The 44645-nt window shown below is 39.9% G+C and carries 42 protein-coding genes and 1 riboswitch; of the genes, 35 read left to right on the top strand and 7 right to left on the bottom strand.

Translation table 11 applies throughout. The annotated features are described in order from the left end of the window. Positions 1 to 190: 190 nt before the first annotated feature. A complete protein-coding gene (locus tag Q0P34_RS05045) occupies positions 191 to 1753 on the bottom strand; it encodes an NAD(P)-dependent oxidoreductase (RefSeq protein WP_294953785.1) in 1563 nt (520 codons plus the stop codon). A 143-nt stretch (positions 1754 to 1896) separates the two neighbouring features. Next, a riboswitch (SAM riboswitch) is annotated at positions 1897 to 1997 on the top strand. A 69-nt stretch (positions 1998 to 2066) separates the two neighbouring features. Here Q0P34_RS05045 and metK point away from each other — a divergent pair. Beyond that, positions 2067 to 3245 carry a methionine adenosyltransferase gene (gene metK, locus Q0P34_RS05040; RefSeq protein WP_294953782.1) on the top strand — a complete coding sequence of 393 codons (1179 nt, stop codon included), beginning with the start codon at positions 2067 to 2069 and terminating at the stop codon, positions 3243 to 3245. Between the two features lie 51 nt (positions 3246 to 3296). On the opposite strand, the gene proC is transcribed toward metK, so the two are convergent. The 5 genes from proC to Q0P34_RS05015 form a co-directional block, all read right to left on the bottom strand. Further along, on the bottom strand, positions 3297 to 4088 hold the full coding sequence (proC, locus tag Q0P34_RS05035) for a pyrroline-5-carboxylate reductase (RefSeq protein ID WP_294953777.1): 792 nt from the start codon (positions 4086 to 4088) through the stop codon (positions 3297 to 3299). 4 nt (positions 4089 to 4092) lie between these two features. Further along, positions 4093 to 4353: a sporulation transcriptional regulator SpoIIID gene (locus tag Q0P34_RS05030; RefSeq protein ID WP_176784481.1), complete on the bottom strand. Its 261-nt coding sequence runs from the start codon at positions 4351 to 4353 to the stop codon at positions 4093 to 4095. Positions 4354 to 4422: 69 nt separating this feature from the next. Continuing rightward, entirely contained in the window at positions 4423 to 4944 is a 522-nt protein-coding gene (locus Q0P34_RS05025; RefSeq protein ID WP_294953773.1) for a DUF5640 domain-containing protein, read from the bottom strand. After that, on the bottom strand, positions 4945 to 6111 hold the full coding sequence (locus Q0P34_RS05020) for a ribose-phosphate pyrophosphokinase (RefSeq protein ID WP_366783676.1): 1167 nt from the start codon (positions 6109 to 6111) through the stop codon (positions 4945 to 4947). It lies immediately after the preceding gene. Positions 6112 to 6256: 145 nt separating this feature from the next. Then, positions 6257 to 9379 (bottom strand): YfhO family protein, encoded by a 3123-nt coding sequence (locus Q0P34_RS05015; RefSeq protein WP_294953767.1) that lies wholly within the window; start codon positions 9377 to 9379, stop codon positions 6257 to 6259. A 115-nt stretch (positions 9380 to 9494) separates the two neighbouring features. Between Q0P34_RS05015 and Q0P34_RS05010 the strand changes: the two genes are divergently transcribed. The 32 genes from Q0P34_RS05010 to Q0P34_RS04855 all read left to right on the top strand — a co-directional run bounded on the left by Q0P34_RS05010 (position 9495) and on the right by Q0P34_RS04855 (position 42189). Next, the gene (locus Q0P34_RS05010; protein WP_294953764.1) at positions 9495 to 10499 is read left to right on the top strand and encodes a hypothetical protein; all 1005 of its coding nucleotides are present in this window, start codon (positions 9495 to 9497) and stop codon (positions 10497 to 10499) included. Then, the gene (locus Q0P34_RS05005; protein ID WP_294953761.1) at positions 10489 to 10884 is read left to right on the top strand and encodes a hypothetical protein; all 396 of its coding nucleotides are present in this window, start codon (positions 10489 to 10491) and stop codon (positions 10882 to 10884) included. The genes Q0P34_RS05010 and Q0P34_RS05005 overlap by 11 nt, the downstream gene beginning before the upstream one ends. Positions 10885 to 10893: 9 nt before the next feature. Beyond that, a complete protein-coding gene (spoIIIAC, locus tag Q0P34_RS05000) occupies positions 10894 to 11088 on the top strand; it encodes a stage III sporulation protein AC (protein ID WP_294953758.1) in 195 nt (64 codons plus the stop codon). A gap of 2 nt (positions 11089 to 11090) precedes the next feature. Continuing rightward, the gene (locus Q0P34_RS04995; RefSeq protein ID WP_294953755.1) at positions 11091 to 11471 is read left to right on the top strand and encodes a stage III sporulation AC/AD family protein; all 381 of its coding nucleotides are present in this window, start codon (positions 11091 to 11093) and stop codon (positions 11469 to 11471) included. Next, positions 11468 to 12592, top strand: coding sequence for a hypothetical protein (locus Q0P34_RS04990; RefSeq protein WP_294953752.1), 1125 nt, complete (start codon positions 11468 to 11470; stop codon positions 12590 to 12592). Before Q0P34_RS04995 ends, Q0P34_RS04990 begins: the two co-directional genes overlap by 4 nt. Further along, positions 12592 to 13020: a hypothetical protein gene (locus tag Q0P34_RS04985; RefSeq protein ID WP_294953750.1), complete on the top strand. Its 429-nt coding sequence runs from the start codon at positions 12592 to 12594 to the stop codon at positions 13018 to 13020. The genes Q0P34_RS04990 and Q0P34_RS04985 overlap by 1 nt, the downstream gene beginning before the upstream one ends. Next, a complete protein-coding gene (locus Q0P34_RS04980; protein WP_294953747.1) occupies positions 13010 to 13528 on the top strand; it encodes a hypothetical protein in 519 nt (172 codons plus the stop codon). The genes Q0P34_RS04985 and Q0P34_RS04980 overlap by 11 nt, the downstream gene beginning before the upstream one ends. A 4-nt stretch (positions 13529 to 13532) precedes the next feature. Beyond that, on the top strand, positions 13533 to 14216 hold the full coding sequence (locus Q0P34_RS04975; RefSeq protein ID WP_294953745.1) for a SpoIIIAH-like family protein: 684 nt from the start codon (positions 13533 to 13535) through the stop codon (positions 14214 to 14216). Between the two features lie 64 nt (positions 14217 to 14280). Next, the gene (locus Q0P34_RS04970) at positions 14281 to 14673 is read left to right on the top strand and encodes an Asp23/Gls24 family envelope stress response protein (RefSeq protein WP_294953742.1); all 393 of its coding nucleotides are present in this window, start codon (positions 14281 to 14283) and stop codon (positions 14671 to 14673) included. A 69-nt stretch (positions 14674 to 14742) separates the two neighbouring features. Continuing rightward, the gene (nusB, locus tag Q0P34_RS04965) at positions 14743 to 15126 is read left to right on the top strand and encodes a transcription antitermination factor NusB (protein WP_294953739.1); all 384 of its coding nucleotides are present in this window, start codon (positions 14743 to 14745) and stop codon (positions 15124 to 15126) included. Then, complete coding sequence (locus tag Q0P34_RS04960) at positions 15126 to 16040, top strand: peptidase M22 (RefSeq protein ID WP_294953736.1); 915 nt, start codon at positions 15126 to 15128, stop codon at positions 16038 to 16040. Before nusB ends, Q0P34_RS04960 begins: the two co-directional genes overlap by 1 nt. Continuing rightward, positions 16040 to 17239, top strand: coding sequence for an exodeoxyribonuclease VII large subunit (gene xseA / locus Q0P34_RS04955; protein WP_294953733.1), 1200 nt, complete (start codon positions 16040 to 16042; stop codon positions 17237 to 17239). The genes Q0P34_RS04960 and xseA overlap by 1 nt, the downstream gene beginning before the upstream one ends. Further along, positions 17232 to 17429, top strand: coding sequence for an exodeoxyribonuclease VII small subunit (gene xseB, locus Q0P34_RS04950; RefSeq protein ID WP_294953730.1), 198 nt, complete (start codon positions 17232 to 17234; stop codon positions 17427 to 17429). Before xseA ends, xseB begins: the two co-directional genes overlap by 8 nt. Continuing rightward, the gene (locus Q0P34_RS04945) at positions 17429 to 18313 is read left to right on the top strand and encodes a polyprenyl synthetase family protein (RefSeq protein WP_294953727.1); all 885 of its coding nucleotides are present in this window, start codon (positions 17429 to 17431) and stop codon (positions 18311 to 18313) included. Before xseB ends, Q0P34_RS04945 begins: the two co-directional genes overlap by 1 nt. Before the next feature lie 29 nt (positions 18314 to 18342). Beyond that, positions 18343 to 20178 (top strand): 1-deoxy-D-xylulose-5-phosphate synthase, encoded by a 1836-nt coding sequence (dxs, locus tag Q0P34_RS04940; protein WP_294953724.1) that lies wholly within the window; start codon positions 18343 to 18345, stop codon positions 20176 to 20178. 2 nt (positions 20179 to 20180) lie between these two features. After that, positions 20181 to 20987, top strand: a complete 807-nt coding sequence (locus Q0P34_RS04935; RefSeq protein WP_294953722.1) for a TlyA family RNA methyltransferase — start codon at positions 20181 to 20183, stop codon at positions 20985 to 20987. 12 nt (positions 20988 to 20999) lie between these two features. Further along, positions 21000 to 21857: an NAD(+)/NADH kinase gene (locus tag Q0P34_RS04930; RefSeq protein WP_294953719.1), complete on the top strand. Its 858-nt coding sequence runs from the start codon at positions 21000 to 21002 to the stop codon at positions 21855 to 21857. Between the two features lie 2 nt (positions 21858 to 21859). After that, on the top strand, positions 21860 to 22312 hold the full coding sequence (gene argR, locus Q0P34_RS04925) for an arginine repressor (RefSeq protein ID WP_294953717.1): 453 nt from the start codon (positions 21860 to 21862) through the stop codon (positions 22310 to 22312). After that, a complete protein-coding gene (recN, locus tag Q0P34_RS04920) occupies positions 22305 to 23972 on the top strand; it encodes a DNA repair protein RecN (RefSeq protein WP_294953715.1) in 1668 nt (555 codons plus the stop codon). The genes argR and recN overlap by 8 nt, the downstream gene beginning before the upstream one ends. Positions 23973 to 24002: 30 nt before the next feature. Then, the gene (gene tyrS / locus Q0P34_RS04915; RefSeq protein WP_294953712.1) at positions 24003 to 25223 is read left to right on the top strand and encodes a tyrosine--tRNA ligase; all 1221 of its coding nucleotides are present in this window, start codon (positions 24003 to 24005) and stop codon (positions 25221 to 25223) included. 163 nt (positions 25224 to 25386) lie between these two features. After that, a complete protein-coding gene (ligA, locus tag Q0P34_RS04910) occupies positions 25387 to 27357 on the top strand; it encodes an NAD-dependent DNA ligase LigA (RefSeq protein ID WP_294953709.1) in 1971 nt (656 codons plus the stop codon). 43 nt (positions 27358 to 27400) lie between these two features. Beyond that, the gene (locus Q0P34_RS04905) at positions 27401 to 28195 is read left to right on the top strand and encodes a hypothetical protein (protein WP_294953706.1); all 795 of its coding nucleotides are present in this window, start codon (positions 27401 to 27403) and stop codon (positions 28193 to 28195) included. 13 nt (positions 28196 to 28208) lie between these two features. Further along, positions 28209 to 29630, top strand: coding sequence for a UDP-N-acetylmuramoyl-L-alanine--D-glutamate ligase (murD, locus tag Q0P34_RS04900; protein ID WP_294953703.1), 1422 nt, complete (start codon positions 28209 to 28211; stop codon positions 29628 to 29630). A gap of 2 nt (positions 29631 to 29632) precedes the next feature. Beyond that, positions 29633 to 30649, top strand: coding sequence for a M42 family metallopeptidase (locus tag Q0P34_RS04895; protein WP_294953700.1), 1017 nt, complete (start codon positions 29633 to 29635; stop codon positions 30647 to 30649). Beyond that, positions 30642 to 31649, top strand: coding sequence for a M42 family metallopeptidase (locus tag Q0P34_RS04890; RefSeq protein WP_294953697.1), 1008 nt, complete (start codon positions 30642 to 30644; stop codon positions 31647 to 31649). Before Q0P34_RS04895 ends, Q0P34_RS04890 begins: the two co-directional genes overlap by 8 nt. 2 nt (positions 31650 to 31651) lie before the next feature. Then, positions 31652 to 32371: a GNAT family N-acetyltransferase gene (locus tag Q0P34_RS04885; RefSeq protein ID WP_294953694.1), complete on the top strand. Its 720-nt coding sequence runs from the start codon at positions 31652 to 31654 to the stop codon at positions 32369 to 32371. Further along, positions 32368 to 33639, top strand: coding sequence for a methionine gamma-lyase family protein (locus Q0P34_RS04880; RefSeq protein WP_294953692.1), 1272 nt, complete (start codon positions 32368 to 32370; stop codon positions 33637 to 33639). The genes Q0P34_RS04885 and Q0P34_RS04880 overlap by 4 nt, the downstream gene beginning before the upstream one ends. Beyond that, the gene (locus tag Q0P34_RS04875; protein WP_294953689.1) at positions 33629 to 34339 is read left to right on the top strand and encodes a DUF2461 domain-containing protein; all 711 of its coding nucleotides are present in this window, start codon (positions 33629 to 33631) and stop codon (positions 34337 to 34339) included. The genes Q0P34_RS04880 and Q0P34_RS04875 overlap by 11 nt, the downstream gene beginning before the upstream one ends. A 3-nt stretch (positions 34340 to 34342) precedes the next feature. Then, positions 34343 to 37687 (top strand): PD-(D/E)XK nuclease family protein, encoded by a 3345-nt coding sequence (locus Q0P34_RS04870; protein WP_294953686.1) that lies wholly within the window; start codon positions 34343 to 34345, stop codon positions 37685 to 37687. Next, on the top strand, positions 37680 to 41186 hold the full coding sequence (addA, locus tag Q0P34_RS04865) for a helicase-exonuclease AddAB subunit AddA (RefSeq protein ID WP_294953683.1): 3507 nt from the start codon (positions 37680 to 37682) through the stop codon (positions 41184 to 41186). Before Q0P34_RS04870 ends, addA begins: the two co-directional genes overlap by 8 nt. Before the next feature lie 116 nt (positions 41187 to 41302). Beyond that, positions 41303 to 41506 carry a 50S ribosomal protein L31 gene (rpmE, locus tag Q0P34_RS04860; protein WP_178668443.1) on the top strand — a complete coding sequence of 68 codons (204 nt, stop codon included), beginning with the start codon at positions 41303 to 41305 and terminating at the stop codon, positions 41504 to 41506. Positions 41507 to 41568: 62 nt separating this feature from the next. Then, positions 41569 to 42189 (top strand): YigZ family protein, encoded by a 621-nt coding sequence (locus Q0P34_RS04855; RefSeq protein WP_294953680.1) that lies wholly within the window; start codon positions 41569 to 41571, stop codon positions 42187 to 42189. A gap of 30 nt (positions 42190 to 42219) precedes the next feature. Here the strand turns inward: Q0P34_RS04855 and Q0P34_RS04850 are convergent, their stop codons facing one another. Continuing rightward, complete coding sequence (locus Q0P34_RS04850; RefSeq protein WP_294953678.1) at positions 42220 to 43074, bottom strand: metallophosphoesterase; 855 nt, start codon at positions 43072 to 43074, stop codon at positions 42220 to 42222. A gap of 137 nt (positions 43075 to 43211) precedes the next feature. Between Q0P34_RS04850 and Q0P34_RS04845 the strand changes: the two genes are divergently transcribed. Both Q0P34_RS04845 and Q0P34_RS04840 read left to right on the top strand, forming a co-directional pair. Further along, the gene (locus Q0P34_RS04845; RefSeq protein WP_294953675.1) at positions 43212 to 44216 is read left to right on the top strand and encodes a deoxyguanosinetriphosphate triphosphohydrolase; all 1005 of its coding nucleotides are present in this window, start codon (positions 43212 to 43214) and stop codon (positions 44214 to 44216) included. A 40-nt stretch (positions 44217 to 44256) separates the two neighbouring features. Beyond that, positions 44257 to 44645, top strand: a 389-nt coding sequence (locus Q0P34_RS04840; protein ID WP_294953673.1) for a CHC2 zinc finger domain-containing protein, incomplete at its 3' end; no start/stop codon positions are given.

Genomic DNA, 44645 nt, shown 5'->3' with positions numbered 1-44645 from the left:
GCCTTGCTGACGCAAGGCAACAGCGAAAGCGACAAATATCGCTTTAATACTGCATCTTTGACGGGTCCGGATTATTACCGTTACCCTAGCCTAACAGTATTCGAACCTAATTAGGTTCGGATACTGTTAGGCTAAAATAAAAAAGGCTCCCGAGGGAGCCTTTTTTATTTTTATGTGTTTGATTATGCTATTATCTCTTGATGTCGTCCCACTTAACGCCGTCAATCTGGAACAAATCGTCAAATTCGTAAACGTTTGTTTCATCTTGGGTGTGGCTTGGATACCAAACCTGAGCGAAGAACGGATTTGTTCTTGCAATGTTATCGTAATCCCACTTCTTCTGTGGAATGTAGCATTCAGGACACCAGTGACCGCCAAGAAGGATAAGTGCAGGTGAAGCCTCAAATTCAGCACCGCAGTATCCGCATTTCCACTTAAGCTTTGTAGCCATATCGCCCTTAACCATTGTATCGCTCAAGCACTCGCCGCCACGGAACTTAGCAGCCTGCTTCATATCTTCAATGTCAAGCTCTGACTCAGGCTTTGTCTCGTCATATCCGTGATCAAGCTTGTAGTTTTCTGCGTCCTCGGTTTTTTTGTTGAACTTTCTGATTTCAAAGTCTTCCCACTTTGTAGGAATCTTTGCCCAATCCTCATATGTGCCGTAGTAAGCTGAAAGTCTCTTTTGATTCTTTGTTGCAACCCAGTCAAGAGTACCGAAATCCTTTGTTGATGCAATCTTCTTCATAAATGGCTTTGCACAAGCGGCAACAAGATTCTTTGGAAGGTATCTTGGTATTTTGAAGTAGAATTCAACCTGATTAGCAAGTCTGTCAAAATAATCCTGAACAGGAAGGTTTTCTCTGAAGTGAAGGAATTCTTCAAGCTTGTCACCGTCAGCATAGAATTGACCGTGGAAGTTCTTGGTAATAAACCAGTTAGGGTCAAAGAGCTTTTCAGGACCTGCAAGACCAAGTGTTCCAAGAAGAAGCTGTTCAAATTCATAGTTAGAAATTCTGTACTGCTCACCGGAACCGATGTTGAAGAAATGATTCCAAAAATCAGCACCGAGGTTGCCCTGTGAATCCTCAAGAACAAGGTTACACATAAGTCTGCCCGAGTCCTCAACAGTACACCACTCAAGAACACCGTTGATAGGTACATGGAACATAATAGGATCCATATTCTTTAGGATGTTTGGATAAAGAATACCGCTTTGACGCATTACAACCCAATTCTTAATACCGCTTTCAACGAAGGTGCGCTCTGCAACTGTCTTTGAAATTGCGTAGTGGTCATAAATAGAAATCTTGATAGGGTCACCGCATCTACCCCAATGGATAGGATAGTTTCTGCCGCCTGTTTCGGCAACGGTACCTATGTAGCAAACCTTAACATCATCAGGGTTTGGTTGAGCCAAAACAGCCTTGCAGATGTTTTGAGCAGCGCCGATGTTTGTCTTTTGTGTTCTGTATGGCTTCCAGTCAGCAGTAGGCGAAACCATACCGCCGATATGTAACACATAGTCAGAGCCGGTTACACCCTCAAGAATTGAATCATAATCGCCCAAGTCGCCCCATACGATTTGAACGTTAGGCTTTGCCATAAGACCCTTTAATTTTTCTTCGTTTTTAGGGCTTTTTCTTGCAAGCATCTTGATTTGAATTTCGTTAGGATGCTTAATCATTTCCTGCACTGCAGCCCAGCCCATATTACCGGTACCGCCGGTAATAAATACGGTTTTCTTTGCCATTCTTATTCCTCCTTCAAAATAGCAATAATATATTAACAAATCAATTATAAACTATTTCTTAACAAATTACAATATAAAATTAACAAAAAATTGATTGACATCATATATCTTTTGTAGTATTATACATATGCAAAAGGGAATATCGCTTATCAAGAGTGGTTGAGGGACTGGCCCTGTGACACCACAGCAACCTGCAATTGTAAGGTGCTAATACCTGCGGTAAGATAATACCGAATGATGAATTATCAGCATACGGTTACCGCTGTATGCTTTTTGTTTTATTCCCGATAATTTTCAGAAAAGAGGTAAAAATATGTCAAGATTTTTATTTACAAGCGAATCTGTTACAGAAGGACATCCTGATAAAATCTGTGACCAGATTTCAGATGCCATCCTTGATGCAATGATTGAGCAGGATCCAATGTCAAGAGTTGCCTGCGAAACAACCTGTACAACCGGTCAGGTTCATGTTATGGGAGAAATTACAACTACCGCTCAGGTAGATATTAATGCCATTGTTCGTAAGACTGTTTGCGAAATCGGCTACGACAACAGCGAAAAAGGCTTTGACGGTAATACCTGTGCTGTTATTACATCACTTGATAAGCAGTCACCTGATATTGCTATGGGCGTTGACAGATCATTTGAGCTTAAAAACAATGAAGAGGATGAGGATAACCTCAACGGTGCAGGCGACCAGGGTATGATGTTCGGCTATGCTTGTAACGAAACACCTGAGCTTATGCCAATGCCTATTTCTCTTGCTCATAAGCTTGCCCTTAAATTGACCGCCGTAAGAAAGGATGGCGTTCTTCCTTATCTTCGTGCAGACGGCAAAACACAGGTCACAGTTGAGTATGTTGATAATAAGCCTGTTCGTGTTACAACTGTCGTTGTTTCATCACAGCATAGTGCAGATATAAGCCTTGAACAGCTTCGTAATGATATTATCGAGCAGGTAATTAAGACAACTATTCCTGCAGATCTTATGGATGATGAAACTGTATTTTACGTAAACCCGACAGGCAGATTTGTTATCGGCGGTCCTATGGGTGATTCAGGTCTCACAGGCAGAAAGATTATCGTTGATACATACGGCGGATACGCACGTCACGGCGGCGGTGCATTTTCCGGTAAGGATCCTACAAAGGTTGACCGTTCTGCTGCTTACGCTTCAAGATGGGTTGCAAAGAATATTGTTGCAGCAGGTCTTGCAGATAAGTGTGAGGTAGAGCTTGCATATGCTATCGGCGTTGCAAAGCCTGTATCCGTTATGGTTGACACCTTTGGAACAGGCAAAATCTCTGATGATGAGATTAGTGAAATAGTTAATAAGGTGTTTGACCTTCGTCCTTCTGCAATCATCAAGAGCCTTGATTTGAGAAGACCTATTTACCAAAAGGTAGCTGCTTACGGTCATATGGGCAGAGAGGACCTAAACGTTCCTTGGGAGCAGACAAATAAGGTTGACGAAATTAAAAAATACTTATAATATAACTTGAATAATTAAACCCCGAACGATATAAATTGTTCGGGGTTTTTCTTATAACCTTTTATCTTTGTCTACTGCTTTATCAACAGCTCTGTGAATTGCTGCTTCGAAGCCGTCATCTTGAAGAGAGGTGATTGCCTCAATCGTCGTGCCTCCCGGAGAGCAAACCTTGTCAATTAATTCATACGGATGCTCGTCGCTTTCAAGAATCATTTTGGCACTGCCTAATACCGCTTGAGCACAAATCTTTAATGCAACATCCTTTTTCATTCCGTTTTTTACGCCTGCTCTTGCAAGCTCGTCAATGAACATATAAGCAAGTGCCGGAGTGCAACCACCAAGAACGCCGAAAAGAGGGAAGTAGCTTTCATCAAGATAAATAACTTCGCCAACTGCAGAAAAGATTCTTTCGGTAATTCTTTTATCATCCTCGCTTGCGTTGGCATTTGCTGTGTAGGCGCAAATTGCCTCACCGACCTTTGCGTTAATGTTTGGCATAACACGGATAATCCTTGCCTCCTGTGAAAGCCCTGATTGTATAAATTCCGTGCTTTTGCCCGCAACGATGGAAATAATTAATTTGTCGTTTATTACATCATCAATGCTTTTCAGCACAGAGGCAAGAACATTTGGCTTAACTGCCAAAATAACTGTATCACTGCTTTGCGCAACCTCTTTTTCACTGCTTAAAACATTGACATTGTATTTACCTTTAATTGCGTTGGTTGCAGGTGCATAAATATCATATATGTTTATTTCGCTTTCGTTTACAGCCTTGCTGTCAATAATTCCGCAAATGATGGCGCTCGCCATATTTCCGCAACCTATAAATCCTATAGACATAGCTTTACTTCTTTCCTTTTATATGGAGATATTTTTCTCTTGTTGCTTCGCCTCCACGAATGTGCCTTATGGATTTGTTGCATTGAAGCACATCGTTTACATCCTTTGCAAGCAGGGGAGCAATCTCGCTTAATCGTTTGGTAACATCTATATGTACAGTGCTTTTGCTTATGCCGAAAACATTTGCAGTCTGTCTGACGGTAGCTTTGTTTTTAACAATAAATTCACCAAGCTCTATACATCTTGCCTGAACATTTTTGGTCATATTATTTACTCCTTTTTACAAGTAAATAATATGACCGATTATTGATTTATATTACTATACTGTTACGTTTTATTGTTCCTCATTTGCGGTATCATCTTCTGACTCTTCGTTTGCAGAATCAACAATATCGCCCAAAAGGTCAGTTAAGGATTTCATTTCTATCCTGTCAACTCTTGTGTATTCAACAACCTGTTCATTTTCCGAATCAAGTCCGTTTTCCTTGTCTAATGACAGGGTAAGCTTTTTCTTGTCAACAGAAAACTTATATACAACCGTGCTGTCGCTTGCAGGGTTTGAAAGTGTTAGTTCGTTGCCCTTAACGGTATAGTCACCGGTAAAAGAAAATGTGCTGAAATAGCTGTCGTATGAGCCGTTGTCATAAAATTCATATGCAGAGCTTCTTGATTCGTTTTGCCATTTTCCAATCAAAAGCTCAGGGTTGTTGGATGTAAATGCAGAGGATACAACCTCAACAGGATTAATTTGCTTTACTCCGCAGTAAATAAGTGTAGGAGTTAATGTAAGTATAAGTATGCTTGCGATGATAATTAACGCAAGCTTAACCTTTGCTTTGCCGTTTTTTTTGCTCATTTATTTCAATCCCTTGTCTTTAAGTAATTTGTCAATTTTATTTGATGAGTCGAGGAGTGATGATACAGAGAGGTCGTGATTAATTGTATCAAGGAAATATGCAAGATACTTTGAAAGCTCAACACTTTGATACCAATCGCGAGAAAGGAGAGCAGGTGATTGGTACACACCGTTTGTGGTAAACACCTTTTCAAAAACACCTTCCTCGTGCGCCTTGTCAAAAATTTCCAATCCGTTGCAGAAAAGACCAAACGCAGTACAAACAAAGATTCTCTTTGCCTTTAGTTCCTTAAGCTTTCTTGCAACCTCAAGCATGCTTTCGCCTGATGAAATCATGTCGTCAACAATGATGATGTCCTTGCCCTCAACGCTTTCGCCAAGATACTGATGAGCAACAATAGGATTTCTTCCGTTTACAACTCTTGTATAATCTCTTCTCTTGTAGAACATACCAAGGTTAACACCAAGCTGTGTTGCAAAGTAAATACATCTGTGCATTGCACCCTCATCAGGAGATATAACCATAAGATGATTAGGGTCAACGCTAAGGTCCTCAACAGAGTTAACAAGTGCCTTTATCATTTGGTAGGTAGGCATAACATTTTCAAATGACTTGTGAGGAATTGAGTTTTGTACTCTTTGGTCGTGAGCATCAAATGTGATGATGTTTTCAACGCCGAGAGATGTAAGTTCCTGTAATGCCATAGCACAGTCAAGAGATTCACGAGATGATCTTTTGTGCTGTCTGCCCTCATAAAGCATAGGCATAATAACATTTATTCTCTTTGCCTTGCTTGACGCAGCGGAAATAACTCTTTTCAAATCGGAAAAATGATCATCAGGAGATTTCGGAACATCCATACCGTACATATTATATGTAACGCTGTAATTGAAGCAATCGGCAATAATGTACAGGTCATAGCCTCTGATAGTGTCGTTAATTACAGCCTTGCCCTCACCGCTTCCGAATCTTGCGATAGATGTGTTGATTAGGTACGAATCTCTTTGATAGCCGTAAAAAGCAATGTTTTCCTTGTGGGCTGCTGCCTGCTCGGCTCTCCACTTAACAAGGTAGCTGTCAATCTTTCTTGCGATTTCCTCTGTACCCGGAAGGGCAATGATGCCTAACGGTCCGTAAGGTATTGTTTGAACTTCTTGTGCTGTGATTCTTGGCATATTAATACTCCTCTCAATTTATACCTACATTTTACAATACTTTGCTTCAAAAATAAACACCTAAAAATTATTTTACATATAGATATTTGTTTATCGTCTCAAAGTATTTTTATATATAATCAACAAAAATGTTGAGTTATATTTTTTCGTCGGATTCTGTGTCGAATTTTCTGCGCTTAAGAATTTTTGACAAAACAGCACCGACGATAATCAGCAGCCATGCAAGCGCCGATATTGCTATGCCGAGTCTTAATCCTTTTGGAGAGTAAACCATTTTGATTGTATGCTCGCCGTGCTTTATGTTGGTGGCTAATTGGCAGTCACCGACAGAAAAGGTCTTTACCTTTTGTCCGTCAATATAAATATTCCATCCCTCGTCATAAGGAATTGATGTGTATAAATAGCCGTCAAAGCCTGCATTGAGCTTGCCCTCTATTACAGTGTCGCTGTGGTTTGTTACCTTTAGCTGACCGAGCGACAGCATTTCGTATGCAGATTCAAAAACATCGTTGTCAATATTGTATGCGTAAATATCAAATGATGCACTTGTCGAGCTTACACCGTTAAGGTCAATGGACGCCTTTATTTCGTCACCTGCGTTGTGAAAGCCTAAATCAAGTATATACGGTGTTTCAATGCTTTGGTAGGTTGTATTTATTCCGTCGTTCCAATAGTAGTTAACGTTTTCAAGCTCTGATGAATCAATGTATACATACACATTACTGTCCTTTACGGATTTGATGTGTATGTCGATGCATCCGCCTGCACCCTCTTCAATGGAGTCAACAAAATAGGTGCCGTTTTCAATTACATCGTCACATTCTGCACTGTAACAATCGGTTTGTACATATTCAACAGGAACAAAAACATTGCTTGCACCCGTAGCCTTGTTGAGCCAATCCTCCTGAACATCGAACGGATTGCCCTCGCTGTTATCCCAATCCTCCATGGTTGTTGAAACCTCAAATGCAATAGGCAAATAGTATTTGTTTTCGTAAACCGGAGTCTTTTTTTCATCAGTCGTGGTGTATATTTTGCTGTAATACCTGTCAGATAAATCAAGACTGCTTGAGTCCTTGATGAAGTATTTGAGCGCATACATCATATTGTATACAGGTGTTTGTGGATTGTAGGTGTAGGAATTTACTCTGTTGCCGTACATACCAAGACTGTATTGATTGGCACTGTATGTTTCATATGCCATTGATGAAAATGTGGACACGCCATTGTAATTGTAAATGCAAGGGTCCATTCGGGTTTCAAGATATGTTTGTTCAACTCTGTAAAAGCTCTTGTCATTATCCTTGATATAATCCACAGCCTCGTTAACGGTATCCATTTTTTCAACATAAAATTTTTGCGCCTGTGTAAAAAGATACGAATTGCTGTCGGCAACAATTCCCTCGCAAAATGTCATACAAACAACGGTTATACCTATAATGAATTTTGAATACCCTTGCTTTTTTATTACAAGCATAACAAGAGTCCAAACCATAACAAATGCCAATGAAGCATATATAGTGAATGATGTTATCTTGTTTGTAGGATTCTTTTGGAACAGCATAATTACAACCATTATTGCAATGCCGGTAAACATAATATCCTTGTAATCAATGCCCTTAAGGTTCATCACACATCTAAATGCCATTATCAGAAAAACAAAGACATAGATGAATGAATACCTAAACGGCAGATCGTTTGGAAAATGAAAGCCGTGCCATATAAAATCAACTGCATTGCAGTTAAAGCTGATTACAAGAAATATAAAGAGCAGGGTGTAAGCGGTTTTTTCCCTTAGGCTGATTTTTTTGTTGATAAGGTACAACGGCAAAAGTATGAGCGGAAGAATACCACAGTAGATGTTTGGCAGCACATCCTCGCCTGAGGAACGAATTGTTGTTTCAAGCCCTGCAAGGTGAGAAGAAAGCATATCAAACAAATTAAAGTTTTGTTCAATGCTTGAAGGAAAGCTGTCAGAGGTTGCAGAGCAGGATTGCAGAATAAAGTAAACAGGCAGCAGGAATACCGCACATAATGCACCTACAAGCAGCGAACTCAGCCCAAATTTTACCGCACTTGCAACAAACCTATTGTTGAAAAATTTTGTTATTGCCTTTGGTTTTTCGTTATATTCCTTTATAACCTCGTCATATCCTCTATGCGATACATAGTAAACAAAGAAGTACAAAACAGAGAAAATGCAAACCATATAGCCAATGTAATAGGTGCTGAAAAGCAAAATGGAAAGGGAAATAATGTACATCCTGCACTTGCCCTGATTAATGATTCGTTCTATTCCGAGTGCAACAAGCGGAAGCCAAATCATACCGTCTATCCACATAATGTTCCAATAATACGCAAGGAAATAACCGCTTAATGCATAGAAGGCACCAAAGCTTGCACTTATATATGAATGTCTGCCAAAGCTTTCCTTTAGGAAATATGCAAATGCTCCTGCACTTAACGCACCCTTTACCAAAACAAGAGTGGTAATTGCATAGCCGATTTGATTTTTGTCAAACAGCAACACTATAAGAGAAAGCGGGCTTGAAAGGTAGTTGAAGAAATTACCCAAAAAGCTTGAACCGCCGCCCGAAATCCACGAGTAAAAGAAGCCGTCAAGATTAGTTATTCTGTCGTAATACTCAATGAAAAGCGGACCGTATTGATGGTACAAATCCATACGCAGTACGGTCACATCACCAAACGGATAAACACCGAACTGCAAAAATATGAAAAGGTTAATTATTACCGTAAGTGCAACTGCAAGCAAAACAAATCTGTTTGCAAAAAAAGCTCTGTATATCGGTGTGTTGCCTATTTTGTCAAATCTTTGTGTGTTGTCAAAAACAATTAGCCTGTCAAAGTATAGGTTAAAAACAAAAATCAGCAATCCCGAAAAAAGATATACAACTACCTTGTCAAATTCAAGCATATCAAAAAGTGCAAAGTCTAGAATCTTAAAGAAACCGAAATCTACTGCACATCTAAAAATATATGCTAACACCTGCTTTAGCGGCTTTGAATTTATACTGCCTGCAAATACATACTTTTTTTCACAAAAAAACAAACCAAGCATTGTAACACCAAAGGCAACCGGTAACGCAACGGTTGACGAAACTGCAAAAGCAATCTTCAGTATTTGCTTGATTGTTAAAAATACAACAAAAGCAATTGCATAAATAAAGCCGAATGCAACGCTTTGTGAGTTGAAAATCTTATTTGTTTTTATTACATTTCCTGACTTAGTTATATCCATAGTACACCTAATATATATTTTTTTGTATTTTAACATATTATATGCAAAGCTTCAATCGGTTCGGTATAATTTTAACCTCTTTGTAATATTTTTCATTTTGCAGGCATAGTCTTTTGTGGGTGATAGCTTGAGTGTGTTTGATTATGTAAAAAAATATTTGCCCAAAAGTGTTACATATGTTCTTGACGAGCTTGATGAAATATATTGTAGTTCGTTAACGGAGATAAGAATAAGGCGTAATATGCCCGTTGTTTTTGTAATAAATAATATTCCATGCTTTGCAGATAAATATTCGGTAATTACAAAAATATTGCCCAAATCACCGTTAATTGTAGATGATGCAGATTTTGATGAAATGCTAAATGCTATGTGCGAATATTCATTTTACAGCAAAATAAATACAATGAAAAACGGCTTTATAACACTTGAAAACGGCTCAAGGGTGGGCATTTGCTCCACTGCCGTTTACGATGACGGCGGTCTTGTTTCCGTTAAGGATGTGTCATCGGTTGCCGTTCGTATTCCGAGACAGGCAGTGGGCTGCGGTGCTCAAATTGTTAAGGCTTTGTTCTCAAACGGACTTTGCAGTTCCATCATTGCAGGTAAGCCATCGTCAGGCAAAACAACTTTGCTTCGGGATATGGCAAGAGAGCTTTCATCAGGGTTTAACTCAAGATACTGTAAGGTTACCGTTGTTGATGAACGCAACGAGCTTGCAGGCAAGGTGGGAAAGGCTTTTACCCTTGACGTCGGCGTAAATACAGATGTAATCACAGGCTTTGAAAAAGCCATGGCAATAGAAACCGCTATAAGAACGCTTTCGCCTGATGTCATTGTTTGTGATGAGGTGTCAACTCTTAAAGAGGCTCAAAGCATAAAATTCGGTTTTTCCTGCGGTGTTCACTTTTTACTCTCGGTACATATCGGTTCCTTTGATGATTTGTACAGACGAACTGTTCTTCGAGAGCTACTTGAATCGGGATTTTTCAAAAAAATTATCCTGCTGGATGACAGCTATACAGCAAAAATTATTGATTGTGGGGATATTTATGATGAAGCTGATAGGAAGCATATTGATAATTTTTTCCTCGCTGACAGCAGGAATTACCATGGCGAATAAATTACAACAAAAAATAAAGGTATGTACAAGCCTGTACGATATGGCAAATTATCTTTTGCCCGAAATAAAAATTAAGCAAACACCGGTTATGGATTTGCTTAAATCCTGTCCTGTGTCAAATCTTGATTTTATAAATGAGCAGATGATTAAATACGAGACTCCTGCAATCACTCCGTTGTCAGCGGAAGAAAACGATGCAATAGGTCGCTTCGTATATTCGTTTGGAAAGTATGATGTAAATAATCAAATAGCTCAGATTGAGGAATTTAAGCAATATGTTATAGGACTCAAATGCAAATATGAAGAGCTATATAAAACAAAGTCAAGGCTTTACATTGTTACCGGATTGTCCTTTGGAATTATTGTTTCCTTGGCTTTGGTGTAGAGGTGCAAAATGGAAGTAAGCTTTATTTTTAAGATAGCCGCCATCGGCATTATCGTAGCGGTGCTCAACACCTTGCTCGTAAGGTCGGGCAGGGACGATCAGGCAATGCTTACAACGCTTGCGGGTGTTGTTGTAGTTCTTGCTATGCTTGTTCCACAGATAAAGGAGCTATTCACAACCGTTAAGTCCTTGTTTAGCTTGTAGCTATGGTTAAGGTTCTCGGTATATCGTTTTGCGTTTTACTTTGCAGTATTTTGCTTAAGGAACGCAACAAAACATTTGCTGTAATTCTTTCCGTTGCAGGCTGTGTGCTTTCGTTTTTGACTGTTTCGGACAAGCTGAGCGATTTAATTTCACAGCTTTTAAGTATATCTGAAACGGTCGATTCAACCGTATCGTACGTAAAGCTTATGTTAAAGTCCTTGTGCATAGTAATAATAACTCAAATTACAGTTGATTTGTGTAGGGATAACGGCGAAAACGCGCTTGCATCATTTACAGAAATATCTGCTAAGGTGCTTATCATTTCATTGGTTATGCCTTTGTTTCAGGCGGTAATTACTATGGTTATGGGGCTTGTAAAATGAAAAGATTTGTAATTTTTTTTATATCTCTTGCTGTGTTTTTACTCCTTCCGATGTCTGCCAGCTCACAGGATTTTGACAGTGAAAAATATAATAATCAGCTTGCACAGTATGATTTTGATTCATTTGAAGAAACGCTTGATAAGGATACATACGGTATTCTTGAGGATTTGGGCATCCTTGATTATTCAATTGACAGTATAACATCTCTGTCGTTTAGCGATGCGGTTGACGTAGTAAAAAGAATTATCGGCAATAAGCTTCGGCTTCCTTTCAAAACAGGAATAACAATAATGGTGTTGATTTTGCTTTCTGCATTTTTACAAAGTATAAATAATGAAAAGACAGAGGCGTTGTATTCAACTGCGTCAGCGTTGATAATATCAACCGTAATACTTGCAAGGCTTACCGATTCGGTTTCAATGGCGTCAATGGCTATGTCGGTTTCGGCAAATTTTATTTATGCCTTCATTCCTGTATTTTGTGCAATAGTGGTAGCCTCCGGCGGAGTTACTACCGCAATGTCAACCAATACAACACTGCTTTTGCTTAGTCAGGGGTTGTCGTTTATTTCTACTAATATGTTTATGCCCGTGATAAACTGCTACCTTGCACTCGGCGTTTCATCATCACTCAGGTATGAGCTTAATTTGGATAAGCTCCTGATTTCCATAAAGAAATTTATTACAACCTGTATATCATTTATTGCAGGTGTCTTTGTGTCAATATTGTCCGTAAAAACAGCTGTGGCAGGCAGGGCAGATGCTCTCGGTCTGCGTTCCGTAAGGTTTGCCATCAATTCCATTGTTCCTGTTATAGGCTCATCAATAAGTGAGGGACTGCTGTCAATTCAGGCATATTCTTCACTTGTAAAAAGCAGTGTAGGCGTTGTGGGAATAATAGCAGTTTGTCTTGTCTTTTTGCCCGCAATTTTAGATATTACAATGTGGAGGATTTCGCTTGGAATATGCTCTGTTGTGTCCGATGTTTTCGGCGATAAATCGGTATCCTCTGTGCTGAATGCATTTTCTAACGGGCTTGTGCTGATAAATGTTATTCTTATACTTTCTATGGTTACAACAATAATTTCAATAGGCGTTTTGGTTGCGGCAGGAGGACGATGATGGATTTTGTAAGGCAATGGACAGTGTTTGTTTGCATAACCGTTTTGATATGCGTTGTGCTTTCGTTTTTAACACCAAACGGAAATATGGGCAGGTTTTACCGAATGATAATATCCGTGTTTATTTTTCTTTCGTTTCTCTATCCGTTTACTCAGGCAGACATCAGCTTTAAGCCTGTTCAAATCAAGGAATATAATACAAACAGTATATATGACGACTATGTTGAATCCCAGATTAGTGCATTGTTAAACAGTAATTCTGTTATCGGTGCCGATATACTTTGCACTTCGTCAATAAACAAGAATAATGAAATTGTGCTTGAGGATGTAGTTGTTGCTGTCAGCGACGAATATGATGTAAAGGATGTGGATGCTTTGATTTTTGATAATCTTGGGATAAGGGCGAGGGTGGTACATATTGGACAGTAAATTATTGCCGTTAGTAAACAAAATAAAAAGCCTAAAGCATAAGGAACGATATATTGTAATTGCCTGCGTTTTGGGCGTTGCTCTTATTTTGCTATCGGAGCTTGTGCCGAGCGGCAGTACAAAAAAGGCCGATGACGGTATGGATTATCAGGAATATATTGTTTCTCTTGAGGAAAAAACACAGGATATAATTTCATCAATAGACGGCGTCGGCAAATGTAAGGTTATGATTACTCTCTGTGAAACCGATGAGAGCTTTTATGCCTCAAATATTGAGGAAAATACGGATAGCGGTCATATTTCAAAAAAGAATGAATATGTTTTTTATGAGGATAACAATAATGATTCTCCTGTTTTGATAAAGCAAACATTTCCAAAGGTTATGGGTGTGGCCGTTGTATGTCAGGGAGGGGATAACGCATTTGTCAAGGAAAGAGTAATATCTGCCGTCTCGTCTCTTTTCGGAATATCCTCGGCAAAAATAAGTGTATCAAAAATCAGTAGGTGATAGTATGAAATATAAAAACGAAATGGAAAATGAAGCAGTAAACGAAAGCGAAAAGGAAATTGAGGAATTCTTTGAAGAGCAGGATAACGGGGACATCAGCAATAACGAGGTGCTTGTAAATCCTGCGGATAAGGCAGATAATAAAAAAAGAAAACGATTTGTTTCCGCCGTTGCCGCTTTTGTGATAATTCTCGGTGTAGGCGTTATGGGGAATTGGTATTATCAAAACTCGGATGTTTCTTCAACAATTCAACCCCTTATAGATTCCGCAACCGAAAAAACTCTCGGCAAGGCAGAACTTGTAGACGCAACTGCAAATGTTGAGGAGGATACATATTTTACAAAGGCGCGTATGGAGCGAAACACTGCAAGAGATACTGCCCTTGAAAAACTGCAAGCAGTTGTTGACAGTGCCGACGAGGAAAGCACGGCAAAGGATTTGGCGGCAGAAAACATAGCAAGAATATCAAACTTTATTACCATAGAGAACAAAATTGAAACTCTTGTTTGTGCCAAGGGTGTAAGCAACTGCGTTGCTGTAATAAAGGATGACGGAAGCGGAGTTGACGTTGTAGTTGATTGCGAAACTCTTGATGATACTACAATAATGCAAATAAAGGATATTGCAATGTCTCAGCTTCAATGCTCGTTTGAAAATGTATCAATAATTCAGTATAAAGGTAATTAAAATTATATCTTGTATATTTATTCCTTATGTGTTATAATGAAAAACACTAAAAGGAGTTTTGTATATGGAAATCATTAAAACAAGCGAAAAAGGCAACCTTATCATCAATGAGGAGGCGCTCGCGTCAATTGCAATTAATGCTGCAAAGGATGTTGACGGAGTAAGCTCATTTTCCAATAAGCCTATGGATGTTGTTGACACCATAAAAAAGGGAAGCCTTAAGGTTATGAGTCCTGTAAGAATTACGCAGGACGGCGAAAGGATGGATGTCAGTATTTACATCAATCTTCTCCCAAACAAAAAGATAAAATCCGTATCGGAAAATGTTCAACATAACGTTGCCGAAGCAATCCTTAATATGACAGGTAAGGAAGTTTCAAAGGTTAACGTTATTATTGCCGGTATAGATTTTCCGGACAACGGCGACTCAAATGCACCTTTAACAAGTGAAAAATAATCAGCGTTGCCGACTCAATATTTTTGTATTGCAGTCGGCTGTTTTATTACCATTACTATAGGAGAATATATGAACAGAACAGAACAAAGAGAGCAGGCCTTTTGCCTTGTGTTCCAAAGCCTGTTTCATAACGATGAAACACTTGCCATTTACGAAGAAAATGTTGCCGCAGTCGGTGACTTTGCGAGAGAGCTTTTTGAAGGAGTGTCTTCAAGGGAGCAAGAGCTTGATGATGTTATCAACAAGTATTCAAAGGGCTGGAAGGCAAACCGACTTCCAAAGGTAAATCTTGCCATTCTTCGCCTTGCAATATATGAAATTAAATATCTTGATGATGTTCCAAACAGCGTTGCAATTAATGAGGCGGTAGAGCTTGCAAAGAAGTATTCCGGCGAGGGTGATTATTCCTTTATCAACGGAATACTCGGCTCTGTTGCAAAGGGTGAGGAATAATGTACATCGGCTTTGATACAAGCAATTATACAACATCCGTTGCAACCTATGACGGCACAAAGGTTACACAGGCAAAAAAGCTTTTAACGGTTAAGCCGGGTGAGCGTGGGTTAAGGCAGAGTGACGCTGTGTTTCAGCATACGGTAAATATGCCTATGCTTTGCACACAGCTTGAGCTTTCCGTTCCAAAGGCAGTAGGAGTCAGCAACAGACCGCGTAATGTTGACGGTAGCTATATGCCTTGTTTTTTGGTCGGAGAAAATGCTGCTGCGGTTTTGTCGAGCGTAAATTCCGTACCGCTGTATAAAACCTCACATCAGGTTGGGCATATCCTTGCCGCGCTTTATTCGGTGAACAGGCTTGATTTGATAAACCAAAGATTTATTGCGTTTCACTTGAGCGGCGGTACAACCGAGGCTCTAATTGTAGAGCCGGATGACGAGGAAATAATCAAGGCAAGCGTTGTTGCTTCAAGCACTGACCTAAAGGCAGGACAGGCTATTGACCGAACCGGTGTTATGCTTGGTTTAAGCTTTCCGTGTGGCAGGGAGCTTGATTTGCTTTCGCAAAAGAGTAACCGATGCTTTAAGGTTAAGCCTGCAATGCTTGGCATTAACTGCTCATTGAGCGGTGTTGAAAACAAGGTAAAAAATATGATTGATAAAAACGAGCCTGCCGAGGACGTTGCAAGATTTGCTTTAACATATGTTGCACAGTCGGTAAATGCAATGCTGAGGGGTGTTATTGAAAAATACGGCAACCTTCCCGTAGTATTCTCCGGTGGCGTTGCATCAAACACCTTGCTCAGAAAAACCATTAATGATAATTTTGATGCATATTTTGCCGATAGCGAGTTTTCGCTTGATAATGCAGCAGGCATAGCTATATATGCATATTTGAAAGATAATGAATAATGACAACCTTAACAGTTTCTCAAATTAACAGATACATTAAGTCTTTGCTTGATGAAATACCGCCTATTCAAAATGTTTATGTTATGGGTGAAATATCAAATTTTAAGCATTACAGACAAAGCGGTCATATGTATTTTACACTAAAGGACAGTACATCACAGCTTAAGTGTGTTATGTTTTCATCGGATAACTACAAGCTAAAGTTTATTCCGGCTGACGGTATGAGCGTTGTATGCTTTGGACAGGTAGGAGTATACGAACGAGACGGCGTTTATCAGCTGTATGTTAGAGATATTCAGCCAAAGGGTGCAGGTGATTTGGCAGTTGCGTTTGAGCAGCTTAAGGAAAAGCTTCAGGCAAAGGGTTATTTTGATGAGAGTATCAAAAAAAACATACCGCGTCACCCTGCAAAAATCGGTGTTGCAACATCAAATATGGGTGCTGCTGTGGAGGATATTAAAAATGTAATTTCGCGTCGCTATCCTCTTTGTGAAATAATTATATGCCCAACCGTTGTTCAGGGTGATGAAGCACCAAGAGATATTGCATCATCAATCAGGCTTCTTGATTCTGCCGGTGTAGATGTAATTATTGTCGGCAGAGGCGGTGGCTCAATAGAGGATCTGTGGGCGTTTAATACAGAAACAGTGGCAGATGCCGTGTTTAACTGTAAAACCCCTGTTATCTCTGCAGTCGGTCACGAAACGGATTATACAATTTGTGATTTTGTGGCAGATTTAAGAGCACCTACGCCAAGCGCTGCAGCAGAGCTTGCAGTTCCCGATATATATGACGAAATGCGTTATTTGCAGGGGCTGGCTGTTTCACTTGAAAAAAATATCGACAGTATAATACAGACACAGGAATCAAGACTTGACATTATAAAAAACAAATCACCGCTTGCTGATATTGATGAGCTGATAGCATATCATTGCCGTGCCGTCGAGGAATACGGCAGGATGTTAAAGCTTGGGTGTGAAAGAATTGTTTCCGGCAAGGAACATTTGCTTACAAAAAATGTTGCACTTCTTGATGCATTAAGTCCGCTTGCCGTTTTGGGCAGGGGATACACTATTACCATAAAGGATGATAGTGTCATATCGGACGAAACGCAGTTAAATGTAGGTGACTGTATTACGACAAGATTCAAGAATATAACCGCAGTTTCAAAGGTCACAGAGGTAAAGAAAAATGGCTGAAAATAATGAGTTAACATACGAGCAGGCAATTTCAAGGCTTGAAGAAATTGTTTGTGCTCTTGAAAAAAATGATGTTTCCCTCGATGAATCGCTTGCACTTTTTGAAGAGGGAACGAGGCTTACTGCATTTTGTACGGATAAGCTTAATAATGTGAAATCAAAGATTACGGAGATTAGTAAGGAGAAATAATGTTTACCGTTGATGTAAAAAACCAGCTTGATGAATACAGCAAAAGGGTTTCGGAAAATTTGGCGGAGCTTTTGCCAAATGCAAATGATGGACAGGCGCAGGTTGTCAAAGCCATGAAATATTCGCTTATGAACGGTGGCAAAAGATTTAGACCTACCCTTGTGCTTGAGTTTTGTAAAATGTGCGGCGGCGACGTTGAAAAGGCTATGGCATACGCCTGTGCGGTTGAATATGTTCATACATATTCATTAATTCACGATGATCTGCCGTGTATGGATAATGACGATATGCGTCGTGGCAAGCCTTCGTGCCATAAAATGTTTGGCGAGGCTATTGCTCTTTTGGCAGGAGATGCATTGCTGACACATGCGTTTGAGATTTGTGCAAGTGCAGATTTTGATGATGAAAAAAATGCAACCGCAGTTGCTTTGCTTGCTCAAAATTCAGGTGTTTGCGGTATGCTTGGCGGTCAGGTGATTGACCTAAAGTTTGAAGCGGGCAATCCTTCACTTACGGATATTTTATCCGTGCACAGATTAAAAACAGGCGCGTTGATTTCCGCATCGTGCCTGCTTGGATGTATCGCAGCGGGTGCCGACGATGAAAAAATTAACCTTGCTTCAAAATATGCTTATCTTATCGGTACGGCATTTCAAATCAAGGATGATTTGCTTGATGTTTACGGTGATGCCGAGGCTTTGGGTAAGCCGGTAGGCTCTGATGCCGAAAACGATAAAACAACATACGTATCGCTTGTCGGTGCCAAAAAGGCACAGCAGGATGTCGAAACATTAACCGCATCTGCTATTGAAATACTTAAAAATTTTGATAATAACGAATTTATGATAGCCCTTTCAAATTACTTGATTAATAGGGATAATTAGTTATACTTTGTTTGAAAAGAGTTGAGTTTATGTCATATCTTGAGAATATAAATTCTCCAAACGATATTAAAAAACTTAATATTCAAGAGTTAAATAGTCTGTGTGCAGAGATAAGAGAGCTTATGATTGATACCGTTTCAAAAAACGGAGGGCATCTTGCCTCTAATCTCGGCGCCGTGGAATTAACCGTTGCCTTGCACAAGGTGTTTAATTCTCCGTCGGACCAAATTGTTTTTGATGTCGGTCATCAGTGCTATACACACAAGATTTTAACAGGCAGAAAGGATGATTTTGCCACTCTGCGAACAGAGGGCGGCATAAGCGGATTTACAAGACCGTCGGAAAGCAGACACGATATTTTTTCCTCCGGTCACTCATCAACCTCAATTTCATCTGCTATCGGCTTGGCAAAGGCAAAGTCGTTAAACGGTGATAATGGTAAGGTCATTGCAGTTATCGGTGACGGTGCATTGACGGGCGGACTTGCATATGAGGCTCTGAATAATTCAGGCAACGAGAATAACAATCTCATAGTTATCCTTAACGATAACAATATGTCGATAAGTGATAATGTTGGCTCAATGGCTAAAAATCTTAACCACATCAGAACATCACCTAAATATTTTACATTCAAATCAAGGGTAAGACGTGCTTTGGCAAGACTTCCAAGACTTGGTCCGCAGGTGTCAAGATTTATAACATTAACAAATCAAACCTTGAGAAAAATTCTCTACCATTCCACGATGTTCGAGGACCTTGGCTTTAGGTATTACGGTCCTATTGACGGGCACGATATTGAGGCTCTTATTGATGTTTTATCGGTTGCAAAGGTGCATAATCATAGTGTTTTAATTCACATAAATACAGTCAAGGGTAAGGGTTATGAGTTTGCCGAAAAGAATCCGTCAAAATTCCACGGAATAGGCAGATTTAACATAGAAACCGGCGAGCCTGTCTCATCGGGTGCAACGTATTCATCCGTGTTCGGTAATTATTTGTCGGAACTTGCCGAAAAGGATAAGCGAATTTGTGCCATTACCGCTGCAATGAGTACCGGTACGGGACTTGTAGGCTTTTCAAATAAGTATCCCCAAAGATTTTTCGATGTAGGCATTGCCGAACAACACGCCGTAACCTTTGCCTCGGGTCTTGCCAAAAACGGTATGATTCCGTTTTTTGCCGTGTATTCAACATTTCTTCAAAGGTCATATGACCAATTAATTCACGATGTTGCAATGCAGGGCTTAAAGGTTGTTTTTTGCATTGACAGAGCAGGCTTCGTCGGCGAGGATGGTGAAAGCCATCAGGGTGTGTTTGATACTGCATATCTTATGAGCGTTCCTAATCTTACCGTGTTAGCTCCGTCATCGTTTGATGAGCTAAAGGATATGATGTATCAGGCTGCGTACAGAGAAAACAATGCCGTTGCTATACGTTATCCGCGTGGCAGCGATGATATGCATATAGACGGCTACAAATATGAAAGAGCGGATTATGACATTTTCGGTGATGCTACAAAGGAAAAATGCATTGTGTCATTCGGCAGAGAATTTCATAATTGCTATAACGCTCTTGAAGAAATTGACAACGCTTTTGCAATAAAGCTCAATAGGATTAAGCCTATAAACCCAAGTGTTATAAATACACTTAAGGGCGTTAAGGAGGTTTATTTCTTTGAGGAGGGTATAAGGTCAGGAGGCGTAGGCGAATGCTTCGGCTCTCTCATTGCAGAAAGCGGACTTAACATAAAATTCAAGCACATATGCGTTAATGATGAATTTATCAGGCAGGCAAGCGTTGAAAGTCAGATGAAGGCTTATAAGCTTGATAAGGATTCAATAATTAAAACAGTTAATCGGGAATAATTATGCAAAAGAAAACAAGACTTGATGTAGCTGTATTTGAGCAGGGCTATGCTCCGAGCAGAGAAAAGGCAAAGGCTCTTATTATGGCAGGCATCGTGTACGTAAATAATCAAAAGGTTGATAAGGCAGGCTTTGAGCTCAAGGAAGGTGATGTCCTTGAGGTTAGAGGCAAAACATTGCAGTATGTCTCCCGCGGCGGCTTAAAGCTTGAAAAAGCAATGCAGGAATTTCCTATAAGTCTTGCAGGGAAGATTTGTATGGATGTCGGTGCGTCAACAGGCGGATTTACCGATTGTATGCTTCAAAACGGGGCTGTTAAGGTTTACTCTGTTGATGTAGGATACGGTCAACTTGCGTGGAAGCTTCGTACCGACGAACGTGTTGTTAATCTTGAACGAACAAATTTTAGATATGCATCAAGAGAGCAGATTCCCGATGAAATTGATTTTGCGTCTGTTGATGTGTCATTCATTTCTCTAAAGCATATTTTGCCAAATCTAAATGCTTTGCTTGCAGATGACGGACAGGCAGTTTGTCTTATCAAGCCACAGTTCGAGGCCGGCAAGGAAAAGGTTGGCAAAAAGGGTGTTGTAAGGGATTTGGCAGTTCATCTTGAGGTTGTTGAAAATGTAATTGACCTTTCAACTGCAAACGGCTTTAGTGTTTGCGGTCTGCAATTTTCTCCTATTAAAGGTCCGGAGGGCAATATTGAATATTTGATTTATCTTAAAAAATCCAAAAATCCCGCAGTTGATGAATGTATTGATGCAAGGGCTCTTGTTAATATGTCACACAGTGAACTTGCTTAAGTAGGTGAGGTTATGAAAATAGCTCTTTTTCCAAATATTTATAACAGTGATGTTGAAAAGCTGACCGAACAAATTCTCGGTGTTTTGGTCGGCTTGGGTATTGATGTCGAAATTGCAAGGTGTAATACCGATATTGATGACATCACCAAGCCTCTGTTTGCAAATCAGGATGAGCTGATAAGGCGCAACGATGTTATGATAGCAGTCGGCGGTGACGGAACAACGCTTAATATTGCAAAATCCTCGGCACTTTACGGCAAAATGACTCTTGGAATTAATGCCGGCAGGCTCGGCTTTATGAGTGGCTTGGAAAGAGATGAGCTTAATCTTCTTAATTGTCTTTCAACCGGTCAGTATGAGGTTGAGGAAAGAATGATGATTAAGGCAGAGATTATCGATGCAAACGGCAATTCTCAGGTTCATCAATGTCTTAACGATGCCGTGCTGTCAAGAGGTGACCTTGCACGGTTGATTGATATTTCCGTTACCTGTGAGGGTAGGCTTGTAACAGACAGCAGAGCCGACGGTATGATTTTTTCAACTCCTACCGGCTCGACGGCTTATTCAATGGCCGCAGGCGGACCTGTTGTAAGCCCCGATAATTCCTGTGTTGTTGCAACACCGATTTGTCCTCATTCGTTGATTAACAGAAGCATTGTTTTTTCACCGGACAAGGTGCTTGAAATTTCTGTTTCCAATGACAGAAATAACAATGCTTATCTTTCTATTGACGGTAAGCAGTCAATTCCTGTTGACGAGAATACAAAAATTATTATTTCCAAATCGGAATATACTGCAAAGCTTATAAAAATCAAGCCGGATAATTTTTATGAGATATTAAACAAAAAGCTTCTTGAAAGGAGAATATGACCTTGAAAAAAAGAAGACAGGCAAAAATCATAGAATTGATTTCTCAAAACGAAATAGAAACTCAGGAGGAGCTTCAGGATTTGCTTAATCGATATGGCTTTGAGGTTACTCAGGCTACGATTTCTCGTGATATAAAGGAGCTTCGTCTTGTAAAGGATTTGTCATCAAAGGGCAGATATGTTTATTCGACAGGCAAAAAGAGTATAGAAAATGTAACTCACCGAGCAGGCGGAATTTTTAACGAAACCATTATCAGCATAGATTATGCTCTTAACACGGTAGTTATCAAGTGCTTTGCAGGTATGGCAAATGCAGCCTGTGCGGCAATAGATTCCATGAGCCATGACGAAATCCTCGGCACTATTGCCGGTGACGACACCATTTTTATCCTTTGCAGAACAGAGGAAATTGCATCAAGCTTTACAAATAAATTGAGGAATATGTTAAATGCTTAAAACATTGAGTATTGAAAATATTGCTGTAATAGAAAAAGCGGATATAGAATTTTCTACAGGCTTTAATGTTCTTACAGGTGAGACGGGTGCGGGTAAATCAATTATTGTTGATTCTATCAACGCAATCCTCGGAGAAAGAACATCAAGAGAGCTTGTCCGTACAGGCAGTGAAAATGCCTGTGTTACGGCTTTTTTTGAAAATGTAAATAAGGATACGACACAAAAGCTTGAGGATTTTGGCCTGCCATGCGAGGCAGACGGAACCCTCATGCTGTCACGCCGAATTTCCTCTTCAGGCAAATCGACCTGCAGGGTAAACGGCTGTGCGTGTACCGTGTCAATGCTTAAAGAAATCGGTAATATTCTTGTAAATATTCACGGTCAGCACGACAGTCAGGTACTGCTTAATACCGATATGCACTATCGCTTTGTTGATATGTACGGCGAGCTTGACGAATTGTTGCTTGAATATCAGTCTTCTTTTAAGAGGCTGTTATCTGTAAGAAAAAGGTTAAAGGCATTAACCCTTAATGCAGATGAACGAGACCGAAGAATAGAGCTTCTTGATTATCAAATTAAGGAACTAACCGATGCAGACATAAGGGTAGGCGAGTGGGAGGAATTAAAAAAACGTCGCAATGTAATTATCAATTCCCAAAGCCTGTTGCAATCGCTCAATTCTGCACTTGATGCCTTTAACGGCGGTGATGATTATTCGGGCATTGCAACCCTGCTTTCTTCTGCGTCAAAGGAAATATCAGCCGTTGCGGATTTGGATGATGAAATCAAGGCGGTTTACGATAGGCTTCAATCTCTTTTTGACGGTGCAGAGGCCGTAAAGGATATGCTTATATCAAGAATTTCTGCGGTTGATTTTCAGCCTGAGGAGCTTGACAGGATTGACGAAAGGTTAGATTTATATTATTCTTTTTCAAATAAGTATGGCGAAACCGAACAGGATATGCTATACTATCTTGAACAGGCTGTTAAGGAGCGCTCTGCCTTTGATAATTCGGAGGCAGAATTGGAGCGACTTAATGACGAATATGATTTGATATTTAACGAAACAACAGCACTTGCACAAAGGCTGACGGATTGCAGAAAAGAGTCTGCACAAAGGCTTGGTGATGATATTTGCAGTCAGCTTGAGTTTTTGGATATGCCGAAAATCAAGTTTGTTACATCCTTTGAAAAAGGGAATTTGTCGTCTACCGGATGGGATAAAATAGAATTCCTTATTTCAACTAACGCCGGTGAGTCTGCAAAGCCGTTGTCTAAAATTGCGTCTGGCGGTGAGCTTTCCCGTATTATGCTTGCCATTAAAAGCATAATTGCAAAAAAGGATAATGTTGACACCTTGATATTTGACGAAATAGACACGGGTGTAAGCGGTAAGGCAAGCAGAAAAATCGGCCTAAAGCTCAAGGAGCTCGGTGGCTTTGCACAGGTGCTTTGCGTTACTCATTCGGCACAGATTGCTTCCGTTGCCGACAGTCATTTCCTTATTCAAAAGCAAGTGAATGACGGCAGAACATATACAAACGTCACTACCCTTGATTATGATGGCAGAGTGAATGAGCTTGCAAGAATTATGGGCGGCATTGATGCTACGGATTCGCTTTTGAAATCAGCACAGGAGCTGCTTGATACAGACAGATAATTTTTTATAACAAATTTGGAGGATATAATAATGGGAGTTTATGAAGAGCTTGTAGAGCGTGGGTTAATTGCTCAGGTAACCGACGAGGAGCAAATCAGAGATTTGGTTAATAACGGAAAGGCAGTTTTTTATATTGGCTTTGACCCAACCGCAGATTCGCTTCACGTAGGTCATTTTATGGCGCTCACTCTTATGAAGCGCTTGCAGGAGGCAGGCAACAAGCCTATCGCCCTTATTGGTGGCGGTACTGCTATGATAGGCGATCCGTCCGGCAGAACGGATATGCGCCAAATGATGACTAAGGAAACAATAAATCATAACTGCGAATGCTTCAAAAAGCAGATGTCAAGATTTATCGACTTCGGTGAGGGCAAGGCTATGATGGTCAACAATGCCGATTGGCTTCTTGACCTTAATTATATCGAGGTACTTCGTGAAGTTGGAGCTTGCTTCAGCGTAAACAGAATGCTTGCCGCAGAGTGCTATAAGCAAAGAATGGAAAAGGGACTTTCTTTCCTTGAATTCAACTATATGATTATGCAGTCATACGACTTCTATGCTTTATACCAAAAGTACGGTTGTAATCTTCAATTCGGCGGTGACGACCAATGGAGCAATATGATCGGCGGTATGGAGCTTATCCGCAGAAAGCTCGGCAAGGATGCAAACGCAATGACCATTACTCTTCTTACAAATTCAGAGGGCAAGAAGATGGGCAAAACCCAAAAGGGCGCCGTTTGGCTTGATGCCGAAAAAACAACACCGTACGAGTTTTATCAGTATTGGCGTAATGTTGATGACGGTGATGTTATCAAATGTATGAAGCTTCTCACCTTCATTCCTATGAGCGAGATTAATGAATATGCAAAGCTTGAGGGCGCAGAGCTCAATAAAGCAAAGGAAGTGCTTGCATATTCACTTACCGAGCTTGTTCACGGTAAGGATGAGGCTGACAAGGCACAAACTGCCGCAAAGGCTTTGTTTGCCGGTGGTTGTGATGACAGTAATATGCCGTCAACAACAGTTGAGGATGCCGACTTTGATGACGGAAAGGTAACAATTCTTGCGCTTATGATTAAGGCAGGTATGATTAAATCAAACGGTGAAGGCAGAAGACTTATTCAACAGGGCGGTGTCAGTGTTGATGATGTTAAGGTAACAGATGTTTTTGCTACCGTATCAAAGGATGATGTTGCTAACGGTATTATTATCAAAAAGGGCAAAAAGGTATTCCGCAAGTTTACATTATAATCAATTATCAAATTTTAGCTCCCCTTGTTCGTAATCAAGGGGAGCTGTCGCTTTTATGTGCAACTGAGGGGATAAATTGTTGAATCTAATTTTTCGTACTATGTGTTGATAATTATGCATTATAATGTTATAATAATTATATTATTGATTTTGGTGGTTAACTATGGAAGACATTAAACATAAAATTGAAGAGCTGAGGAAAACCCTTCGTTATCATTCGGACAGATATTATAACGATGATGCACCTGAAATTGAAGACTACGAGTATGATATGATGATGCGTCAGCTTAAAGAGCTTGAGGAAAAGTATCCCCAGTACGACACCGTTGATTCTCCAACCAAAAGAGTAGGCGGCCGTGCAGATAATTCGTTTGAAAGTGTTGAGCATACAGTTAGAATGGAAAGTCTGCAGGATGCATTTTCTAAGGAAGAAATTTTTGATTTTGACCGCAGAGTGCACGATGCTGTAAATAATGTTCATTATGTTGTGGAGCCGAAGATTGACGGCCTTTCGGTAAGCCTTGAATATGTTAACGGTGAGTTTGTGCGTGGCTCAACTCGCGGTGACGGTAATATCGGCGAGGATGTTTCCGGTAACATTAGAGTTATTCATAATGTTCCTCTAAAGCTAAACAGAGCAATTCCCTTTATTGAGGTTAGAGGCGAGGTTTATATGCCTAAAAAAAGCTTTGAGAGGGTGGTTGACCGTCAGCTGATTAACGGCGAAAAGCCATTCAAAAATCCACGAAATGCTGCGGCAGGCTCACTGCGACAAAAGGATAGCAGGGTTGCGGCCGAAAGAGGTCTTGATATTTTCGTATTCAACATTCAGCAAATTGAGGGTGTTACGCTTAATTCGCACAAGGAAAGCCTCGATTTTCTTAAAGAGCTTGGCTTTAATACTGTTCCTTATTATGAGCGCGTTGACAATATCAAAGATGCTTTTTCAAGGGTTGAGGAAATCGGTGAAAGACGCGGAAGCCTTGAATTTGACATCGACGGTGCGGTAATTAAGGTTGATGATTTTGCACAGAGAGAACAGCTTGGCTCAACTGCAAAGTTTCCAAAGTGGGCGGTTGCCTTTAAGTATCCGCCCGAGGAAAAGCAAACAAGGGTTGTCGATATTGAAATTACAGTTGGCAGAACGGGTAAGCTGACTCCTACCGCAGTGCTTGAGCCTGTTCATCTTGCCGGTACTACTGTTTCAAGGGCAACACTTCACAATCAGGATTTTATCAACGAAAAGGGTGTAAACATAGGCGATGTTGTTACCGTAAGAAAGGCAGGGGACATCATACCCGAGGTACTTTGCGTTAATGAAAAGCACAGTAGCTCAAATTTTGTTTTCCCTGACGTTTGCCCGTCGTGCAACGAAAAGGTAGTCAGAGAAGCTGATGAGGCGGATATTAGGTGCATAAACCCCGAATGTCCTGCCCAGCTTTTAAGAAACCTTATTCATTTTTGCTCGCGTGATGCGATGGATATTGAGGGACTTGGACCAAGTATTATTGAAACCTTTGTTAACGAGGGTATGATAAACAAGGTCACTGATATTTATCACCTTGATAAAGATGAAATTGCACGCCTCGACGGCTTTCAGCAAACAAGCGCCAATAATATCGTCAGCTCTGTTGAGGGCAGTAAGAATAATGATTTGGGCAAGCTTATATTTGCTTTTGGTATTCGTCATATAGGTGCAAAGGCGGCAAAGCTTTTGTCTGATGAATTTGGAAATATGGATAATATTCTTAATGCGTCAAGAGAGGCATTACTTGATATTGAAGGCTTCGGCGAAATAATGGCTGACGCTGTATATGATTATTTTCATACCGACAGTGCCCTTGAAATGATAAACGAGCTTAAGGCTGTCGGGGTAAATATGCAAAGTAATACTGTTATTAAGGATGACAGATTCAGTAATATGACATTTGTTTTGACAGGTACCCTGCCAACCTATAAACGCTCCGAGGCTGCAAAAATAATTGAGTCCTTCGGCGGAAAAACCTCATCATCAGTCAGCAAAAAAACAACATATGTTCTTGCGGGTGAGGCAGGAGGCTCAAAGCTTGATAAGGCTGCTCAGCTCGGTATTCCTGTTATTGATGAAAACGATTTTAATGAAATGATTAAGTGATATGAGAGAATTTCGAAAAAAACAACAAAAATTGAAAAGAATAATGAATACGGTTTGTATTTTAACTGCATTTTATCTTTTTGTTTATATAGGCGTTGAACCCATGCTTGCAAAAGCTCTCGGCAGTACAGTAACCTTGATTGCCGCTTATTTGTGCGATATCCTTGTGGTTGTGTGTATGGCAGTGCTGTTTTCGTATTTTTCAAAATACGGCAAAAGTGACAAGTTTCTTGAGCATATTGAGGATGAGCTTGATGATGTAGGCTACTATTTAACGGCACGCAAGGAAAGCAATATTGAGGAGTTTTACGGCAGTGTAGTTAACGATTTAAGAAATAATTCATTCTCGGTTGATGAAAAAGTAGAAATTGACGGCTTTGAATTTACTGCAAAGGCTGTTAAGGGTAAAAGTGTAATCTATATTTTGAAAGAAAATGAGGTTGATAAAAACGATTTGCTTGCATATCAGGATTCTGCAATTTTTGATTTGACCTCAATAAGCGTTAAGCGCAAGGCAAATGCCGTTATGCTATACATTTGTGATAAGGCAACGGATGATGCTGTATCACTTTCAAAAATGATTACACCTCTTGGTAAAAAGGAGCAAATAGTTTTTGCAAACGCCATAGTAGAGTTAAGCTCGGGAAGGTGTTATTTCCTTGGAAATAGGCCTACAAAATGTCAACAGCTGATTGCTAAATTTGCATTAGGCTGTGATGTTCCTATTGATGATAAGCTTAAGGGTACGCAAAAGCTTGAGTTCCAAACAGAGCTTGAGGAACATATGAAGGAATTTAACATAAAGGATTATAAAAACGGAACATTTTATGCTCATTAGGGAGGCATTTTTTATGACACCGGCTGAAAAGTATTTAGATTCAATAAAAGGAAAAAAGGTTGCATTTGTCGGAATGGGTGTTGCCAACACACCCTGTGCAGAGTTTTTGGCAAAAAACGGAATAGAAACCTATGCCTGTGATATGCGCGATAAGGAGTATATCGGCACTGATGTGTGCAGGCATCTTGAAGAATTGGGTGTTCATTTTTCCTTGGGTGAGGGGTATTTGGATATTTTACCTCAAATGGATATTGTATTTCGCTCTCACGGCATCCTGCCGTTTCAAAACAAGTGGATTGGCGAATGTATTAAAAGAGGTCAAACCGTTACAACTGAAATGGAGGTGTTTTTCAAATACTGTCCTTCAAAGATTATTGCAGTAACAGGCTCCAACGGAAAAACAACAACCACTACTCTTATTTCAAAAATGCTTAATGCACAAGGATATAAGGTTTTTCTCGGTGGAAATATCGGCAAGGCGCTAATGCCTGCCTTAGAAGAGATAACCGAAAATGATATTGCTGTCGTTGAGCTTTCGTCATTCCAGCTTTTAACTATGGGAAATATGGTAAATAAGCCCGATATTGCAGTTGTAACAAACATTGAATGTACCCATCAGGATCATCACATAAGCCTTGATGAATATGTTGACGCAAAGCGCAATCTGCTTATATATCAAAACGAAAGCCAAAGAACTGTTCTTAATGCAGATTGTGATTACTCAATCGGCAATACCGTATATCACGATATGAGGTATGATGTAAGAGGCAGGCTTTATCAGTTTTCTGTTAAGCATCCGGTGGAAAACGGTGCTTATATGGATGATAACGGTGATATTTACTTTGCACAAAACGGCAGTAAAGCTTTTGTTATGAATAAAAGCGATATTGTTATTCTCGGCGTTCATAATATTGAAAATTACTGCACGGCTATCAGTGCAGTATGGGGTATGGTGGATGTTGATGTCATTAAAAGAATTGCACAAACCTTTGGTGGTGTTGAGCATAGAATAGAATTTGTCAGAGAGGTTGATGGGGTAAAGTATTATAACGATTCTATTGCAACCTCACCAAGCCGAGTAATCAGCGGATTAAAGGCTTTCGGTACAAAAATTATTGTTCTTATGGGCGGAAGCGACAAGGGTAACGATATGTCCGAAATGGTGCCGTATATACTCAAATATGTTAAGCTTCTTGTTCTTAACGGTGCAACGGCAGAAAAAATATACGACGCTGTCGTTTCTCATCCCGATTATGAAAAAAGCGGTATTGTTATTAAAAAAACAGCTACAATGCAGGAGGCTTTGGATATTGCACGACAGGATGCCGTTGCGGGTGATATAGTTTCTCTTTGTCCTGCATGTCCTGCATTTGATCAGTTTAAGACCTTTGAATACAGAGGCAGAGAATTCAAAAGATTGGTTAACGGATTTTAATTATGGATACTTTAGATTTGCTGAAAAGCTTGACATCAGCCGTTGGTGTCAGCGGAAAAGAAAACAATGTATGCAGCTTGCTTTGCAATATTCTTAAAGAATACGGCGAGGTTAATGTGGATGCAATGAATAATGTAACCTGCACCTTTGGCGAGGGTAAACACTTTTTGCTTGATGCTCATATTGACGAAATAGGTATGATAGTAAAGGCTGTTACCGATGACGGCTTTATTAAAGTAGATAAATGCGGAGGTATTGATGCCCGTATGCTTCTTGCAAGTGAGGTTTCCGTGTGGGGAAAACGAGAGGTTAAGGGCGTTATTTCAAATCTTCCTCCTCATTTGCAAAAGAGTGATGATAAAAAACCGCCAAAAATTGATGAAATATCAATCGACATCGGTATGACAAAGGACGAGGCATTGGAGGTTATATCTCTCGGTGATCGTGTAACATTTAAGCGTAATTTTCAAAAGCTTTTGGGTACGCAGGTATGCTCATCCGTTCTTGATGACAGAAGCGGTGTTGGGGCAATTCTTTTGGCTGTTGAAAGGCTAAAGAATATTAATGCAAAAATTACCGTGTGCTTTTCTGCACAGGAGGAGGTTGGCACAAGAGGTGCCGGCGTTGCAGTATACGATAAGGATGTTGACGAGGCTATTGTTGTTGATGTTTCGTTTGGATATACTCCGCTTTGCAAAAAGTCAGATTGCGGAGAAATAGGCAAGGGCGTAATGATAGGCTTTTCTCCGATATTAGACTCTTCAATGTCAGGTTTAATGCAGGAAACAGCAAAGAAAAATAACATTCCTTATCAGGTTGAGGTTATGGGCGGCGGTCATACAGGTACAAATGCCGATGTTATCACTATTTCTCAAAGCGGTGTTAAAACATCGCTGCTGTCTATTCCGCAAAAGTATATGCACTCTCCTGTAGAAATTGTTGATACAAGGGATGTTGAGGCTACTGCCGAGCTTATTGTGCAATACATTAAAGAGAGGGTTGGTGATGTAAATGCTTAAGGATTTGTGCTTGTTAAACGGAGCATCCGGTGACGAGGGTGCTGTGCGTGATTATATCATCAATCAAATTAATGATTACTGTGAATATAGAGTTGATAATTTGGGCTCTGTTATTGCCTTTAAGAAAGGTAAAAAGGCGTCTGATGTTAAGGTCAGCATAAATGCTCATATGGATGAGGTGGGCTTTATCGTTACGGGTATAACAGACGACGGATATTTGAGATTTGCCTGCGTCGGAGGTATTGACAGCAGAGTATGTCTCGATCGAGTAGTCAGCATTGGAAAAAACGGTGTAAAGGGCGTTATTGCCGATAAGGCTTTTCATCTTCTTTCTTCTGACGAAAAGGAAAAATGTCCTGATTTTGACAGCCTGCTTATTGACATCGGTGCCGCAAGTGCTGATGAAGCAAGGCAATATGTATCACTCGGCGACTTTATATATTTTGAAAGCGATTATTACGAGCTTGGTAACGGGTATATCAAAGCAAAGGCTCTTGATGACAGAATAGGCTGTATGCTGATGATTGAGCTTATTAAAAGCGAGCTTGAATATGATACGTATTTTTGCTTTAACGTGCAGGAGGAGGTTGGCCTGCGTGGCTCAAAATGTACCTCATTCAGTGTTAATGCCGACATTGCCATAGTGCTTGAATCAACTACGGCTGCAGATTTAGACAATGTTCGCGGTGCCGACAGGGTATGTGCTTTGGGTGACGGTCCGGTTATTTCCTTTATGGATAACAGAACGATATATGACAGAGCCTTGTACAATCTCGGCTTTGATGTTGCAAAGGAAAATAACATTCCCGTACAAACCAAGACAGCCGTTGCAGGCGGAAACGATGCCGGTGCAATTCAAACAAGCGGTAGCGGTACAAGAGTTATGGCTATTTCATTGCCAACCCGCTACATTCATTCCGGAGCAAGCGTTGTAAAGGCTTCGGATATAGAATATACAAGGAGCTTGATAAAAAAGCTTTTACCGAGGCTTTATGATTAATTATGATAGAACTTATAGAATCAAAGGAACAGCTTGAACAATGGACAAAGCGAGATATATATTCAATCAGGGTTTTGTCTTTGCTTGAATCCTACGGAACAAGTTATCATTTTGCGATGTTTTACAGGCAGATTATCGACGGAAGAATAACCGCAATTTTGTCAAAGCTCGACAATGATGTTACTCTTGCACTTGACGATGGCTTTGATAATGCTGAATTGCTGCGGTTTTTTTGCATAACGGGTCACGGCAATATTCTTTGCGACCCTGCGTTTCAAATCGGTGCAAGGTTTGAAGAGGGTATGATTATGAAATGTGACCGAAAGTTTGACAAAAAAATGCAGGGGGCATTTATTGATGAATACCCAAAGCTTATGGATTTGTACAATTTTGTTGATTACGGCAATAACGATTTCAAGGCATGGTATGTGGATATAAGCCATAGGATAAGGCATAATACGGCAAAGGCATATACTCTAAATGTCGGTGATAACATTATTTCAAGCGGTATTTTATCATCAATTTATGATGACTATGCTGTGCTGTCGGCAGTAAGGACAGATGATGAATTTAGGCGAATGGGCTATGGAAGCAGCCTTGTTTCGCATATTTGCTCCGATGTAAAAAATACTGTATATATTATGCGTGATATGAATTTGAACGAGGATTTTTATAAGGAACTCGGATTTGAAAATATAGGTGTTTGGAGAATGTACAAATGAATCCCTTTTTTAATATCGATGAAATAATTGAAAAAGCATCAGCCTCGGCAATGCAAAGATGTGCCGAAGCCTTTGACGCTATTGATGATATAACGGAATACAATCAATTAAAGGTGCAAAAAGCTTTTATTGATAATGGTATTTCGGAAAGTCATTTCGGATCATCAACAGGCTATGGCTACGGTGACAGAGGCAGAGACACCTTGGATGAGGTTTGGGCACAGGTTTTCGGTGCAGAGGATGCCCTTGTGCGTCACAATTTTACCTGCGGAACACATACACTTGCTACCGCCTTGTTCGGCGTATTACGCCCGGGTGATAAAATGCTTTGTGTTACCGGCACACCGTACGATACTATACATAATGTTATCGGCATTTCCGGTGAGGGTATGGGCTCGCTTAAGGATTTCGGCATAATCTATGACGAGGTTCCGCTGAAGGATAACACACCTGATTTGAAGGCTATTGCAAATGCTGTTGACAGCTCAACAACCATGGTATACATCCAAAGAAGCAGAGGCTATGAGCTTCGTCCGTCTTTAACTGTTGAATCCATTGCCGAAATTGTAAAAACTGCAAAGCAATCTAACCCAAATGTTATAGTTATGGTTGATAACTGCTACGGCGAATTTACTCAAAAGGCAGAGCCGTGCGAGGTCGGTGCAGACCTTATTGCAGGCTCACTTATAAAAAACGCGGGCGGTGGCATTGCAAGAACAGGCGGATATATTGCCGGTAGAAAAGATTTGGTTGAAAAATGCGCATATAGGCTTACAACTCCCGGCTTGGGCAAGGAGGTCGGCTGTACTGTCGGTATGAACAGAGAACTGTATATGGGATTGTTTTTTGCTCCGCATACCGTCGGTGAGGCGTTAAAGAGTGCTGTGTATATCTCTGCTTTGTTTGAAAGCTTTGGCTATGATGTTACTCCAAAGTACAACGAAAAGCGAGGAGACATAGTTCAATGTCTCGGTCTTGAAAACGAGGAAAGCCTTGTTGCCTTTTGTCAAGGAGTACAAAGCGGCAGTCCTATTGACAGCTTTGTTTTGCCTGAGCCTTGGGATATGCCGGGATACGACAGCAAGGTTGTTATGGCTGCAGGTGCATTTACTCTTGGATCATCAATCGAGCTTTCTGCCGATGCACCGATTAGAGAGCCTTTTTACGCTTGGATTCAGGGCGGATTAAATTTTCATTCTGCAAAGATTTGTGCAAAGCTTGCCGCACAATCTATGCTTAATAAGGGATTGTTGAAAAATGGATTATAATTATACAGGTATTAAGCCCGAAAGCATTGAACTTTTATGTCTTAACAGATTTAATGATTCAAGGTCCTTTTATGAGGAGCATAAGGAGGAGCTGAAGCAGGGAATTACCGTTCCTTTAAGACAAATGGTGCTTGACCTTTCGGATGTTCTTCTTGATATAGATGACGAAATGTATCTTGACCCTGTTCGTGTTCATTCACGAATACACAGAGACACGCGGGGCAATCGTTCAAAAATAAGATACAGAGAAAATATGTGGGTGTTCTTTAGACGATATAAAAAGCAATACCCGGCTGCTCCGTTCTATTATTTTGAATTTTTCCCGAGCCATTATGGATACGGCCTTGTTTTTTGGACATGGAGGGCAAGCGATTTTAGGCTTGTTCATAAGATGATTATTGAACAGCCAAAGCGATTTAAGCAGGCACTTAGGGCCTGCGAGGATGCCGGATTTACCTTCAGTGCTTCGGATTATTACAAAAAGGAAGTATATCCGGATGCACCGCAGGAGCTTAAAAAATATCTTCTTGCCAAGAATTTTGCTTTTACCTATGAAAATTCAGATTTAAGCAGGATTTCATCTCCTGTTGTAATTGACGAAATGAGGCTTGCCTTTGATGTTGCAAGACCAATGTATGAGTTTATGATGGATGCATACAAACAAATGATGGATGAGGGATTAATTAAACCGGAGGATTGATAAATGCTGCAGCTTATTCTCGGAAGGTCCGGTAGCGGAAAAACAGAGTTCGTTTTTTCAAAAATAAAACAGCTTATTGACAACGGTGAAAATAATATATTGCTCATTACTCCGGAGCAGTATTCGTTTGTTAGCGAACGAAGATTGCTTAGAGAGTTGGGAGAGGACAGAGTCAATTCGGTTGAAAATGACTCTTTTTCTCGTTTGTCTAATGAAATATTTAATAGATACGGCGGCGAGAGCCTGCCTGTCTTGTCAAAGGGCTCAAAGGCAGTTGTTTTTAAGCAGGTGTGCGATTGCGTTAAGGATGAACTAAAGCTTTTCGGTAAGAATACCGACAACAACGCCTTTATTAATTCTGCCATAAAGATTTATGATGAAATGAAGTCCTGCCGTGTTGATGCAAACGATATTATGCTTGCCTCACAGCAAACCGAAAAGGAAACTCTTTCCCAAAAGCTTTATGATATTTCGGTTATTATGTCAGCCTACGATTCATACATTGAAGGCAAGTACCTTGATTGTGCAAGTGAGCTGACAAGACTGTATGAAAAGCTGTTAGACCTTGATTACTTTAAGGGCAGGATTGTTTTTATTGACGGCTTTAACGGATTTGTTGCCCAGGAGTATAAGATTTTAGAGGTTATACTTAATCAGGCAAAAACTGTATACGTTACATTTTGTACCGATTCTTACAACAGTACGGATAAGTACAGCCTGTTTTCCTATGTAAACAGTAACATCATGTATCTTAATGAAGCAGCAAAAAATGCAGGCGCTCAGGTTGTCGAGCCGATTTTTCTGCGTGATAATCACAGAGCCAAAAATGATGAGCTTGCCTTGGTGGAAAGGCTTGCCTTTGCAAATGTTAAGAATAGCTATGATGGTGAGTGCAGTAATGTAAGCCTCTACTGTGCAAAGTCAATTACAGATGAGTGCGATTATGTTTCAACAAGGATTTGTGATTTGCTGCGCAGCGGTGTAAAAGCGTCCGATATAGTGGTTATTTGTCGTGATTTGGATAAGTATCAAAAGGAATTGCAGTTTTCATTTTCAAAATACAACATTCCGTATTTTAATGACGAAAGGCAAAATATTTCTTCTCATCCGCTTATTATGTTTGTAAACTTTTTGATGAGATGTGCCGTGTTCTCCTATTCGTCCAACGACATCTTTTCTATGCTCAAAACAGGGCTTACCGCATTGTCCGACGACGATATAAACGACCTTGAAAACTATGCTTTTATTTGGAACATTAACGGTTCCAAATGGAAAAACGATTTTGTAAATTCAGCAAACGGCTTTTCCGAGGAAATGTCCGACAGGGATAAGAGCAGGCTTGAGGCAATTAATGTCAGCCGTAGATATGTTGCTCAAAGGCTTGAACGATTTGTATCCTCCTGCAAAAAGAAATCCTCTGCGGAAATTTGCAAGGCTATATATTTTACCTTGCTTGATTTCTCTGTTGATAAGGGTGTTGAACGCCTTGCAAAATCTCTTAACGAAAACGGCAAATCTGTCCTTGCATTTGAGCAGGGTAGGGTTTGGGATTTGCTTATGGATATTCTGGACAAGCTGTCTACAATCTCTACCGATGAGCCTATAACCGTAAAAGAATTTTATAAATACTTTAACCTTATGATTTCAAATGAGGATTTAGGCTCTGTGCCTGCAGGTCTTGACAATGTTCAAATCGGATCTGCCGATAGGGTGAGATGCGATAATCCTTATGCGGTTTTTGTGGTAGGCGCAAATGAGGGAGAGTTCCCGCAAAGCGTTACCTCCTCCGGACTGTTGTCCGAAAGTGACAGAAGTATATTGATAGAGAATAAGTTTAAGCTATATTCATACGGAGAGGTGCTTAACGCACAGGAAAAATATTTTGCTTATATGGCTCTCACCTGTGCGACCGACAGACTTTTTGTATCCTATCGCGGTGGATTTGCAGACGGTGCGGAAAGTATTATTATATCGGAAATTAAGGATATTTTTTCAAAAATCCGTGTTGATTGCTCCGGTTCCGACTTAGGATTAAACAGTCTTTATACCGATGCAAATGCATTTGAAATTCTTGCGTCAAATTATTATGACAATACCGAATTTATTGCCACTCTAAAGAAATATTTTTTGGGCAGGCAGGAATACGGCAGTAGACTTTCTGCCGTTGAACGTCTGTCATCAAATGCGGATATATCGATAAAAAATACAGACCTCGCAAATCAACTTTTCGGCAAAAATATGTACCTTTCTGTTTCAAAGATTGAGGATTATTATAAGTGCGCATTTAGGTATTATTGCAAATTCGGAATAAATGCCCGACCGAGAATAAAGGCTGAATTAAATCCCATGGCAACCGGCTCTGTTATTCACTATGTTCTTGAATGTGTAATCAGAGAGGTCGGCTCTCAGGGGCTTTTGAAGCTTGATGATCGTGATATTTCAAGGCTAACAAATAAGTATCTTAAAGACTATTTGGAAAATAAGATGGGCGACAGCTCGCAGTTTACCAAACGCTTTAAGTTTCAGTTTATGCGTCTTGAAAGAATGATTACATATGTTATTGCTCGTATGCGTGATGAGTTTGAGTGTAGCGATTTTGAGCCTAAAGCGTTTGAGCTTGCAATAGGAAACGGTGCTGAAAATGAGCCTGTAAAATCACAGGTTATTGAGCTTGCTGACGGCGGAACAATACAGATTAAGGGCTATATTGACAGGGTAGACACCTTTGTTCAGGACGGTGTTCAGTATGTTCGTGTGGTAGATTATAAAAGCGGAATAAAAAAATTCAGGCTCAGCGACATCTTGTCAGGCCTAAATTTGCAGATGTTCGTTTATCTTTTTACACTATGCAAAAGCAATCACGACCTGTCCGGTACACAGGCGGGTGTTTTGTATCTTCATTCATCAAGGAGCATTTACAATGTTTCAAGAGGTAACAGCACAAACGAAATTGCGGATAGTGATAATAAGTCGTACAAGATGCCGGGTGTTGTTTTGAATGATGATGAGCACCAAATAGCTCAGCATATGGAGCACGACCTAAAGGGAAGATTTATTGATGTTAAGTGCACAGCAAAAAACGGCATCAGCGGAAGCATAGTTTCTCTTGAGGATATGGGCAGAATTTCAAGAAAAATAGACAGTCTTATTGAACAAATGGGTATGGATTTGCATATGGGTAAAATTTTGCAAAATCCCGTTAATTCACCTACTCACAGCAATACCTGTGAAAACTGTGATTATTCTGCCGTGTGTGCAAACAAAAAGGAAATTATACTTAAAGAGCTTGACGAGCCGTCATTTAACGATGTTCTTAAAATACTGAAGGAGGATGAGGAAAATGCCTAAATGGACAAAACCGCAGCAAAATGCCATTGATGCACGTAATTCCAACATCCTTGTAAGTGCTGCCGCAGGCTCAGGTAAAACTGCGGTTTTGGTTGAACGTGTAATAAAGCTTATTACCGATGTAAGCAACAATGTGGATGTTGACAGGTTGTTGATAGTAACCTTTACCAATGCCGCTGCTGCCGAAATGAAAAGCAGAATATCAAAAAAGCTTCTTGAAATAATTAAAGAAAATCCAAACGATACCAACGCTCGACGTCAGCTGTCACTTTTGCCTAATGTAAATGTTTGCACAATTGACTCTTTTTGCATAAATCTTGTAAGAGAAAGCTTTTATAAGCTGAATATTGACCAGGATTTCAAAATTCTTGACAATTCGGAAAATGCTCTTTTGGAGCAGGAGGCAATGGACGAGGTGATGGATGAGCTCTACGATCTTGACCAACAGGATTTCAAGGAGCTTGTCGACGTCTTTTCAAGCACAAAGGACGATAGGGGACTCGCGCAAACAGTAAGCAGAATAAGTCATTTTATCAATTCGCAGGAATTCCCGAACGATTGGCTCGACGAAGCCTGCGAGATGTATAATCCCAAAATCAGACTTGAGGATTCATATTGCGCAAGCTATGTCATTAATCAGGCAAAATCTTATTTGCAGATTGCTATCGGATTGATAGAGCAATCGTTAAGTGCGTTGAATCCCGATGATGATGGTCATCAAAAGCTTATTGATATGCTTAATGACGATAACAGCATTATTCACGGTATTTATGATAATCTTTCTGCTAATAATTGGGATGACCTTGTTGATATTGTTGACAATGTATCTTTTTCAAGGATGTCATCTGTTAAATGCTCTCAAAAGGAACTTGTAAAAGCAAATAGGGATACATATAAGGAGATTATATCCAAATCCGTTGCCCCTATGTTCTCTATTAAAAGTGCAGATTATACCGAGGATTGTATTCTTCTTTATCCTATTATAAAACAGCTTGTCGATATAGTTAAGCGCTTTAATGATAAGGCAATGGAGCTAAAGCTTCAGGCAAATTCCTTTACCTTTTCCGACATTGAGCATTTCGCAATAAATCTTCTTTTTTATAAGGATGAAGAGGGTAATATTGTTCGTTCCGAGCTTGCAAAGGAGCTTGAAGGCAGCTTTTATGAAATATTGGTGGACGAATATCAGGATACCAATTCGGCACAGGATAAGCTTTTTGAGATTTTGTCAAACGGTAAAAACAGATTTATGGTTGGCGACATTAAGCAAAGCATTTACAGATTTAGGCTTGCAATGCCTCACATTTTTAATGAAAAAATGGAATGCTTTTCTCCGTATTCCGAAAGCACAGACGAAATAAATAAGAGAATTGATTTGAGCAACAACTTCCGTTCGCGAAAGGATGTGTGTGAATTTGTCAATTTTGTTTGCTCTCACTTAATGTCAAAGACGGTCGGCGGAGTTGATTACGATTGCTCCCAAAGCCTTAATGCCTCTGCCGATTATATTGATGTGCCGACAGCCTCTGCACAGATAAAGTACGTTCAGGTACCCGATGATGAGGATGCAGATGAATACGAGGCACACAAAATTGCTCAGTATATTATTGAAAAGGTAAAAAACAGAGAGCAAATTAAGGACGGCAACGGATACAGAGATATTCGTTACAGCGATTTTGCAATTCTTTTAAGAACTGCAAAAAAGCGTATGAATGTCATAACAAACGTGTTTTCGCAGTATTCCATTCCTACTGTTGCAAATAATAAGACAAGCCTGTTTGATAATAACGAGATTATTGTTTTGATAAACCTTCTTCGTACTATTGACAATCCTACTCAGGATATTTCTCTGCTTGCAACTCTTATGTCGGTGTTTTACGGATACAGTGCTGATGACATTTCATTGGCAAGGGTTAATAATCCGCGTGGAAATCTGTATTCTGCAATATGCACAGACAGAAAATTTGATAGCTTTTGTAACGACCTAAAGAGGTATCGTGAGCTTGCATCATCAATGAGTGTAGAAAACCTTTTGAGATGTATATTGAGCGAAACCTCGTATCTGTCGATTATTTCAACCTTGGGTAATCACGAGCAAAGGGTACAAAATGTTATGCTTCTTGTTGATATGGCAAGAAAGTTTGATAATGGAGAAAATGTAGGATTAACCTCGTTTATTCGTTATCTTGATACTGTTATTGATAATGGCTTTAATGTTGAGAGTGCTTCGGTTAATAATTCAGGCAGGGACGCCGTAAATATTATGACAATACATCATTCAAAGGGCCTGGAATTTCCTGTTTGTATTTTGGCGGGAGCCAACCATAAGTATAATAGAGATGAGCTTACAAAGGGCACAATTCAGCTTAATGCAAAAAACGGTATCGGTCTCAAGGTGTATGATAAAGAAAAGCTCTGTCGATATGATTCACTGCAGTATAGTGTTATCAAGAATGTTAACTCCATCGATTTGATGAGTGAAAACCTTAGGGTGCTTTACGTAGCTATGACAAGGGCAAAGGAACAGTTTGTCACCTTTATTTCGGTATCTAACAAATCAGTTGACAGCTATGTTGATTCTGTTTCCAAAAAGCTGATATTTACTAACCCCTATCAATGCAGTGCCATATCTCCGTACGTTGTAAAAAAAGCAACAAACGATGCAGAGTTAATCACTCTTTGTGCGTTGCTTCACAAGGATGCTGACTGCCTGCGTTCTATGTGCAGTAATGAAAATGTAAGGATAGATACAGATTTAGATTTCGATATGGATATTGAGATTTTGGACGACTGCATTCAGCCTGTTGATGTTGATGAGCCTTGTGCCGTTGCAAATGCTGAAATGCTTAAAGGTATTGAGGAAAGGCTTTCTTATTGCTATGACAGGCTTGAGCTTGCGTCATTTTCGTCAAAGCGCACGGCATCGTCGCTTGACAGTGCCGAGCAGGATTTCAAATATCTTACTGCATCAAAGCCTGCTTTTTTAAGCAAGTCAAATATGACCTCTGCTCAAAAAGGAACTGCAATGCATACCTTTATGCAGTTTTGCGATTACCGTGCATCACTGAAAAACCTTGATGACGAAATTGAACGTCTTGTTTCAAACAACTATTTAACACAGGCACAGGCTGATTGCCTTGATAGGAATAGACTAATGACGCTGTTCGGCGGAGAGTTTGCTGAAAGAATGTTTAACAGTGATAATATTTTCAGGGAAATAAAGGTATCCTCCTTTGTTCCTGTTTGCGATATTGAGGACACCGATTTTGAAGATGAGGTTTTGGTGCAGGGTATTGCAGACTGTGTTTTTGAAGAAAACGGCGAGCTTGTTCTTGTAGACTACAAAACCGATAGGGTAGAGGATGAGCAGGAGCTTCTTGACCGGTATAAAAATCAAATAGGCTTTTATAAAGATGCAGTATCAAAAGCATTGAAAAAGCCTGTAAAAGAGGCGGTTATTTATTCCTTTTATCTTAATAAGTTATGTGTTTACAAATAAATTAAAAAAAACACTTGCTTTTTTCTTTAATCTTTGTTATAATTCTTGCGTTATAAGATTTAGTTGCAAACAGCTATATTTCTTCTACTATCGTAAATTTAAGCGAGGTGAAAGTAATGAAAGACGGAATTCATCCGGAGTATCAGGCTTGCACAGTTAAGTGTGCTTGCGGTGCTACATTCGAAACAAAGAGCACAAAAGGCGATATGAAAGTTGATATTTGCTCAAAGTGTCACCCATTTTATACAGGTAAGCAAAAGCTTGTAGATACAGGTGGTCGTGTAGAAAGATTCAACAAGAGATTTGCCAAGAAGGGCTAATCAAAAAATAATGGCAACAGTTGGTAAAACCTCTGTTGCCTTGTTTTTTCTTTGGGGGATATATGGAAGAATATAAAACCATAGAGCTTGAAGCAGATGATTTTTTTATAGAAAAGAAATCTCGTTTCATTGGTTATGCAAAGCCTGTTAAAACTCAACAGGAGGCGCTTGATTTTATTGCAAAAATTAAATCAAAGCATTGGGATGCCACACACAATGTTTATGCCTATGTTTTAAGGGAAAATAATATTCAGCGATATAGTGACGACGGTGAACCGGGCGGAACAGCCGGTGTGCCTATGCTTGATGTTTTGTTAAAGGAGGGCGTTGTTGATGCCTGCGTTGTCGGCACAAGGTATTTCGGCGGCACTCTTTTGGGTGCAGGCGGACTTGTGCGTGCTTACAGTCATACATCAAAGATAGCCCTGCAGGCTGCACATATCATCACCATGGCAGAATGTGATGTAATGAGTGTTGACGTTGACTATTCGTTTTATGAAAGAATGAATAATATGCTTTCGGATTTTTCCGCTAATATTAAAGATACCATGTTTGCCGATAATGTTAAGCTCGTTTTTTCGATAAAAAAAGACCGTGTCGAGCCGTTGCAGTCAAAGCTGACAGATGTAAGCAACGGCCGTTACAATCTTAAATATATTGAGTCGGAATTTGCAAAAGTATAGGCAATAAAAAAGCAAGCAGGATAACCGGCTTTATCTTGCTTGCTTATTAATATTAATTACATTTATTTCCGGGTGATTGAATAGCCTAAAGGGAAATTCTGCGTTTCCGAGACCTCTTGATACAATCAGCATCGGCCTTTCACCAAATGAGCCTCTTGAGTATTTTGGGAACAATCCCTGACCGGGAGAAAATACAGGTCCCAAAAACGGCAGACAGAACTGTCCTCCGTGTGCGTGACCGGATAGCTGAATGTCAAAATTATATTTTGAATAATTCATTTCCTTTACAGCCTCAAAGTTTTCGGGAAAATGGGATAATACAATTTTGAACCCGTCCTTTTCGTTAAGCATATCAAAGTATGGTGACATATCCTTGTAAATAAACGTACCGTTTTTGCGTGCCTTGTAGTCATCAAAATCGGCTTGGTTTTCGTCAAGACCAAGAATATTTATTTTACAGTCTGAATTGTTGTATTGAGCAATCTCATTGAGCAAAACGTTAAAACCTATTTCAGACAATTCATTCATCAATTCATCAAAGCACTCAAGCCGTCTTTCGTGATTGCCGGTTATATAATATACCTGTGTAATATCGCAAAGCTGCCTTGCATAATCAAGCATTTTTTCCTTGTTTTTGCAATGGTCATTGATGTAATCACCGGTTATGCATATTATGTCAGGTTTAAGGTTCTTGGTAATTTTCAGCACTTTAGAAAAAGGCTTTGAATGTAAATCGCTGAGTTGAACAATTTTTATACCTCTGTCAAAGTCTTTTGTACTTAAGTTATATTCGGTAACATCTATCAGGTTGTTTTGAAGATATAGAAAAAATCCAATAATAAAAGCAACGCAGATAATAACCGAAATTGTTAAAATATTTTCCATAAAGCACCTCTATGGCTATGATACATTTTTATTTTTATTCAGTCAAGATAAAAAAATAAAGGAATTATGCATATTTTTAAGTATAAAGTATTAGAGAGAAAAAAACAGTAGTATTTTGACGAAAGGGGCAAGAAGAATTGGACAAGTGTATTCGTCAAATTTCCGAGGAAAACGAAAGAAAAATTTTGTCGCCTGTTGCTGCACTTTCCTGCGAAAGCAAAGGCAGGAGGGTTGATGAGCCCGAATGTGATATAAGGACTGCCTTTCAAAGAGATAGGGACAGAATTATTCATTCCCAATCATTTAGAAGACTTAAGCATAAAACACAGGTGTTCCTTTCCCCTACAGGAGATCATTACAGAACACGACTTACACATACGTTAGAGGTATCCCAAATTGCAAGAACCATTGCCAATGCGTTACAGCTTAATGAGGATTTAACCGAGGCTATTGCTTTAGGTCACGATTTGGGCCATACACCGTTTGGACATGCAGGTGAAAGAGCACTTGCCGAATTGTCGCCTAACGGATTTAAGCACTACGAGCAAAGCGTTCGTGTTGTTGATATTCTCGAGAAGAACGGTCAGGGGCTTAACCTTACAGATGAGGTAAGAAACGGTATTTTGTGCCATACTATCGGTGAGGACGCCTATACCCTTGAGGGACAGATTATCAGAATAGCAGACAAAATTGCATATATTAATCACGATATTGACGATGCTATTCGTGCGGGAGTAATGGCAGAGGAGGATATTCCTCTTAATATCAGAATGAACCTTGGTATGACAAAGAGCGAAAGAATAAACAATATGGTGCTCAATGTTGTACATAACAGCACTGACTCAAAAATCCTGATGGATGATGATTTTTGGGAGCTGTTTAATGACCTACACGAATTTATGTTTGTTGCTGTTTATAAAAACCCTGTGTGTAAGGGTGAGGAGGTTAAGGCTGTTGCAATGCTTGAGAAGATTTATGAGCATTATACAAAGCATCCCGAACAGCTTCCCGAACAGTTTTGTACCATTGCCGACAACGAGGGAGTTGACAGAGCAGTGTGTGATTATATTGCCGGAATGAGCGATAATTATTCTGTTAAGGTATTTAATCAGCTATATGTTCCAAAGTTTTGGATAGAATAAATATTGAATTAGTATTAATTATAATGGAAAGGAGCTTGCTATGCCATCTTTACCGGATAGCTTTTTGCAGGAGCTAAAGCTTAAAACGGATATTGTTGATTTGGTGTCGTCGTATGTAACGTTAAAAAAACGCGGTAACACATATGTGGGGCTTTGCCCGTTTCATAACGAAAAAACTCCTTCCTTTACCGTTTACGAAAACACGCAAAGCTTTTATTGCTTTGGCTGCGGCGCCGCAGGCGATTGTGTAGGCTTTACCCGAAAGATAGATAATCTTGATTATATCGATGCAGTAAAGTCCTTGGCACAACGTGCAGGTATGCAAATGCCCGAGGACGGATATGATGATTCTCTTTCAAAAAAGCGAAGAACCATTTTAGAAATTAATCGCGAAACTGCAAGGTTTTATCATAGCTATATGATGAGCGA

This window comes from uncultured Eubacterium sp., assembly GCF_945980375.1.
Taxonomy (GTDB): domain Bacteria; phylum Bacillota; class Clostridia; order Oscillospirales; family Acutalibacteraceae; genus Eubacterium_R.
Note: the sequence above shows the minus strand (reverse complement) of the source record. Positions and strands in the feature narration are given on the sequence as shown.

Coding starts and splice junctions, on each gene's coding strand:
- Q0P34_RS05045 (WP_294953785.1), bottom strand. CDS start 1,753: ATGGCAAAGAAAACCGTATTTATTACCGGCGGTACCGGTAATATGGGC.
- metK (WP_294953782.1), top strand. CDS start 2,067: ATGTCAAGATTTTTATTTACAAGCGAATCTGTTACAGAAGGACATCCT.
- proC (WP_294953777.1), bottom strand. CDS start 4,088: ATGTCTATAGGATTTATAGGTTGCGGAAATATGGCGAGCGCCATCATT.
- Q0P34_RS05030 (WP_176784481.1), bottom strand. CDS start 4,353: ATGACCAAAAATGTTCAGGCAAGATGTATAGAGCTTGGTGAATTTATT.
- Q0P34_RS05025 (WP_294953773.1), bottom strand. CDS start 4,944: ATGAGCAAAAAAAACGGCAAAGCAAAGGTTAAGCTTGCGTTAATTATC.
- Q0P34_RS05015 (WP_294953767.1), bottom strand. CDS start 9,379: ATGGATATAACTAAGTCAGGAAATGTAATAAAAACAAATAAGATTTTC.
- Q0P34_RS05005 (WP_294953761.1), top strand. CDS start 10,489: ATGGCGAATAAATTACAACAAAAAATAAAGGTATGTACAAGCCTGTAC.
- spoIIIAC (WP_294953758.1), top strand. CDS start 10,894: ATGGAAGTAAGCTTTATTTTTAAGATAGCCGCCATCGGCATTATCGTA.
- Q0P34_RS04995 (WP_294953755.1), top strand. CDS start 11,091: ATGGTTAAGGTTCTCGGTATATCGTTTTGCGTTTTACTTTGCAGTATT.
- Q0P34_RS04990 (WP_294953752.1), top strand. CDS start 11,468: ATGAAAAGATTTGTAATTTTTTTTATATCTCTTGCTGTGTTTTTACTC.
- Q0P34_RS04985 (WP_294953750.1), top strand. CDS start 12,592: ATGGATTTTGTAAGGCAATGGACAGTGTTTGTTTGCATAACCGTTTTG.
- Q0P34_RS04975 (WP_294953745.1), top strand. CDS start 13,533: ATGAAATATAAAAACGAAATGGAAAATGAAGCAGTAAACGAAAGCGAA.
- Q0P34_RS04970 (WP_294953742.1), top strand. CDS start 14,281: ATGGAAATCATTAAAACAAGCGAAAAAGGCAACCTTATCATCAATGAG.
- nusB (WP_294953739.1), top strand. CDS start 14,743: ATGAACAGAACAGAACAAAGAGAGCAGGCCTTTTGCCTTGTGTTCCAA.
- Q0P34_RS04960 (WP_294953736.1), top strand. CDS start 15,126: ATGTACATCGGCTTTGATACAAGCAATTATACAACATCCGTTGCAACC.
- xseA (WP_294953733.1), top strand. CDS start 16,040: ATGACAACCTTAACAGTTTCTCAAATTAACAGATACATTAAGTCTTTG.
- xseB (WP_294953730.1), top strand. CDS start 17,232: ATGGCTGAAAATAATGAGTTAACATACGAGCAGGCAATTTCAAGGCTT.
- Q0P34_RS04945 (WP_294953727.1), top strand. CDS start 17,429: ATGTTTACCGTTGATGTAAAAAACCAGCTTGATGAATACAGCAAAAGG.
- dxs (WP_294953724.1), top strand. CDS start 18,343: ATGTCATATCTTGAGAATATAAATTCTCCAAACGATATTAAAAAACTT.
- Q0P34_RS04935 (WP_294953722.1), top strand. CDS start 20,181: ATGCAAAAGAAAACAAGACTTGATGTAGCTGTATTTGAGCAGGGCTAT.
- Q0P34_RS04930 (WP_294953719.1), top strand. CDS start 21,000: ATGAAAATAGCTCTTTTTCCAAATATTTATAACAGTGATGTTGAAAAG.
- recN (WP_294953715.1), top strand. CDS start 22,305: ATGCTTAAAACATTGAGTATTGAAAATATTGCTGTAATAGAAAAAGCG.
- tyrS (WP_294953712.1), top strand. CDS start 24,003: ATGGGAGTTTATGAAGAGCTTGTAGAGCGTGGGTTAATTGCTCAGGTA.
- ligA (WP_294953709.1), top strand. CDS start 25,387: ATGGAAGACATTAAACATAAAATTGAAGAGCTGAGGAAAACCCTTCGT.
- Q0P34_RS04905 (WP_294953706.1), top strand. CDS start 27,401: ATGAATACGGTTTGTATTTTAACTGCATTTTATCTTTTTGTTTATATA.
- murD (WP_294953703.1), top strand. CDS start 28,209: ATGACACCGGCTGAAAAGTATTTAGATTCAATAAAAGGAAAAAAGGTT.
- Q0P34_RS04895 (WP_294953700.1), top strand. CDS start 29,633: ATGGATACTTTAGATTTGCTGAAAAGCTTGACATCAGCCGTTGGTGTC.
- Q0P34_RS04890 (WP_294953697.1), top strand. CDS start 30,642: ATGCTTAAGGATTTGTGCTTGTTAAACGGAGCATCCGGTGACGAGGGT.
- Q0P34_RS04885 (WP_294953694.1), top strand. CDS start 31,652: ATGATAGAACTTATAGAATCAAAGGAACAGCTTGAACAATGGACAAAG.
- Q0P34_RS04880 (WP_294953692.1), top strand. CDS start 32,368: ATGAATCCCTTTTTTAATATCGATGAAATAATTGAAAAAGCATCAGCC.
- Q0P34_RS04875 (WP_294953689.1), top strand. CDS start 33,629: ATGGATTATAATTATACAGGTATTAAGCCCGAAAGCATTGAACTTTTA.
- Q0P34_RS04870 (WP_294953686.1), top strand. CDS start 34,343: ATGCTGCAGCTTATTCTCGGAAGGTCCGGTAGCGGAAAAACAGAGTTC.
- addA (WP_294953683.1), top strand. CDS start 37,680: ATGCCTAAATGGACAAAACCGCAGCAAAATGCCATTGATGCACGTAAT.
- rpmE (WP_178668443.1), top strand. CDS start 41,303: ATGAAAGACGGAATTCATCCGGAGTATCAGGCTTGCACAGTTAAGTGT.
- Q0P34_RS04855 (WP_294953680.1), top strand. CDS start 41,569: ATGGAAGAATATAAAACCATAGAGCTTGAAGCAGATGATTTTTTTATA.
- Q0P34_RS04850 (WP_294953678.1), bottom strand. CDS start 43,074: ATGGAAAATATTTTAACAATTTCGGTTATTATCTGCGTTGCTTTTATT.